The following is a 56,590-nucleotide window of genomic DNA, read 5'->3' on the forward strand; positions in this document are numbered from 1 at the left end:
AAACGCTGCCTCAAGCGCTACATCGCCCGCGAGCTCTACCGACGCCTCGAATCACCACCGCTCGCGGCTTGACCCGTCATAGGAGCGTCCTGATCATCCGGGGGTCAGGGCAGGATGCGGGGATGGACCTGGCGGAGGTGGCCGACGAGCTGTACGCCGTTCCGCCCGAGGAGTTCATCGCGCTGCGCAAGGAGCGCCAGGACGCCGCCCGGGCCGACGGCGACAAGGCGCTGGCCAAGCAGATCGGAGCGCTGCCCAAGCCCTCCACCCCGGCGTGGGTGTGCAACCTGCTGGTGCGCGCGCACCGCGCCGAGATCGAGGGCCTGGTCGAGCTGGGCGACCTGCTGCGCGAGGCGCAGGACAATCTGGCCGGGGACGAGCTCAAGGCGCTCGACGTGCAGCGGCGCCAGCTGCTGACCGCGCTCACCCGGCGGGCGCGGGCGGTGGCGTACGACGCCGGTCACCCGGTCAGCACCGCGGTCGCCACCCAGGTGGAGGAGACGCTGCGGGCGGCGATGTCCGACCCGGAGGCGGGGGAGGCGCTGCTGTCGGGACGGCTGACCGCGCCGATGTCCTACAGCGGCATGGGGGAGCTGACCGGTCGCCCGAAGCTCCGCCTCGTCCCGCCGCCCCAGCCGGCCGCCGAGCCGCAGCGGGCGCCCGCCCGGCGCACCGCACCGAAGGGACCCGAGGCGGAGCCCGCGGCCGAGCGCCGGCGGCGTGAGCAGGAGGAGCGGCAGCGCGCGGCCGAGGAGAAGCGGCAGCGGGAGCTGGCGGAGGCGCAGGCGGCCGCGGAGGAGGCGTCCGCCGCCGCGGACGAGGCGGAGAGCGTGCTGGCGGAGCACCAGCGGCAGGTGGCGGAGCTCGCCGGGCGGCGCGCGGAGCTGGCGGCACGGGTGGAGGAGCTGGCCGACCAGCTGGCCGACGCCGAGCGCGCGGCCGCCGACGCCGCCTCCGCGCTGAAGCGGGAGGAGCGCCGGCGGGCCGCGGCCGAACGCGATGCCACGGACGCCGCCGAGGCCCGCGACCGCGCCCTCTCCCGCGTGGAGCACCTCGCGGGAACGGGCGGGAGCTGACCCGCGGCGGTCAGCCCATCGTCTTCTGGCCGTCCAGGGACTCGCGCAGGATGTCGGCGTGCCCGGCGTGCTGCGCCGTCTCGGCCACGATGTGCAGGAACACCCGCCGGGCCGAGCGGACCGCGCCCGGCGGGAACCACGGCGCCTCCGGCAGCGGGTGGGCCAGGTCGAGGTCGGGCAGCGTGCGCACCAGGTCGTCGGTCCGCCGCGCCACCTCCTCGTAGCGGGCCAGGATGCCGGCGAGGGTCTCGTCGGGGCCCATGCGGAACTCCTCGCCCCAGGCCTCGACCTGGGCCGCGTCGTCGGCCGCCGTCATGGCCGACGTGCCCTCCAGGATGAAGTCCCCCCACGACTCCTCGGTGCCGGACACGTGCTTGACCAGCCCGCCGAGGGTCAGCTCGCTGGCGGTCGGCCGCTGCCGCGCCTGGTCGTCGGTGAGGCCCTGCACGGCGAACCGGAGGAAGTGCCGGTGGGTCGCGAGCGTCTCCAGCAGGTCGGCGCGCTCGCCGGTCAGGGTGGGCTGGTCGGGGAGGGTGCTCTGGCCGGTCACGGTGGATCCCTTCGTCAGGTGGTCGGTCAGGAACGACGCTAGGAGCCATTGGTGCCAGCGTCTGTCACCGATGCGGAAGACTCTTGACCCGTGGCCGACACCGGGAACCGCACGCTGCGCCTGCTCTCGCTCCTGCAGGCCCGCAGGCAGTGGCTGGGCGGTGAGCTCGCCGACCGCCTGGGCGTCTCGCTGCGGACGCTGCGCCGCGACGTGGGGCGGCTGCGCGAGCTGGGCTACCCGGTGGAGGCCCAGCCCGGCGTCGACGGCGGCTACCGGCTGGCACCCGGCGCCGCGCTGCCCCCGCTGGTCCTCGACGACGACGAGGCGGTGGCCCTGACCGTCGGTTTGCAGGCGGCCGCGCAGACGGCGGTGACCGGGATGGCCGAGGCGTCGGTGCGCGCGCTGACCAAGGTCGTCCAGGTGCTGCCGCCCCGGCTGCGTCACCGGGCCGACGCCCTGCGCGCCGTCACCGACTCCGCGGCCTGGACCGCCCCGGGCGGCACGGTCGACCCCGGGGACCTCACGGTGGTCGCGCAGGCCTGCCGGGACACCGAGCGGCTGGTGTTCTCCTACACGGCGGCCGACGGCACCGGCACCGACCGGTTCGTCGAACCGCACCGGCTCGTCGCGCTCGGGCGGCGCTGGTACCTCGTCGCCCACGACCTCGACCGGGGCGAGTGGCGGACCTTCCGGCTCGACCGGCTGACCGGGCCGCGCGCCACCGGCGCCCGCTTCGCCCCGCGCGCGCTGCCGGCCGAGGACGCCGCCGCCTTCGTGCGCGCCGCGCTCGGCGTCCGGGGGACGCAGGCCGCGGTGGAGGTCCTGGTCCACGCGCCGGCCGAGGAGGTGCGGCGGCGGATCGGCCGGTGGTCGTCGGTGGAGCCGGTCGACGACCGGCGCTGCCGGGTGCGCATGGAGTCCGACGACCTCGCCTGGCCGGCCTTCGCGCTCGGCGTCGCCGGCGCGGAGTGCACCGTCGTCTCCCCGCCGGAGCTGCGCGACCTGCTGGGGGAGTGGGCGCAGCGGTTCGGCCGGGCCGCCACCGGCTGAGCTCCGCCGTCCGCGGCGGCGACCGACCTCACGCGCAGGAGGGGCCGGCCGGGCGATCGGGTCCACCGGTGGGGTCTCCTCGGCCACCGGCGGCCGGTCGGCGTCCACCGTGCGCCCGAACTCCTGGGCCGCCCACACCGATCCGTCCGGCGCGCAGAACACCCCGACGCCCAGCCGGTCCCACCCCGGGTTCAGCACGTTCGCCCGGTGGCCGTCCGACCGCATCCAGCCCACGTGGGCGACGCCTGCCGGCACCGGCCCCGAGGCGGTGAAGATGTTCTCGCCCAGCCCCCGGAAGCCCGACAGCGCCTCCCGGGAGAGCACCTCCCGCACGTCCTGGTGCTCCAGCACCCCGCGCTCGGCCATGGCCGCGCTCCAGTCGCGGGCGACCCCGGCCAGCTCCTCGTTCCAGGCGACCGGCTCCAGGTCCCGGGCCCGGCGCTCGTCGTTGACCCGGTCGAAGATCTCCCGGGCGATCCGCTCCTCCGGGGCCGCGGCGTCGCCGGCCGCCGGCGGGGACTGGGGAGCCGGCGCGGTCCCCGATGCCGACGAGGGCGACGCGACGACGCAGCCGCTCGTCGAGAGGACGGCGGCGACCAGCGCCCCGAGCAGCGGAGCGGTGCGGCGGGCCATGCCGCTGCGGTACCCGCTCCGGGCCGGCGGACCCCTGTACCGGACTGCACGGTGGGGGCGGCGGACCTAGCGTGTCGCCATGGCCGCCCCCTCACGCGTCGCGATCGTCACCGGGTCGGAGTCGGGGATCGGCCGGGCCACCGCCGTCGCCCTGGCCGAGCAGGGCTGCGACGTCGGGATCACGTGGCACCGCGAGGAGCGCGCGGGGCAGGAGACCGCCGAGCAGGTGCGCGCGCTGGGCCGGCGGGCGGAGGTGCGGCACCTGGACCTCACCCGGCTGCCCGCGGCCGCTGACGTCGTCGACGAGCTGGCCGACGCCCTGGGCGGGGTGGACGTCCTGGTCAACGACGCCGGGACCGGGCACATGACGCCGCTGCTGGAACTGGACCTCGCCACCTGGCGCGAGGTGCTGGCGACCGACCTCGACGGTGCCTTCCTCTGCCTGCAGCGCGCGGCCCGGCGGATGGTCGCCGCCGGGAACGGCGGCCGGATCGTGAACATCACCAGCGTCCACGAGCACCAGCCGCGCGTCGGCGCGGCGGCCTACTGCGCGGCGAAGGGGGGCCTGGGGCTGCTGACCCGGGTCGCCGCGCTCGAGCTGGCCGAGCACGGGATCACCGTCAACGCGGTGGCGCCGGGGGAGATCGCCACCCCGATGACCGGACAGGAGGACGAGGACCCGGACGCCCCGGGGCACGAGCGGCCGGGCGTCCCGCTGCGCCGGCCGGGGGACGCCCGGGAGGTCGCCGCCGTCGTCGCCTTCCTCGCCTCGCCGGCGGCCGGCTACGTCACCGGGGCGTCCTGGGCCGTGGACGGCGGAATGCTGCAGATGGGGCCGATGGCCGGCTCGCACCTGGAGCGCGACGACTGGCGCCGCGGCTGAGTTCAGGCCCTGCGGCGGTCGGCCTTGTTCCGGTAGAGCTGCGCGTCCGCGCGCGCCAGGAGCGAGGTCACGGTGTCCCCGGGACGGGCGCCGGCCACCCCGGTCGTCCAGCGGAACGGATGGGTGGACTCCAGCGCGGCCATCAGCTCGGCCGCGGCCGCCTCGGACGTGTCCGGGAGGCAGAGGACGAACTCGTCGCCGCCGTACCGCCCCAGCAGGTCCCCCCGGCGCAACCGCCCGGTCCAGCCGGCCGCGAGGTCGCGCAGCAGCGCATCGCCCGCGACGTGGCCGTCGCGGTCGTTGACCTCCTTGAAGTCGTCGAGGTCGAGGATCGCCACGGCCATCGGCGTACCGGTGCGCGCGGCCTGCGCCAGCTGCCGGGAGGTGTGCTCCTCCCAGGCCCGCCGGTTCGCCACCCCGGTCAGCGGATCGGTACCGGCGGCGGTCCGCAGCCGCCGGGCCAGCCGCCCCTGCACCTCGGTCAGCACCGCCACCGCCGCCACGACCGGCAGCCAGGCCGGGAGGAATCCGCCGGGGGCGGCGGCCCACGCGCCCGCGCTGGCGGCCACGATCAGCAGCGCCGCGTGCGCCCGGGCGGCGGGCAACGACAGGAAGTGCGCCGCGTACATCCCGGCGGCGAGCTGGGCCGGGCCGAGCCCGACGATCCCCACGGCGGTGGCCGACCGCCAGGCCAGCAGGCCGATGAGCACGGCGAACGCGGCCACCCCGGCGTGCAGCGCCCACGGCGGCACCCGCCCGGCCGCCCACGCGAGGGCCGCACCGGTGACCAGGCCGACCGCGCCCAGCACCCACAGCAGACCGACCGGGGTCCCCGGGGCCATCGGCACCGCCGCGCCTCCCCAGCACAGCGCCCCGGCGACGAGGTACAGCAGTGCCAGGAGCGCGGCGGGGGTCCGTCCTCCGCCGTGCACCGCGCCACCTCCCCGTTCTCCGCATCCTGCCGCCGTCCCATCGGCACCTCCCGGGTGGGCCACGGCAGCGAACCCCCGCAGGTCACCCGCACGGGTGAGGGGAGCCGTCCCGGGGCACAGGGGCCTGCGTGGATGATCTCGCCCCCGGCCCCCCGGTTCCCGCGGGCAGCACCCTGGGCGTCGAGGAGGAGTTCCACCTCGTCGACCCGGAGACCTTCCGGCTGGCGCCCAGCCCCGGGCTGGCCGCCGCCGCGCTGGCGGGGGAGTTCGGTGCGCGGGTGCACCCGGAGATCACCACGACGCAGCTGGAGACGGCCACCGGCGTCTGCCGGACCCTGACCGAGGTGCGCGACGAGCTCGCGGCCACCCGGGCGGAGGCGCGGGCGGCCGCGGCGGGCGCCGGGGTGGTGCTGCTCCCGGCCTCCACGCACCCCTTCGCGGGCTGGCGCGAGCAGGTCATCACCCCGGGCCCCCGCTACGAGGCCATGGTCGAGCGCTGGGCGGGGCTGGCGCAGCGGCAGGACATCTGCGGCTGCCACGTGCACGTGGGCGTGCCCGACCTGGACACGGCGGTGGCCGTGCTGGACCGGGTGCGGCCCTACCTCCCGGTGCTGCTGGCGATGACCGGCAGCTCGCCGTTCCACGACGGCGCCGACACCGGCTACGAGAGCTACCGGACCCTGCAGTGGGGCCGCTGGCCGCACACCGGGATCCCGGAGCTCCAGGGCTCCGCGGACCGCTTCCGGGCGGTGGTGACCGGGCTGGTCGCGGCCGGTGTCATCGGCGACGCCTCCCACCTGTACTGGGACGTCCGGCCGTCGTCGCACCTGCCGACCCTGGAGTTCCGGCTGGCCGACGTCTGCACCGATGTGGACGACGTCGTGCTGCACGCCGCGCTGGTCCGCTCACTGGTGCGGGTGCTGGCCGCGCGGGCGGAGCGGGACGAGCCGGTGCCCGAGGTGCGCACGGAGCTGCTGCGGGCCGCCCGCTGGCGGGCCGCTCGCGACGGGCTCGGCGGGCAGCTGTTCGACCCGGTCACGGGCGCGCTGGTCGACGGCCGCACCGCCGTGGCGGGGCTGCTGGCCGAGCTCGCCGACGACCTGGCCGACGCCGGCGAGGAGGACGACGTCCGCGCGCTGGTGCGGCAGCTGCTCGGCCGGGGTACCTCCGCGACGCGCCAGCGCGCGACGTTCCGGCGCACCGGCGACCTGCGGGAGGTGGCCGCGACGATCGTCCGGGAGGGGAGCGCGCATGGCTGATCGGGAGCTGCGGCAGATCCGGGAGCTCGCGCGGCCGCTGCGGGGGCCGGCCGACCTCGACCCGCTGCTCGACCGGGTCGGCGACGCCCGCGTGGTGGCGATCGGGGAGGCCAGCCACGGCACGCACGAGTACTACGCCTGGCGCGCGGCGCTCACCCGGCGGCTGATCGAGGAGCACGGCTTCGGCCTCGTGGCCGTGGAGGGTGAGTGGCCCGACTGCTACCGGGTCAACCGCAGCGTGCGGCTGCGTGCGGACGCCGACGAGGACCCGCGCAACGCGCTCGACGCCTTCTCCCGGTGGCCCACCTGGATGTGGGCCAACGACGACGTCGCCGACTTCTGCCGCTGGCTGCGGCAGCACAACGCCGGGCTGCCGGAGGACCGGAGGGTCGGCTTCTACGGCCTCGACGTCTACAGCCTCTGGGACTCCATGCACGCGCTGGTCGACTGGCTGGCCGAGCACGAGCCCGGCCACGTCGACCAGGCGAAGGCGGCGCTGGCCTGCTTCGAGCCGTTCGGCGAGGACGGCGCCGAGTACGCCTTCGCCAGCCGCTTCGCGCCCACCTCCTGCGAGCAGGCAGCCGTGGAGCTGCTGCGCTCGCTGTGCGCCGAGCGCGGCCGGGCGGAGGCGGCGATCGACGCCGAGGCCCGTTTCTCGGCCGAGCAGAACGCGGCGGTGGTGGTCGACGCCGAGCGCTACTACCGCGCCATGGTCCGCGGCTCCGCGGAGTCCTGGAACGTCCGCGACGTGCACATGGTGGACACCCTGGACCGGCTGCTCGAGCACACCGGCCGCCGGGCCGTGGTCTGGGAGCACAACACGCACATCGGCGATGCGCGGGCCACCGACATGGCCGACGCCGGGATGACCAACGTCGGGCAGCTGCTGCGCGAGCGGCACGGCACGGATGACGTCGTCCTGGTGGGGTTCGGCGGGTACCGCGGCGGGGTGGTCGCGGGCCGGGAGTGGGGCGCGCAGATGGAGCGGATGCCGGTGCCCCCGGCCCGGGCCGGGAGCCTGGAGGACCGGATCCACGACGCAGTCGGCGAGGACGCGCTGTTCCTCTTCCCGCGGGACGGCAGGCCGGAGTGGCTCGACCGGCGGCTGGACCACCGGGCGATCGGCGTCGTCTACCGGCCGGAGCGGGAGCGGTGGGGGAACTACGTGCCCACGGTGCTGGGCGAGCGGTACGACGCCTTCCTCTACCTGGACGACACCACGCCGCTGCGGCCGCTGCACCTCGAACACGCCGACGAGCACGTGCCCGCCGCGGCGTTCGGGGCCTGACCGTGCCCGCTTCCGCCGCGTCCGGCCGCCTCGACAGCCGTCCGCCGGCCGCGCCGCCGGTCGATCCCTGGCCGGCCGGCGTCCACGCGCTGGAGCTCGGCGGGGGAGCGGAGGTGCTCCTCGCCGTTCCCCCGGGGGAGCCGGCGCCCCGCCCGCTGCTGGTCTTCTTCCACGGCGCGGGCGGGGAGCCGGCGCAGAGCCTCGCGGCGGTCGGCCCCATGGCCGCCGAACGCGGTGTGCTGGTGCTCGCCCCGCGTTCGGGCGCGGCGACCTGGGACCTGATCTCCGGCCGGCTCGGCCGGGACGTCGCGGTCCTCGACGCCGCGCTCGCGCAGCTCGGCGCGCACGTGGCCGTCTCGCGGTCGGCGGTCGGCGGCTTCTCCGACGGCGCCTCCTACGCGTTGTCGCTCGGGCCGGCCAACGGCGATCTCTTCGACGCCGTGCTGGCCTTCTCCCCGGGGTTCGCCGGTCCGCCGGTGCAGGTCGGCACACCACGCATCTGGATCACCCACGGCACCGGCGACCGGGTGCTGCCGGTCGACCGCTGCGGCCGCCGGCTGGCGGCGGCGTTCGACGCGTCGGCCTACGCGGTCACCTACGACGAGTTCGACGGCGGGCACGTGGTCCGCCCTGAGGGCGTGGCCACGGCGCTGGGCTGGTGGCTGGGTACCTCGTGAGCCGGGCTCACACACACCGGCGGGACGGTCGACGTCCGTCCCGCCGGTGCGCGAACTCAGGCGGACTCGCGCTGGGTGATGTCCTCGTCGCCCGGATCGGTGTTCTTCGGACCGCCGGTCTTGGACACCTCCCAGTTGGGCCCGAGCTGCTCGAGGGCCAGCCGGCCGTAGACCTGCTGCTGGGTGGCCACCCGCTCGGACCGGCCGCGGCCGAGGAAGCTCACCATCCAGTGCAGCACCGTGGTGACGCGGCTCTTGAAGCCGACGATGTACATCAGGTGCACGACCAGCCACAGCACCCAGGCGATGAACCCGCTGAACTTGAACGGCCCGATGTCGGCGACCGCGGAGAACCGCGAGATGGTCGCCATCGACCCCTTGTCGGAGTAGTGGAACGGGTCCTGCGGCTTCTTGCCGGTGACCCGGCGCTGGATCGCCTCGGCGGCGTAGCGGCCGCCCTGGATCGCGACCTGCGCGACCCCGGGGAGCTTGCTCAGGGCCATCATGTCGCCGACCACGTGGATCTCCGGGTGCTCCGGGAGCGTGAGGTCGGGCTCGACCGAGATGCGCCCGGCGCGGTCGACCTCGGCTCCGGTCTGCTCGCCGAGCATCCGGCCGAGCTCGCTGGCCTGCACGCCGGCCGCCCAGATCTTGGTCGCCGCCTGGATCCGCCGGACCGTGCCGTCGGTGTCCTTGACCTCGAGCCCGTCGGCGTCGACGCCGGTGACCATCGCGCCGAGCTGGACGTCGACCCCGATCTCGTTGAGCTGCCGCCGGGCACGGTCGCCGAGCTTCTTGCCGAAGGAGGGCAGGACCGCCGGTGCGGCGTCGAGGAGGATGACCCGCGCGCCGGTCGGGTTGATGTTGCGGAAGTCCCGCCGCAGGGTGCGCCGGGCCAGCTCGGCGATCTGGCCGGCCATCTCCACGCCGGTGGGCCCCGCCCCGACGACCACGAAGGTCAGCAGCCGGTCGATCTCCGCCTGGTCGTGCGCGATCTCGGCCAGCTCGAAGGCGCCGAAGATCCGCCCGCGCAGCTCGAGGGCGTCGTCGATGCTCTTCATGCCCGGCGCGAACTCGGCGAACTGGTCGTTGCCGAAGTAGGACTGACCGGCGCCCGCGGCGACGATCAGCTCGTCGTAGGGGTGCACCGTCTTGCGGCCGAGGATCTCGGAGCTGACGGTGCGGGCGGCGACGTCGATCTCGGTGACCTCGCCGAGGATGACGCGGGCGTTCTTCTGCCCCCGCAGGATCTCCCGGGTGGCGGGGGCGATCTCGCCCTCGGAGAGGATGCCGGTGGCCACCTGGTAGAGCAGCGGCTGGAACAGGTGCTGGGCGGTCTTGCCGATCAGCGTGACGTCGACCGGGGCCTTCCGGAGCGCCCGCGCGGCGAACAGGCCGCCGAAGCCGGAGCCGATGATGACGACGCGCGGCCGCCCGCCGGGGAAGTCGTTCGGGGCGGGGACCTGCGCTGGTGATGTCGTCATGATGATTCATCCTTCCACTCCGGGCGGGATCGCTCTCGAACGGCCCCTGTGAGATGCGGGACACACGCCGGTGTCCTGTATTCGCGGAGCCGGCCGCGGGCGGGTAGACCCGTGGGGATGCCGCCCTCGGTCTCCGTTGTTCTCGTGCCCGGTCTCGGGCTGGATGAACGTTCCTCGGGCAGGTTGCGGAAAGAAGTTGGGGCGACGGTGGTGGTGCTGCCCGGCATGGGGCTGGCCGAGCGGGTCCCGCCGGTGGACGAGCTCGCCGCCCGGCTCCGCGCCGCGCTGCCGGACGGTCCGGTCGTGCTGGTCGGGCACTCGCAGAGCTGCCAGGTGGCCGCGGCGGCCGCCCGCGACCCCCGGGTGGTGGGGGTGGTGCTCTGCGGCCCGACGACCGATCCGCGGATGCGCCCGTTCCGCGTGCTGTCCTGGCGCTGGCTGCGCACCGCGTTCACCGAGCCCTGGTGGCAGGTGCCGCTGGTGCTCCGGCAGTGGCTGCACACCGGGCCGCGGGCGATGACCGCGTTGTGGCGCACGGCGTCGCCGGACCCGATCGACGCCCGGCTGGCGGGGCTTCCCGTGCCGGTGGTCGTCGTCCGGGGCACGCGCGACGCCCTCTGCCCGGGCGACTGGGCGGCCCGGGTGGCCGCGGCGGCCCCGCGCGGCCGGCTGGTGGAGCTGCCGGGCGCGGTGCACATGACGGTGCAGACCCATCCCCGCGAGGTCGCCGCCGCCGTCCGGTCGCTCCTGCCCACCTGACCGGAGGCGGGGCGCCGGACCGGTCCTCCTACTGGCCGTCGGTCCGGCCGCGCACGTCCGCGTAGCGCTCCCGCACGGCGGTGGCGGGGGCGGCGTCGAACTCGGCGAGGCCGGGCTGGGGCCACTCGGGCGGGGTGTCGGCGCCGGAGAGCACCCAGGCCGCCTGGCGGGCGGCGCCGTCGGCCACGTACTCGCCGGGCGGCGGGACGAGGACCGGCCGGCCGAGGATGCCCGGCGCCAGCTGCTGGACGGCGGGCGAGCGGGCGGCGCCGCCGACCAGCAGCACCCGCTCCACCTGGACGCCCTGGGCGACGACGGCCTCGATGCCGTCGGCCAGGCCGCACAGGAGCCCCTCGACCGCGGCCCGCGCCCAGTGCGCCGGCGTGGAGGTGCGCAGGGTGAGCCCGTGCACCGAGCCGGTGGCGTGGGGCAGGTTGGGCGTCCGCTCGCCCTCGAGGTAGGGGACGAGCACCAGGCCGTCGGCTCCCGAGGGGGCCGACAGCGCGAGGTCGGAGAGGGTGGCGTGGTCGACGCCGAGCAGCGCCGCCGCGGCGTCGAGCACCCGGGCGGCGTTCAGCGTGGCGACCAGCGGCAGGTGGTTGCCGGTGGCGTCGGCGAAGCCGGCGACGGTGCCGGTCACGTCGGCGACCGCCGTCGGGGTCACCGCCGAGACGACCCCGGACGTGCCGATCGAGACCACCACGTCACCGGGGCGGGCGGAGAGACCGAGCGCGGCCGCCGCGTTGTCCCCGGTGCCCGGGCCGAGGACCGCTCGCGTGCCGGCGAGGGTGCCCACGGCCTCGGCCGGGCCGGCCACGCGGGGGACGGCGGGGCGGCGCCCGCGCATCGCCAGCTCCAGCAGGTCCAGCCGGTACTCGCCGGTGCGGGCCGACCAGTAGGCGGTGCCGCTGGCGTCGCCGCGGTCGGTGGCCAGCGTCCCGAGCTCGCGGTCGGCCGACATGCGCCAGGTCAGCCAGTCGTGCGGCAGGCACACGGCGGCGGTGCGGTCGGCGTTGGCCGGTTCGGCGTCGGCCAGCCAGCGCAGCTTCGTGGCGGTGAAGGAGGCGACCGGCACCAGCCCGACGGCGTCGGCCCACGCCCGGCGGCCGGCCGCGTCGTCGCCGTCGCCGAGTTCGCGGATGAGCTCGGCGGCCGCCGGAGCCGACCGCACGTCGTTCCACAGCAGGGCGTCGCGCACGACCTCGCCGCGCTCGTCCAGGCAGACCATCCCGTGCTGCTGCCCCCCGACCGCGACGGCGGCGACGTCGGCGAGGCCGCCCGCGGCCTCGGCCGCGGCCCGGAACGCCTCCTCCCAGGCCCGCGGGTCGACCTCGGTGCCCTCCGGGTGCGGCGCGCGGCCCGACCGCACGAGCTGCCCGGTGCCGGCGTCCCGGACGACGACCTTGCACGCCTGCGTCGAGGTGTCGACGCCCGCCACGAGGGTCATCGGAGCGCTCCGGCTGCCGTGGCGGTCGGGACGCGGACGGGGCGGGCCGCGGGCGGGCGCGGCAGCGACACGGGGGTCATGGGACTGGGACCTTAGGCGGCCTCGGCCGGCCGTGCCGGGTCGAGGTAGCCGGATCGGGGGAGCGCTCGTCTTGACCGCCGGCACCGGCGCCCCTAATTTGTTGACTCAACCGACGAATCCACGTCGACGGAGCCGAGGAGGTGGCGGTGGGTACCGTACCGACGCTGTACGACGGCTCCTCCGAGCGGCGTGCGCCGGCCGACCAGGCCACCGTGCGGCGCACCAACCTCGGTCTGGTGCTGCGGCACCTGCGCGACTCCGGCCCCCGGTCCCGCGCCCGCATCGCCCAGGAGACCGGCCTGAACAAGGCGACGGTGTCCAGCCTGGTCGCCGAGCTCGCCGAGCGGCGCCTGGTCAGCACCGGCGACGTCGACCGGGCCGGCTCGGTCGGCCGGCCGGGGCTCACCGTGCACCTGGACGGCGCCTGCGTCTGCGGCATCGGCGTCGAGCTCAACGTCGACTACGCCGCCGTCCTCGTCCTGGACCTGCGCGGCGCGGTCCTCCACGAGCAGCGGCGGGCGCTCGACATCCCGGCCCTGGGCGCCGAGCGCACGCTCGATGCGGTCGCCGCGCTGGTGACCGACGCGGTGGCCGTCGCCGCCGCGGCGGGTGCCCGCCCGGCCGGGCTGACCGTCGCGGTCGCCGGGCTCGTCCGCAGCGTCGACGGGGTCGTCACGCTCGCCCCCAACATCGGCTGGCGCGACGTGGCCGTCCTGGACGGACTGCGCGCCCGGCTCGGCGTCGACTTCCCGATCCGCGTCGAGAACGACGCGAACCTCTCGGCCATCGCCGAGTGGGCCATGGGCTCGGAGGCGGGCACGCCCGACCTGGTCTACCTCACCGGTGAGGTGGGCGTCGGCGGTGGCGTCGTCGTCGCCGGCCGGCTGCTGCGCGGCGCCGGCGGACTCTCCGGCGAGGTCGGCCACACGTCCCTGGGCGACCCGGACCGGGTCTGCGGCTGCGGGCGGCGCGGCTGCTGGGAGACGGTGGTCGGGCTGGCCGCCCTCCTGCGCGGCGCCGCCGATCCCGGCGACCCGGTGCACGACCCGGGCCGGGACCTGGAGACCCGGCTGGCCGAGGTGGCCCGCCGCGCGGAGGACGGCGACGCCCGCACGCTGGCGGCCCTGGAGCAGGTGGGCACGTCGCTGGGCACCGGCGCCGCCGTGCTCATCAACGTGTTCAACCCGCGCGTGGTGCTCCTGGGCGGCTACTTCGCCGTCCTCGGCCGGTTCCTCATGGCGCCGCTCCTGGCGGAGCTGGAGACCCGCGTCCTCGCCCCGGGCATGGCCGGCGCCCGCGTCGTCCTCTCCACCCTGGGCTTCACCGCCGCCGTCCGGGGTGGCGCGCACGTGGCCCTGGAGTCGGTCCTGGACGACCCCACGCTGGTCCCCGTGGCCGCGCTCGCTCCCGCCGGCGCCCCCTGAGCACCCGCCGGGGTTCCCCCGGCGGCTCCCCGTACTTCCCGATGCAGTGTCCGATATCGATTTCTCTGGACGGAGATCCCCGCATGACCGACCGATTCACCCCGACCAAGGACGACAAGTTCAGCTTCGGCCTCTGGACCGTGGGCTGGCAGGGCGTCGATGTCTTCGGCGGTGCCGTCCGCCCGGTGCTGGACCCCGTCGAGGCGGTGCACCGCCTCGCCGAACTCGGCGCGGCCGCCGTCACCTTCCACGACGACGACCTGGTGCCCGACGACGCCACCCGCGACGCGACCCTGGAGCGGTTCAAGAAGGCGCTCGACGAGACCGGCATGGGCGTCGAGATGGCGACCACCAACCTCTTCGGCGCCCCGGTCTTCAAGGACGGCGGCTTCACCGCCAACGACCGCGCCGTCCGCCGGTACGCGATCGCCAAGGTGCTGCGCAACATCGACCTCGCCGCCGAGCTGGGCGCGAAGACCTACGTGCTGTGGGGCGGCCGCGAGGGCTCGGAGTCCGGTGGCACCAAGGACGTCGCCGCCGCGCTCGACCGGTACAAGGAGGGGCTGGACCTCCTCTGCGCGTACGTGCGCGACAAGGGCTACGACATGCGCTTCGCGCTGGAGCCCAAGCCCAACGAGCCGCGCGGCGACATCCTGCTGCCGAGCATCGGGCACGCCATCGCCTTCATCAACGAGCTGGAGGAGCCCGACCGGGTCGGCCTCAACCCCGAGGTCGGGCACGAGGAGATGGCCGGGCTGAACTTCGCCCAGGGCATCGCCCAGGCGCTGTGGCACGACAAGCTCTTCCACATCGACCTCAACGGCCAGCACGGCCCGCGCTTCGACCAGGACCTGCGCTTCGGTGCCGGCAACCTGCGCGGCGCCTTCTGGACCGTGGACACGATGCTCGGCTCGGGCACGGGCAAGGCCTACGACGGCTACGTGCACTTCGACTACAAGCCGCCGCGCACCGAGGACATGGACGGCGTCTGGGAGACCGCCCGTGCCTGCATGCGCAACTACCTGATCCTCAAGGAGAAGGCGCAGGCGTTCCGGGCCGACCCCGAGGTCGCCGAGGCGCTGGAGGCGGCGAAGGTCGGCGAGCTCGCCGTCCCGACTCTGGGCGACGGCGAGAGCCTCGACGCGCTGCGCAACGAGGCCCACGACCCGGTCGCCCTCGGTGAGCGCGGGCTGCAGTTCGAGCGGCTGGACCAGCTGGCGATGGAGCACCTGCTCGGCGTCCGCTGAGCCCTGCCGGGGCGGGCGGCCGGGGTTCCGGCCCGCCCGCTCCGGTCAGGCGGGCCGTCGTCGAGCGACGACGGTCAGGGCCAGGAGTACGACGAGGGCGGCGGTCTCGACCCAGAACGTCTCCCACCACAGGGGAGCTGCGGTCGACTCCACGAAGCCGAACAGCCCGACGGTGGTGGAGACCACCAGGGCCGCGAGCGTCCCGGCGGCGACGAGCGCACCCAGGACGGCGGCCCGGGCGAGGAGCCGGCGCGGCACCGCCAGCAGCAGGACCGCGAGGGCGAAGCCGGCGACGGCGTTCAGCAGGAAGGCCGGGCCGATCACGTCGATGGTCCGGTAGCCGTCGGACCACAGGTCCAGGTGCAGCCACGCCATCGCGGCCAGCAGCACCGCTCCCGCGATCCGCAGCGCCCAGGTGAGCGCCGTCGCCGGCCGGGCAGGAGCCGGTGCGGTGGTCATCAGGTCACCTCGATGGTGATCTCCATGCCCATGGAGCGGTGGGCGCCCACGCTGCAGTAGAAGACGTACGTCCCGGGCTCGAGGTCGACCGTCAGCGTCTCCGACCCGCCGGGGCTGAGGATCTCCGTGGCCGCGACGTCCTCGCCGTCGCGCTCGACGACCAGGTCGTGGCTGGCGCCGCCGGCGTTGACGACCTCGATCTCGTAGCTGCCGGCGGAGAGCTGGTCCTCGTCCACGGAGATGCTGAAGTCCTCCTCCGTGGCGGTGATCGTCTGCACGGCGCTCTCCGAGCCCGAGGGCGCGGCCGGCTCCGGCGCGGTGGACGACGACGGGCTGGACGACGGGCTCTCCACGGGCGCCGGAGCGGCGGCCCCGTCGTCGGAACCCATGCCGCAGGCGGCGGTGAGGGAGAGGGTGCCGGCGAGGAGGAGCGCCGAGGCAGCCGGGCGCATCCTCCCGGAGGTGCGAGAACGGGAGCTGCGGGAACGGGACATGGGCCCTCCTCGGATCGACGGGGCCGTCCGCTCGGCTGCACACGGCGCCCGCTGTCCCAGGCACGGTGCTGCCGCCGGGACATCAGGTGTTCGTGCGCCGCGGCTGCTCCGGATGGGTTCCGACCGGCCCGGTGGTCCGGCACCAGTCGACGACCGTGCCGAGCACCTCGTCGTCCACCGGCGAGCGCAGCTCCTTCTTGTAGGCGCCGAGCGACGCGGGTCCCGGCTGGCGGCGCAGCGTGTGCGTGAGGTCGGGCACCAGATGGGTCTCCACCGGCCCGGCGGCCGTGCCGGCCACCACGGCGAGGTCCTCCGGCGGGACCTGGAGGTCCTTGGCGCCGGTGATCGCCAGCACCGGGGCGGAGATCCGGCGCAGGTCCTCCCGGGGGTCGTGCGCCAGGAACTCCCGGTGCCACCGCGCGTTGATCCGCGCGCTCCCGATCCGGGCGACGTCGGTGGTGGTGCGCTTGATCCGCTCGTGGTTCGCGGCCACCTTCCGCTCCAGGTCGACCCGGAGCAGCCGCAGCAGCAGCCGGACCGGCCGGGGCAGGGTCGGCCCGATCTGCCGGGCCTGCCAGCGCAGCAGCTCCTCGCCCGGGGTGGCGCTCATCGCGAGGAGTACCAGCCCGGCCACCGGGACGCCTCGCGCGGCGAGCGCGGCGGCGAGGATCGCGCCCTCGCTGTGCCCGGCGAGCACGATCCGCGCCGGGTCCACCTCGGCCCGGTCGCGCAGGCGGTCGAGGGCGGCGGCGAGGTCGTCGGCGTTGTCGTGCAGCCCGGCCGCCCGCCAGTCGCCGGGGCTCTCACCCACCCCGCGCTTGTCGTAGCGCAGCGAGGCGATCCCGGCTCCGGCCAGGGCGGCGGCCAGCTGCCGGGTGACGTCGAACCGGGCGCGGCGGTGGTTGGAGTCCCGGTCGAGCGGACCGGAGCCCGGGGCCAGGAGCACCGCCGGTACGGGCAGGGGCCGGTCGGGCAGCGTCAGCGTGCCGGCCAGGGGTGCCGCGGGCCCGGGGACCTGCAGCGGGACGTCGCGCACGTCAGCGCCCCGAGAGAAGGGAGGCGGCCACGGCTGCGGCGTCGTCGGCGCCGACCAGCAGGGTGTCGTAGCGCTGCCCCTCCAGGCGGACCCGCACCGCCGGCTGCCCGCGACGCACGCACACCAGCGTGCGCTCGCCCGGACGGCGCCAGGTGCCGATCTTGCGCAGGCCGGGCAGACCCAGCCCCGGTGCGCGCAGGCCGCGGGGGGCGCCCGGGCCGTCGCGAACGACGTCCACCTCGCGGATCGAGGACCGGGGCACCGAGACGTCGTGCAGGAGCCCGGCGATCTTCTCCCCGCGGGTCAGGCGGACGGTGAGCGTGGTGGGGGTCGCTTGCAGCGTGGCCATGCCGCCACGATTCTCACCTTCGAGAACGTTATCAAGATTGAGAATGGTGAGTCGTGAAATCGGTCGACCTCCTGCCGCACCCGGTGCGGCTGCGTGTGGTGCAGGCGTTCCTGGGCGATCGCGAGCTCACCACCGGCGACCTGCGCGCCGAGCTGCCCGACGTCCCGCCGGCCACGCTGTACCGGCATGTCGGGGTGCTCGCCGACGCGGGCGTGCTGGAGGTCGTGGGCGAGCGGAAGGTGCGCGGCGCCGCCGAGCGCAGCTACCGGCTGCCCGGAGCGGCGGCGAGCGTCGCCGATGACGACCTGGCGGGCATGACCGCTGACGACCACCGGCGGGCGTTCACCACGTTCGTCGCCGCGTTGCTCGGCGACTTCGACCGCTACCTCGACCGCGGGGATCCCGACCTGGTGCGCGATGGCGTGGCTTACCGCCAGGTGGGCCTGTGGCTGGACGAGGCGGAGTTCGCCGAGCTCGCCACCGAGCTGCGCGGGGCGCTGCAGGCCCGGCTGGCCAACCGGCCCGGCGACGGGCGCCGGCGCCGGCTGGTCGGCCTGGTCCACGTGCCGGGGGGCGCCGCCCCCGGCGAGGTCGGTCGCTGAGCCCCCGGCGAGGTCAGTCGCCGAGCCGCTTGCGGGCCTTCGCCGCCCGCTTGTTCGCCTTGTCCAGGGTCTTCGCCGCCTTGCGGACCCGCCGGGGCTCCCGGTCGATCGTCCCGCGCACCAGCAGGCCGATGCCGATGCCGAGCAGCCAGCTGTCCTTCGCGATGGCCAGCCCCTGTTCGGTGGGGGCGAGGCTGCCCTCCTTCCGCATGCCCGGGGTCTTGAGGTAGAGCCCCAGCAGCCCGCCGGAGAAGGCGGTGAGCGCGGCGCCGGCCACGGCGGTCGGGACGAACGGGGTGAGCAGCGCGGCGCCCACGGCGATCTCGGCGGTGGACAGCGCCTTCGCGAACTGCTGCGGTGGCACCGAGGCCAGGAACGGGTAGGTGCCGCTGGCGAAGCCGTGCATGCCGGCGGCCGCCTCCTCGTCGGCCCCGCGCTTGCCGAGGCCGCTGTTGAGGATGAACGCGCCGGCGGAGATGCGCGGGGCGATCTCGGACAGGGTGATGGGCAGACCCATGGGACACCTCTCTGGTCGGGAGCTGGTGGAGTGCTCAACCAGCCTGCCCGGCCCCTGTGCCCGCCGCCGCGGCGGCCCAACCCCGGCGGGTGGTTCCGCCGTCCCGGCAGCCTTCCGTGCCTGGCCGGGCGCGCCCGGCGTGCCACTATGGCGGCGTGGCGACCACCTCTGCCTCGGCCGGCGTGCTGCTGCGGCACGTGCGGACCGGTCGCGCGCGGAGCCGGGCCGACCTCGTCGCGCTGACCGGCGCCTCCCGGAACACGGTGAGCGCGCGGGTCGACCAGCTGATCGCGGCCAACCTCCTGGAGGAGGGCGGCCGGGGCTGGAGCACCGGCGGGCGCCCGCCCACCCTGCTGCGGTTCAACAGCCGGGCCGGGTGCGTGCTCGCGGTCGACCTCGGGGTGACCAGCGTCGACGTCGCCGTCACCGACCTCTCGGCGCAGATCCTCGGCACCGTCGGCCACCCGATCGACATCGCCGACGGCCCGGGCCCGGTGCTGGCCGAGGTGGACCGGCTGGCGCAGCAGGTGCTGGCCGAGGTCGGGCTCACCCCCGGCGACGTCTGCGCCATCGGCATCGGGGTGCCCGGGCCGGTGGAGTTCTCGACCGGCCGGCCGTCGCACCCGCCGATCATGCCCGGCTGGCACGACTACCCGGTGCCCAGCGCGTTCGGGCGCTACGAGTGCCCGGTCTACGTCGACAACGACGTGAACGTCATGGCGCTGGGGGAGATGGGCGTCGCCGGATCGGTGCAGGACGTGCTGGTCGTCAAGGTGGGCACCGGCATCGGCTGCGGGGTGATCGTCGACGGGCGGGTCTACCGCGGTGCCCAGGGCAGCGCCGGGGACATCGGGCACATCCACGTCGCCCAGCCCGACGGCCGCACCGTGCTGTGTCGGTGCGGGCAGGAGAACTGCCTGGAGGCCATCGCCGGCGGCGGCGCCCTCCTGCGCGACGCCGTCGCGGCGGGGCTCCCGGTCACCACCGTCCGCGAGGTGGTGCGCCTGGCCGCCCAGGGCGACGGCGTCGCCCTGGAGCTGGTGCGGGACGCCGGTCGGACGATCGGCACCGTGCTGGCCGCGCTGGTGAACTTCTTCAACCCGCACCGGATCGTGATGACCGGCGGCGTGGCCCAGGCCGGCGTCCCGCTGCTGGCCGGCATCCGCGAGGCCGTCTACCGGCGGTCGATGCCGCTGGCCGCCCGGGCGCTGGAGGTCACGGTCAGCGAGGCGCCGGACCTCTCGGGCCGGGTGGGCGCCTCGCTCATGGCCATCGAGGAGTTCCTCGACGAGGACTCCGTCCAGGCTCTCGCGCGCTGACCCCGGCCGGGGCTGCCCGGTGCGCCGATGAGTTCGCCGCGTCTCGGTGGTCTCCCTGTCATCGACCCGACAGGAGGACCGCCATGACCCAGCTGCTCCGAGTGCAGAACTTCGGTGTCTCGAGCGACGGCTTCGGCGCCGGTGAGCACCAGAGCCTGGAACGACCGTTCGGGCACGCCGATCCGATGGCCCTGCTCGGCTGGGCGGTCGCCACGGCGAGCTGGCCCAACCGCACGAAGCCCGGCGGCAGCCGCGGGATCGACGACCTCTTCACGCGCGACTACGCGCGCAACATCGGCGCCGAGATCATGGGCCGCAACAAGTTCGGTCACCAGCGCGAACCGTGGCCGGACCACGAGTGGCAGGGCTGGTGGGGTGCCGAGCCGCCGTTCCACACCCCGGTGTTCGTCATGACCCACCACCCGCGGCCGTCGTTCAGCCTCTCCGACACCACGTTCCACTTCGTCCAGGGCGAGCCGGCCGCGGTCCTCGAGCAGGCGCGGGAGGCGGCCGGCGGGAAGGACGTGCGGCTGGGTGGCGGGGTCGCCGTCGTCCGGCAGTTCCTCGAGGCCGACCTCGTCGACGTCCTGCACGTGTCGGTCGCGCCGGTGGCCCTCGGCGCGGGGGAGCGCCTCTGGGAGTCGCCCGACGACCTGCTCGACCGGTTCTCCCACGAGGAGGTGCCCAGCCCCAGCGGCGTCGTGCACCACCTGTTCTGGCGACGCTGACCGCCTGCGCCGGCTCGGCCCGTTCGGTTGCGGTTCGGTAACCCCGCCGCAGCCGCTTGACCCTCGTGTGACGCCGCCCATATGTTGTCGCCTCAGCGGACTAATGGTCAGTGGTGAGCAAAAGTCTCGGGGTGGGCGTCATGACCGGTGCAGCCGGTACGGGAGGGAACTCCAGCAGCGGGGCGCCGCTGCTGGAGATGCGCGGCATCGTGAAGACCTTCCCCGGCGTGCGGGCGCTGGACGGCGTCGACCTCGACGTGCGCGCCGGTGAGGTGCACTGCCTGCTCGGCCAGAACGGGGCCGGCAAGTCGACGCTGATCAAGGTGCTCGCCGGGGCCCACCAGCCCGACGGCGGCCGGATCGAGTGGCGGGGCGAGCCCGTCTCGCTGAGCAACCCGCAGGCGGCGATGAAGCACGGGATCGCCACGATCTACCAGGAGCTCGACCTGGTCTCGGGCCTCACGGTGGCCGACAACATCTTCCTCGGGCGCGAGCGCTCGCGCTTCGGCCTGGCCCGGCCGGCGCCGGCGAACGACGCCGCCGGCAAGCTGCTCGCCCGCCTCGGCCACCCCGAGATCCGGCCCACCGCGGAGGCGGGGTCGCTGCCCGCGGCCGCCCAGCAGATGGTCAGCATCGCCCGGGCGCTGTCCCAGGACGCGAAGCTGATCGTCATGGACGAGCCCTCGGCGGTGCTCGACAACGAGGAGGTCCAGCACCTGTTCGAGGTCATCCGCGACATCACCCGCGACGGTGTCGCGGTCGTCTACATCTCCCACCGGCTGGAGGAGATCCGCGAGGTCGGGGACCGGATCACCGTGCTCAAGGACGGGCGCACCGTGGCCACCGGGCTGCCGGTGCGGGACACCACGACCCGCCAGGTCATCGAGCTGATGACCGGCCGCGACATCGAGTTCGTCTTCCCCGACCGCCGGCCGGTCGCCGACGCCGAGCCGCTGCTGTCGGTCCGCGACCTCGGGCTGCGCGGCACGTTCCGGGACGTCTCGTTCGACGTGCGGCCGGGTGAGGTGGTCGGGCTCGCCGGGCTCGTCGGGTCGGGGCGCTCGGAGATCCTGGAGACCGTCTACGGCGCCCGCCGGGCCACCAGCGGCACGGTCACCGTGGCCGGCCGGCGGCTGCGGCACGGCAGCGTCGCGGCCGCGGTGTCGGCGGGGGTGGGGCTCGCGCCCGAGGAGCGCAAGAGCCAGGCGCTGCTGCTCGGCGACGCCGTCTACCGGAACATCAGCATCGCCAGTCTCGCCCGCTTCGTCCGGGGCGGGTTCCTCTCCGGGGGCCCGGAGAAGGAGGCGGCTCGCGAGCAGGTGCAGGCCCTCGACGTCCGGCCCGCCGACGTGACCCGGGAGGTGCGGACGCTGTCGGGCGGCAACCAGCAGAAGGTCGTGCTCGCTCGCTGGCTGCTCCGCGACTGCCGGGTGCTGCTCCTGGACGAGCCGACCCGCGGGGTCGACGTCGGCGCGCGGTCGGAGATCTACGCCCTGGTCCGCGAGCTGGCCGACCGCGGGGTCGCCGTCGTCGTCGTGTCCAGCGAGATCCCGGAAGTCCTGGGCCTCGCCGACCGGGTGCTGGTGATCTCCGACGGCTCCGTCGTCGCCCAGGAGCCGGCCGACGCGCTCGACGAGCACGCCGTGCTCGACCTCGTCATGGAAGGAACGGTCGACCCGCACCGGCGGGCCGACCGGAAGCACGCCACCGCACAGCAGCACGAAGGGGACGTGGCATGACCGGCAGCACCGTGACGACCGGGGGAGCGGGCGCACCCGCGCCGGCGAAGGACCGCTCACCCGACGGGAACGGCAAGGGTCCGGGCTTCATGGCCGGCCCGGCCGGGCGCCTGCTCGGCCTCGTCGTGGCCTTCGCGCTGCTCTGCGTCGTCGGCGCCGTCACCGCGCCGGACCGCTTCGTCGACATCGACAACGTCCTCACCATCCTGCGGCTGGCTGCCGTCGTCGGCGTGGTCAGCATCGGCATGACGTTCGTGATCATCGGTGGCGGCATCGACCTGTCGGTCGGCGCGCTGGTCGCGCTGTCCTCGGTGTGGGCGACCACCCTGGCGACCCAGCAGATGGCCGAGGACTTCCACTGGATCGTCATGGTGTTCACCGCGATCGCGGTGGGCGCCGGGGCGGGCCTGGTCAACGGCATCGTGATCGCGTACGGCCGGCTGGTGGCCTTCATCGCCACCCTCGCCATGCTCGTCTCCGCCCGCGGCCTGGCCGAGATCATCGCCAACCGCCGGACCCAGATCGTGCAGGATCAGGGATTCCTGGACTTCTTCGGTGGCGACGTGCTCGGCGTGCCCTCCCTCGTGGTCATCTGGGCGCTGGTGTCGGTCGCCGGCTGGGTGCTGCTCAACCGCACCACGTTCGGTCGGCACACCTTCGCCGTCGGTGGCAACGCCGAGGCCGCGCGGCTGGCCGGCATCCGGGTGCAGTGGCACACCCTCAAGCTGTACGTCCTCTCCGGCGTGACCTGCGGAATCGCCGCGGTGATGCTCATGGCGCGGACGACGACCGGGGTCTCGACCCACGGCACGCTGATGGAGCTCCAGGCGATCGCCGCCGTCGTCATCGGCGGCACCCTGCTCGTGGGTGGCCGCGGCACGATCGTCGGCACCGTCCTGGGCGTGCTGATCCTCATCACGCTGGGCAACGTCTTCGTGCTCAACAACCTGTCCAGTTCGGCGCAGGCCGTCGTCCAGGGCCTGATCATCGTGCTCGCCGTCCTGCTGCAGACGCGGCTGGCCGAGGGCCGCGGCGGGTTCGGCTGGCTGACCGGTTCGCGATCCGGCCGCGGCGAGTCGTCGTCGGGCGGACCGGTCGCCGGGGGCACCCCGGCCGGGGCGGTGTCCGGCGGTACGAGCACGCCCGGCGCGCCGGGCGGCGACCGGCCCGGAACCGGCTCCACCCCCTGATCCGCACTCGCTGACCACCCACCCATCCACCCAGAGCTGCCGGCGTCCCGCCGGGAAGTGGCACACCGAGGAGAGATACATGTCTGCAACGAGGCAGCGCCCCTACCGCCGCCTGATGTCCACCGCGGTCGCCGTGGCCGGCGCCGGCGTGCTCGTCGCCGGCTGCACGAGCAACGAGCCGGAGAGTTCCGGCTCGGACGGTGGCGGGAACGCCGTCGCCAGCTCGAACGACGAGACCGGCGACACGGTCCGCATCGGCTTCTCGGCCCCCGCCGCCGACCACGGCTGGATGGCGGGCATCACCGAGGCCGCCCGGGCCGAGGCCGAGAACTACGAGGACGTCGAGCTGACCGTCGCCGAGGGCACCAACGACGTCAGCACGCAGATCAGCCAGGTCGAGACGTTCATCAACGAGGGGGTCGACGCCATCGTGCTGCTGCCCTTCGACGGCGCTGCGATGACGCCGGTGGCGCTGCAGGCGATGGAGGCCGGCATCCCGGTCATCAACGTCGACCGGGAGTTCAACAGCCCGTTCGCCGCCCGCGCCACCATCCTGGGCGACAACTACGGCATGGGCGTGTCCGCCGGCACGTACGTCTGCGAGCAGGTGGGCGACAACCCCGACGCCGTCGTCGCCGAGATCGCCGGCATCGACTCGCTGCCGCTGACCCAGGACCGCAGCCAGGGCTTCGCCGATGCGCTGGCCGACTGCGGGCTCGACGTCGACAACCGGGTCGCCGCCGACTTCACCGTCCAGGGCGGCGAGGAGGCCGCGGCCAACCTGCTCCAGGCCGCCCCGCAGATCGACGCGCTGTGGAACCACGACGACGACCAGGGCGTCGGCGTCCTGGCGGCGATCGAGAACGCCGGTCGCGACGAGTTCGTCATGGTCGGCGGAGCCGGCTCGGCGAACGCGATGCGGACCATCCAGGAGGGCGACTCCGTGCTGCAGGCGACCGTCATCTACCCGCACACCCAGGCGGCGGACGGCATCGCCCTGGCCCGGCTCATCGCCCAGGGCAAGTCGCTGTCGGACCTGGTCTCGCGGGAGGTGCCGCGGGAGATCGTGCTCAACGCTCCCGTGGTGACCGCGGAGAACGTCGACGACTACATCGGCAACGCGTTCGAGTCCTGATCCGTCTGACCCGGGGTCGCCGGGCGGCACTCCCGCCGCCCGGCGACCCCCGGCATCCCCGAGGAGCTCCCGCATGACTTCCCCCGGCCGCCCGACCCTGGGCGTGGGCCTCATCGGCTACGCGTTCATGGGCGCGGCGCACTCCCACGCGTGGCGCACCGCGCCGCGCTTCTTCGACCTCGCCCTCGAGCCCCGGCTGGCCGTCCTCGCCGGGCGCAACCCCGCGGCCGTCACCGAGGCCGCGGGCCGGCTCGGCTGGGCCGGGACCGAGACCGACTGGCGGCGGGTCATCGAGCGCGACGACGTCGACCTGGTCGACGTCTGCACGCCGGGCGACACGCACGCCGAGATCGCCATCGCGGCGCTGGAGGCCGGCAAGCACGTCCTGTGCGAGAAGCCGCTGGCCAACTCCGTGGCGGAGGCCGAGGCGATGGCCGACGCCGCCGCGAAGGCCGCCGCCCGCGGGGTCCGGTCGATGGTCGGCTTCACCTACCGGCGGGTGCCGGCCATCGGGCTGGCCCGGCAGCTGGTCGCCGAGGGGCGGCTGGGGCAGATCCGGCACGTCCGCGCCCAGTACCTGCAGGACTGGATCGCCGACCCGGCCGCGCCGATGTCGTGGCGGCTGGAGAAGGACAAGGCCGGCTCCGGCGCGCTCGGGGACATCGGCGCGCACATCGTCGACCTGACGCAGTACATCACCGGGCAGGCGCTGCGCGGCGTGAGCGCGATGCTCGAGACGTTCGTCGAGGAGCGGCCGCTGCCGGCGTCCACCGGGAAGCTCGGCGGGGTCGGCGGAGCGGAGACCGGCCGGGTGACGGTCGACGACGCCGCGGTGTTCCTCGGCCGGTTCTCCGGCGGGGCGCTGGGCACCTTCGAGGCGACCCGCTTCGCGCTGGGCCGCAAGAACGCCATCCGGATCGAGGTCAACGGCTCGGCCGGCAGCCTGGCGTTCGACTTCGAGGACATGAACGTCCTGCACTTCTTCGACGGGTCGGACCCGGCCGAGACCGCCGGCTTCCGCCGGATCGTGGTGACCGAGCCCGGGCACCCCTACGTGGGCGCCTGGTGGCCGGCCGGCCACGGGCTCGGGTACGAGCACGGCTTCACCCACCAGGTCGTCGACCTGGTCACCGCGATCGCGAAGGACGAGGACCCGGCCCCGTCGTTCGCCGACGGCCTGCAGATCCAGCGGGTGCTCGACGCGGTCGAGCGGAGCGCCGCGGCCAACTCCGCCTTCACCGAGATCCAGGAGTCCTGATGCCCCGTCCGATCACGCTGTTCACCGGCCAGTGGGCCGACCTGCCGTTCGAGGAGATGTGCCGGCTGGCCTCCGGCTGGGGCTACGACGGCCTGGAGATCGCCTGCTGGGGCGACCACCTCGACGTCGAGCGGGCCGCGAACGACGACTCCTACGTCCAGGAGAAGCTCGACCTGCTCAAGCGGCACAACCTGCAGGTGTTCGCCATCTCCAACCACCTCAACGGCCAGGCCGTCTGCGACGACCCGATCGACGAGCGGCACCGCGGCATGGTGCACCCGCGGGTGTGGGGCGACGGCGACCCCGAGGGCGTCCGGCAGCGGGCCGCCGAGGAGATGAAGCTGACCGCCCGGGCGGCGGCGAAGCTCGGGGTGAAGACCGTCGTCGGGTTCACCGGGTCGAAGATCTGGAAGACCGTGGCGATGTTCCCGCCGGTGCCCGAGTCGATGATCGACGACGGCTACCGCGACTTCGCCGACCGGTGGAACCCGATCCTGGACGTGTTCGACGAGGTCGGGGTGCGGTTCGCGCACGAGGTGCACCCGTCGGAGATCGCCTACGACTACTGGACGACGGTGCGCACCATGGAGGCGATCGGGCACCGCGAGGCGTTCGGGCTGAACTGGGACCCGTCGCACTTCGTCTGGCAGGACCTCGACCCGGTGTCCTTCATCTGGGACTTCAAGGACCGGATCTACCACGTCGACTGCAAGGACGCGAAGAAGCAGGTCGGCAACGGCCGCAACGGCCGGATGGGCTCGCACCTGCCCTGGGCCGACCCCCGGCGCGGCTGGGACTTCGTCTCCACCGGGCACGGCGACGTCCCGTGGGAGGCCTGCTTCCGGATGCTCAACACCATCGGCTACGACGGGCCGATCTCGGTGGAGTGGGAGGACGCCGGCATGGACCGCCTGGTCGGTGCTCCCGAGGCGCTGGAGTTCGTGCGCCGGCTGGCGTTCGACCCGCCGGCGGCCGCGTTCGACGCCGCCTTCGCCAGCGGCAACTGAACCGCAGGATGATCAGGTGACCTGATCACGAAGGGTCCTGGCTCACCGTCGACGGTGAGCCAGGACCCTTCGTGCTGAGCCAGGTGCGCCGGTCAGCGACCGCCGCGCCGCGAGCGGGAGCTGAACGAGGCGGCCGACGAGGTGCCGGCGCGGGCGGCCAGCTCGGCGCGGGTGCGCGCCGGGCCGCTGGCGCGACCCGAGCCTGCTGCGCCGCTCCGGCCGGAGGACGCCGCGGGCTTCGCCGAGCCGGAGCCGGAGCCGGAGCCCGATCCGCCCCGACGGCGCCGCCCGCCGCCCTGACCCTGCGGCTGCGGCTCCGGCGCGGGAGCCGGCTCCACGTAGGGCGCCGCCGGGCCGGCGAGCTCGGCGATCTGCTCGGCGCCGGGGCGGACCTGGCTGACGATCGGGGAGATCCCGGCCTGGCGGGTCAGGGTGCGCACCTCGCCGACCATGTCGGGGGTGGTGATGGTGACGACCGTGCCGCCGGCACCGGCCCGGGCGGTGCGGCCCGACCGGTGCAGGTAGGCCTTGTGCTCGGTCGGCGGGTCGACGTGCACGACCAGCGCCACGTCGTCCACGTGGATGCCGCGGGCGGCGATGTCGGTCGCGCACATCACCCGGCTGGTGCCGTTGCTGAACGCCTCGAGGTTGCGCTCGCGGGCGTTCTGGCTGAGGTTGCCGTGCAGGTCGACGGCCGGGATGCCCGCCGCGGTGAGCTGCTTGGCCAGCTTCTTGGCCTGGTGCTTGGTGCGGGTGAACAGCACGCTGCGGCCCAGGCCCGCGGCCAGCTCGCGCACGACCTCGGACTTGTCGGCGGCCTGCACGTGGAAGACGTGGTGGGTCATCGTGCTGACCGGGGCGACGGCCGGGTCGACCGAGTGCGTGGTCGGGTTGGTCAGGTAGCGCTTGACCAGGACGTCGACGCCGTTGTCGAGGGTCGCGGAGAACAGCATCCGCTGCCCGACCTTCGGCGTCCGGTCCATGATCCGCTTGACGCCGGGCAGGAAGCCCAGGTCGGCCATGTGGTCGGCCTCGTCGAGGATCGTCACCTCGATGGCGCCGAGGTCGCAGTGGCCCTGACCGATCAGGTCCTCGAGCCGGCCGGGGCAGGCGATGACGATGTCGATGCCCTTGGCCAGCGCCTGCACCTGCGGGTTCTGGCCGACGCCGCCGAAGATCGTGGTGGCGTTCATGCCCAGCGCCCGGGCCAGCGGGTCGACGACGGCGAAGACCTGGTTGGCCAGCTCGCGGGTCGGGACGAGCACCAGCGCGCGGGGCCGCTTGGCCTGCCGGCGGGTGCCGGAGGCGGCCAGCCGGGCCACCAGCGGGATGGAGAAGGCCAGGGTCTTGCCCGAGCCGGTGCGGCCACGGCCGAGCACGTCGCGGCCGGCGAGGCTGTCGGGCAGCGTCGCGACCTGGATCGGGAACGGCGCGGTGATGCCGCTGGTCTCGAGCACCTCGACCATGGGCGCGGGAACGCCCAGGGCGGCGAAGGTGGTGTCGGTGGGGAGCACGGTCGCGTCGGCACCGACGGGGACGACGACGGGCGCGGGCACCGACGGCGCCGCGGGGGTGTTCTGGTTCTGCTGCTCGCCGGCCGGGCGGGTGCCGCGGCCGCGGCCGCCACGTCGGCGACGGGCGCCGCTCTCGGAGGGGGCGGGCGTGTTGTGCATGGAGGTCAATGGAGTCCTTCGACGCTCGAGTGGCTGCGCGACACCGCGGGCGAGCGAGCGCCGGCGCGACTGCACGGGGGCAGGGCGGGCTCGCATCGTCGGCGAGACGTCGGTCAGCCGGGCGCACCAAGGTGGCGCAGCCTCAGCCCGACGTCGATTCCTGCCGCTCCGGATGAGCGAGGGCGGCGCCGGTACGTAGTACTCAACCAGACCCGGTGCCGGTCTGGTCCGACATCGGGGGAGTGACAGGTCACATCGGGTGAGTCGTCGCCGTCGCCCGGTGGATGGCGGGATCGTTGCCGGGAGTGGCGGTCCGGGAGCTGGGAGCCGCCCGCGCGGTGCGTCATGCTCTGCGCCGTGACCGTGCTCGACCCGCCCTCCCGCACCGCGCCGGCGCACCGCATCCACCCCGCGTGGTGGGTGGCAGCCGTGACGTTCCTGGCGCTGGTGGGGGCCGCGGCCTTCCGGGCGGTGCCCGGGGTGCTCATCGATCCGCTGCGCGCGGAGTTCGGCTGGTCGGTGTCGACCATCTCGGCGGCGGTGGCGGTCAACATGGCGCTCTACGGGCTGACCGCCCCGTTCGCCGCGGCCCTGATGGAGAAGTTCGGCATCCGCCGGGTCGTGATGTGCGCGCTGCTGGTTGTCGCGCTGGGCAGCGGGCTCACCGTGTTCATGACGGCCAGCTGGCAGCTGGTGCTGCTGTGGGGCGTGCTGGTCGGGCTCGGCACGGGGTCGATGGCGCTGTCGCTGGTGGCCACCGTGACCGGGCGCTGGTTCGTGGCCCGGCGCGGCCTGGTGTCGGGCGTGCTGACCGCCGGCGGCGCCGCCGGTCAGCTGGTGTTCCTCCCGCTGGTCGCCTGGATCGACTCGGCGGCGGGCTGGCGGGCGGCGTCGCTCGGGACGACGGCGGCGGCGCTGGCCGTGCTGCCCCTGGTGGCCTGGCTGCTCCGCGACCGGCCCCGGGACCTCGGCGTGACCCCGTACGGCGGCACCGCGGCCGACGACGCCGAGCCGGTGCGGGCCGGGGCCGCGCGCGCGGCGATGCGCGGGCTCGCCGAGGCGGCGCGCAGCCGCCCGTTCTGGCTGCTGGCCGTCGGGTTCTTCATCTGCGGGATGTCGACCAACGGGCTGGTGCAGCCGCACTTCATACCCGCCGCGCACGACCACGGCATGCCGGTGACCACCGTGGCCGGGCTGCTGGCCGTCGTCGGCATCTTCGACATCGCCGGCACCGTGTTCTCCGGCTGGCTCACCGACCGGGTGGACCCGCGGGTGCTGCTGCTGGCCTACTACGGGCTGCGGGGCTTCTCGCTGTTCCTGCTGCCGCCGCTGTTCGGGCCGGAGCTGCACGTCAGCATGGTCGCGTTCATCGTCTTCTACGGCCTGGACTGGGTGGCCACCGTGCCGCCGACGCTCGCGCTGTGCCGGGAGCACTTCGGCGCCCGCGCGCCGGTGGTCTTCGGCTGGGTCTTCGGCGCCCACCAGATCGGCGCGGCGGTGGCGGCGTTCGGTGGCGGGGTCATCCGCGACGCCACCGGCTCCTACGACCTCGCGTGGTTCCTGGCCGGCGGGCTGTGCGTCGTCGCCGCGGCGGCGTCGATGGCGATCCGCCGGAACCTCCCGCCGAGCGCGGAGAGCGCCCGGGCAGCCGCCCCGGAGGAGGCAGCGGCCGACTCCGCCCACGGCTGACGCCGGCACCGGTCACGGCCGGCGCCGGCGTCCCTAGGCTGGGGCCGTGTCGACCAGCTACCTCGCGCACCCCGGCCGGGTCACCCGCCTGCGGGACGGCGTGGTCGAGGTGCATCCGGAGTCCGCGACCGCTGCGCAGACGGTGTGGGTGGCGGTCTACCCCGGCGGGGAGGACGAGGTGGCCTGGGAGGGCCTGCGGGCGCACCCGTCGGGGGAGGGGCGGGCCGTCGTCGCCGCGGTCCCGGTGTTCGCCTACGACCTGCACCTCGGGGACGAGGTGGAGGTGGTCGCGACCGCTGAGGGGCCGCTGGTCGCGGTGCGCCCGCTGCTGGACGCCGGCCGGCACACCTACCGGGTGTGGTTCCCCGACTGGCCCGACCTCGAGCGGGACGAGCGCGGTCGGGAGCTGCAGGTCGAGCTGGCGCGGTTCGGCTGCTGGTTCGACGTCTACTCGCCCCACCTGGTCGCGATCTCGGCCGAGCCGGACGTCGCAGCGGCCGTCGCCGACCACCTCGACGAGGCCGAGCGCGCCGGTCGGTTCATCTACGAGGTCGGCCGCACCCCCTGAGCGTCAGCGGGCGGCGGGAAGCTGCCCGGCGGGGGCGCGGCCCAGGATCAGGTCCGCCGCCCGCTCGGCGATCATGATCGTCGGCGCGTTCGCTCTCCCGCGGACCGCGCTGTCGATCTCGTCGGGGCCCGGCGGCCGCCGACCAGGCGCGGGGTGAGCCGGGGCCGGCCTAGTGGCGGTACCCGGGATCGGCCCGGTGTCCAGCGATCCGCTTCGCCATGTAGAAGACCCTCTTCAGCACCATCAGCAGGGTCAGGACGAGGTGGAGCCCCAGGGCTGCCACGATCGCCGTGAGCCATGGCGGGAGGGCGTCGGTTCGCAGCAGCACAGTGGTGAAGAGCACGACCAGCAGGGTCAGCGAGACGAGGATCGCCCAGCTGATGTTGACCAGCAGTTGCCACGCGTCCACGACGGGGTCGTTGCCGACGGCGGGTGGCTGCTGGGCGCGCACCTGGATGAGCCGATCGAAGACGAGCACGATCAGGGCGAAGAGCAGACCGGTCAGGATCGAGATCGAGGCCAGCAACGGGTCGACGTCCGGGGCGCTGACGCCCGTGCCCCATACCGCGGCACCGACCGCCAGGGGCAGCAGGAAGAAGAGGGCGAGGTCGGCGACGCTCCGGCGATCGTCCCGCTGGCCCCGTTCGTGGCGCTCGACGGAGAGCGTGTCGAGGTGCGCCCGGGCCAGCTCGGTGAGCCGGATCTTCGCGGTCCAGCCCCACGGCCTAGAAGAGCGCACCGTCCTCCGTCCGCACGTCTGCCGGGTTCCAGTCACCGCTCGCCCAGTCGGCGGGCAGCGGGACGTCGTCTCGTTCGGCCAGATCCATCGCCCACTGGCGAGCCGTGCCGAAGAACTCGTCGTCGGGCGGCGGGCCCGACCCCCGGTCATCTAGAACCATCCGCATGCCGGGGAGCCGCGCTCGGCTGACGGTGACCTGTCGCCGGCGACCGGCCACCCGCACCACGGCCGTCACCTCGGTCACGTCGTCCTGGGCCGGGACCAGGCGGCCGTCGTCGGCCCGGCCGAGGATCCGCTCCCTCAACTGGGTCAGGACCGAGGGACCGCTGGGCTCCTTGCTGTCCCCCCACATCTCCACGTAGGGACCCTTCACGCCGCCGAGGCCGACCTCCTCGGAGCGGTCGTTGGCCGCACGTGCGTGGACGATCCGCACCTGCTCCACGCGGGCTGCGGGGTCGTTCTCGATCTGCTCCCAGGCCTCCGCGGTCATGACGCGTTCGAAGACCACCCGCAGGCTCTGCGCCGAGCTGCGGTGCTCGAACCACCGTTCGAAGTGCCGACGGTAAGGCCGGGCCACGGTGTGGTGCCCGGCCAGTTCGAAGAACCAGTAGCCCGTGAGGCTGTCACGGGGCAGGACGACCAGTTGCCTGACCGCGACCTCCTCGATGTGGTCCTGGGTCCGTGAGAAACTCTCCGCCTCGTCGTCCCGGCCGGGAAGTCTGATCTGCGAGCGGACGCCGCCCCGTCCGGCGACCATCTGGGTCTCGATCGTCCGTCCGCGGCCGGCCAGTCGGGTCACCCCGCCGTAGTAGCGGTCCTCCTCGCCCCGGTGCAGCGTGCCGCGCAGCGACTCGATGAACGTGGCGGCGAGGTGGAGCAGGTCCTGACCGTCGGGCATCGGGGCGAGCACCTGGCGCCGTCCGGCGTGCCGGCCGAATCGCTTTTCCAGGTGGATCGAGTAGGCGGTGACCGTGTGGATGCTCACGGCACGACCTCCGCTCGACCAGCGCCCCGACCGCGCGTGAACTCGGCCAAGCATCGCAGCGCACCGGCCCGCGCGCCGCTCAGGCGGCTCCCGTGATCACGGCGAGCGGCCGATCGCTTCGCGGCGAGCAAGCCGACGACGCCTCAGGGTGCGGCGGTGAGCTGCTCTGCGGGAAGCCGCTCGGCGGGGGCGCGGCCCAGGATCAGGTCCGCCGCCCGCTCGGCGATCATGATCGTCGGCGCGTTGGTGTTGCCGCGCACCAGCGTCGGCATGACCGAGGCGTCGGCGACGCGCAGCCCCTCGATGCCGTGCACCCGCAGCCGGGAGTCCACGACCGCCTGGGCGTCGGTGCCCATCCGGCACGAGGACACCGGGTGGTACAGGGACTCCAGGGTGTCCTTCACCTTCTGCCGGAGGGCCTCGCGCCCGTGCACGGTGCCGCCGGGCGACCACTCCTCGCCCAGCACGTCGGCCAGCGGCGCGGCACCGGCGATCTCCCGGGCCTTCTCCACGCCGGTGACCAGCGCCTCGAGGTCGCGGTCGTCGGTGAGGTAGCCGGCGTCGATCGCCGGCGCCCACGTCGGGTCGGCCGACCGCAGCCGCACCGAACCCCGGGACTGCACGTCCACGAGGACGACCGCGGCGGTGAAGGCGTCGACGTCGGGGTCGACCTCGGCCTGCCGCCAGAACTTGACCGGGAGGAAGTGCATCTGCAGGTCGGGCTCGGCGAGCTCCGGGGCCGACCGGGTGAACAGCCCCGCCTCGGCGAGGTTGGAGCTGAGCGGCCCGCGGCGGGCGCCGAACCACCGGGCGTAGCCCGACGGCGAGTCGCCGTGCGTCAGCGACCTCCCCGACCGGACGTGCCAGATGACCGGGACGAGCGGGTGGTCCTGCAGGCCGCCGCCCACCCCGGGCAGGTCGTGGACGACGTCGACGCCGACCTCCCGCAGGTGGTCGGCCGGGCCGATGCCCGAGAGCTGGAGCAACTGCGGGGTGTTGACGGCGCCGCCGGAGAGCACCACCTCGCGCTCGGCCCGCACGGTGTGCAGCCGGCCGCCGCGGCGGAACTCCACGCCGGTGGCCCGGCCGCCCTCGACGAGCACCCGCGTGGTCAGCGCGCCGGTCAGCACGGTGAGGTTCGGCCGGTCGGCAGCCGGGTGCAGGTAGGCGTCGGCCGAGGACCAGCGCCGGCCGCGCTTCTGGGTGACCTGGTACTGGCCGACCCCCTCCTGGGCGGGGCCGTTGAAGTCGTCGTTGCGGGGGTGGCCGGTGGCCACCGCCGACTCCACGACCGCCGTCGTCCAGGGGTGCGGGGAGCGCAGGTCCTCGACGCGGAGGGGGCCGCCGACCCCGTGGTAGCCGTCGGCGCCGCGGGCGTTGTCCTCCATGCGGCGGAACAGCGGCAGCACCTGCTCGTAGGACCACGACGGGTCGCCGGTGAGCCGGGCCCACTCGTCGTAGTCCGCACGTGCGCCGCGGATGTAGATCATCGCGTTGATCGACGACGAGCCGCCCAGCAGCTTGCCGCGCGGCCAGAACAGCCTCCGGCCGTCGAGGCCGGGCTGCTCCTCGGTGGTGTAGTTCCAGTCGCGGCGGGTGCGCCAGACCTTGTACATCCCGGCCGGCACCTGCACCTCGAGCAGCTTGTCCGAGCCGCCGGCCTCCAGCAGGAGGACCCGGACGGAGGGGTCCTCGGTCAGCCGGCCGGCCAGCGCGCAGCCGGCCGAGCCCGCTCCGACGACGACGACGTCGTAGCTCCCGCGCAGCTCCTCCGGAGCCGTCCGGCGACTCACCGGTGCCGCCCGTGGACCATGCCCATGACCCGGGCGAGCGCGTCCGCGGCGCCGGCCGGGCGGCCGAAGCTCATCAGGTTCACCGGCAGCGGGAGCCGCTGGCGGGTGATGGCCTTGGCGCGGGTGAACTCCTTGAGCCCGTCCTCGCCGTGGATGCGGCCGAAGCCGGACTCGCCGACCCCGCCGAAGGGCAGCGCGGGCACCGAGGCGAAGGTGAGCACCGAGTTGATCGACGTCATGCCGCTGCGCATCCGGCGGGCGAGGTCCATCGCCCTGTCCTTGGACGCGGAGAACACCGAGCCGGCCAGCCCGTAGCTGGTGGCGTTGGCGCGCTGCAGCGCCTCCTCGGCGTCGGCCACCCGCGTGATGGTGAGCGTCGGGCCGAAGGTCTCCTCGCGCACCGCCGCGGAGGTCTCGGGGACGTCGAGCAGCACGGTGGGGGCGACGTAGCCCTCGCCGGCGTCGTCCGTGCCGCCGGTGACCACCCGGGCGCCGGCCGCGGTCGCGTCGGCGACGTGCCGGCGGACGACGTCGATCTGCGACGGCATGGTCATGGGGCCGTAGGTGGCCTCCTCGTCGGAGCCGGGGCGCAGCTTCTGCACCTGGGCGCTGACCTCGGCGACGAACCGGTCGTAGACGGCCGAGGTGGCGTAGACCCGCTCGATGCCGATGCAGGTCTGCCCGCCGTTGCTCATCGCGCCCCAGACCGCGGCGTCGGCGGCGGCGACCACGTCGGCGTCGTCGTCGACGATCATCGCGTCCTTGCCGCCGAGCTCCATGAGCACCGGGGTGAGGGTCTCGGCGCAGGTGGCCATGACCTTCCGGCCGGTCGCCGCGGACCCGGTGAAGGCGAGCTTGTCCACCGGGACCCGGCACAGCGCGGCGCCGGTGGCACCGAAGCCGGTGACCACCTGGAAGGCGTCGGCGACATCGGGGACGGCGGCCCGCCACGCGGCGGCCAGCCAGGCGCCGATGGCCGGCGTGAACTCCGAGGGCTTGAACACCACGGCGTTCCCGGCGGCCAGGGCGTAGGCGATCGAGCCCATCGGCGTGAACACCGGGTAGTTCCACGGCCCGATGACGCCGACGACGCCCAGCGGCTGGTACTCGAGGTAGGAGGCGTGGTTGGCCGCGAGCATCCCCGAGGCGACCCGGCGGGGGCCCAGCGCCTTGCGGGCGTGCCCGGCGGCCCAGGCCAGGTGGTCGACGGCCAGGGAGATCTCGAGGATCGCGTCGGCGTGCGGCTTGCCGTTCTCCCGGTGGACCAGGTCGGCCAGCTCGTGCATGCGCCGGGCGAGGTACCCGCGGTAGGCCGTCAGCCGCTGCTTGCGGCCGTCGAAGCCGAGGGCGGCCCACTGCCCGGCGGCGGCGCGGGCCCGCGCGACGGTCGCGCCGACGGCGGCGTCGCCGTGCACCGGGAAGACGCCGACGACCGCGCCGGTGGCCGGCGCCGTCGACTCGAAGGTCTCGGTGGTGGCGTGCCGGTCGACCGTGCCGGCGGCGGCGTCGGTGACCGTGTCCATCTGCTCCGCGAGCGACATGTGACGCACGTTACCCGCGGGTCACAGGAACCGGCCCGGTGGTTCGCCAGGTCGGAGGCGAGAACTGGGACACCGGGGTTCCGTGCATGGCACGCTGCCGAGGTGATGCGGAGGGCGGCGTGCGTGCTGGTCGGGGCCGTGCTGCTCACCGGCTGCGCGCGGACCCTCGAGGAGCAGGCGCACGACCTCTTGCAGCGCCGCGTCGAGTCGGTGCACGAGCACTACCTCGATGCCCGGGCGCGCGACCCGCTGTCCACCGGCGCTGCGGCGTTGGAGTCGCTCGACCCCTACGGGGACGCGCTGGCGTCGTCGGCGGACGGGAACGGGATCCGGCTCCTCGACGACGTCGGCGCCTCGGTCTCGGAGACCGAGGGCTGGAAGCCCACCACGACCACCGCGTCGCTGGGCACGTGCGTGGAGGTGCTGATCACCGCCGGCGAGGGCGGCGACGACCGCGGGACCGTGCGCACCGAGGCGGTCGAGTGCCCCGCCGGCACCGACGTGGTCGGCGACGACAACCACCCGGTGAGCGCTCTGACCACCGACCTCGACGGGTTCTCCGCCGACGTCCCGGAGCCGCCGTACGACCCGCCCGTGTGCATCTCCGGTGAGCTCTGCACGGAGGGCGGGGGCTGAGCCGTCGGCTCAGGCGCCGTCCACCACGGCCCAGGCCGTCTTGGCGCCCGGCTCGGTGAACCAGCCGTGCGCCGCCGACAGGTCGGCGACGAGGTAGAGGCCGAAGCCACCCAGGCCGGGGTCCCGGCCCCGGGCGGGCGTGGGCGGGACCTCGGCCTTGGCATCCCGGACGGCGATCAGCCACTGCCCGCCGGCGCGCCCGAGGACGGCCGCCACCGGGGCGCCGCCGTGACGCAGCGCGTTCGAGGTGAGCTCGTCGGCGATCAGCACCAGCCGCTCCGACCAGTGGTCGCGCTCGGGCTCGGCGACGGTGCGGCTGCCGGTCGTGGAGCTGCGCAGCCGGGCGCGCAGCCCGGCCAGCTCGGCCAGCGACCGGAGTTCCTGGCACCAGACCTCGGCGAACCCGTGCGGCGGGCGCGCGGACTGCCAGAGCGCCACCCCTACCGCCTTCCCTCGCGGGCCGGCCGGCCCCGCCCGTCCGTTCCCGGCGGCACCCTGCCCGTTCCGCCGCGGCTCGAACCCTCGGCTCACCCGGAAGGAGGGACCGGCCGCCGGGCCCTCCGGACGCCGCCGGAACCCGCGTGCCCCGACCACGCCGCGGACCTGCTGGCCCGGGGACGCGGTCGGGGACCGACGGCGCTGCGTCAGTGCCAGCGCGGGGCGGCTCTCGCCGCCGGTGCGTGGCCGTGCGGGGACGGCCGGCCGCCGGAGCTCGCGCCGCCGCGCCCCGAGGGCGTGGCGGCCGTCGAGGTCCAGCAGCGGTACAGCGACCCCCACTGGGCGGCGGTCAGCGCGGCCGGCCGGGTGGCCGGCGCCAGCTGTTCCTGGCGGAGCCAGCGGATGCCGGCGGTGCCCGGCAGGAGGGCCCGCAGGACCGGGCCGAGCGGGGCCGTGGGGCGGGCCAGGACGGCGGTGGCCAGCCGGTCGAAGGCGGGCGCCTCCGCGTCGGGCAGCGCACCGCGGGCCTCGGCGGCGGGGGAGGGGAGGAGAGGGCGTGACACGGGTGCCTCCACGGGAGGTCGGCACGGGGCCCGCCGGGCGTGCGAGGGCGCACGGGACCCGGACGGGCAGGAGAGGAGGAGCGCCGGGAGGCGCGGGCGACGGGCGGCGGCGCGATGCCGGGCCCGCGGCGGATCAGCGCGGAAGGGGGCGGGGGCTCAGCAGGAGCGCAGCCGCAGGGACGTCCACATGCCGGGGACGGTAGGGACGCCGGCCGGCGGCGTCCACCGGATTACCGACCGCTGCTCTCGGTGCCGGGCGCGGCGGCGCCGGCCTTCCCGGCCTGCCGCACCTTGGCGGCCTCCCAGCGCGCGCGGTCGCGGGCGCGGGCATCGGCGCCGCGGTCCCACTTCTCCTTGCGTCGCCGGGCGCGGGCCTCCTCCCGCTCCTCGTACGTCTCGTGCGTGTCCCAGTCCCGTGCGGCGACGGCCACGGCCACCAGGGTGCCGGCCGCGGCGGCGACGGCGGTGGCGGCGATCGCGTCCAGCACGACGAAGGCGCCCACCGCGACGAGCACGCCCACGACGACCCCGACGACGAACAGCGGGGACGGTCGGCGGGACGGTCGGCGCGGCTCGGTCACCCGCCCAGTATCCGTCGCGGTGCGCCGGCGATCGAGGGAGCCTGGTCACACGGTCGCGCCCGGGTCCGCGACGCGCCGCGGACCCCGCCCGGAACCCGGAACGGCCCCTTGCGCGGCAACCCCGCGGTGCCTACGGTCATGGGGCGGTTCAACCACAAGCCGTGATGCCAGTGCCGGTCGTCGTGTCGTTCGCGTCCCGCAGGCTCACTGGTCCGGAGCACGCCCCGAGAGGCCACCCGTGACCGCTTCCTCGATCGACCGCCACACCGTTTCCGCCCTGATCTCCCTCGAGGTGTCCGGGCCCGCCGCCCTGCCGCGCGTGACCGTCACCGGCGAGGTCGACTGCACCTCCGCCCCCGAGCTGCGCACGCTGCTGGACCAGCTGATCGCCGCCGCCCCCGCCGAGATCGTCGTCGACCTCACCGGCGTGACGTTCCTGGACTCCGCCGGGCTGTGCGTGCTGGCCGCCACCCACCGCCAGGCGGTGGCCGGCGGCGGCCGGCTGCGCGTGCTCGCCGCGAACCGGGCCGTGGTCCGGCCGCTGCAGATCACCGGGCTGTGGCAGCTCCTGCGCGGCGAGCAGGTCGGCGCCGTCGCCTCCTGACCCGCCGGTCGGGGGAGCGTCGCCCGCTGCGGCGGGGGCCCTGCGCGCGGTGGCCGCGGTCGCCGGGCAGACTCGGGGCGGAGCGTCCGGTTCCCGCCGGGCGCCGGTTCCCGACGAACGAGGAGGACCCCGTGCGCGATGCGGTCATCTGCGAGCCCCTGCGGACGCCGGTCGGCGGTTTCGGGGGGTCGCTGCGCGACGTCCCCGTCCAGGAGCTCGCGGCCACGGTGATCCGGGCCCTCCTCGAGCGGACCGGGCTACCCCCCGAGTCGGTGGACGACGTGCTGCTCGGCCACTGCTACCCGACGATGGACGCCCCGGCCCTCGGCCGGGTGGCCGCCCTGGACGCCGGCCTGCCGGTGACGGCCTCGGGCCTGCAGGTCGACCGGCGCTGCGGCTCGGGTCTCCAGGCGGTCGTCTACGCGGCCATGCAGGTGCAGTCGGGGACCTCCGACGTCGTGCTGGCCGGCGGCGCGGAGTCGATGAGCAACGCGCCCTTCTACTCGACCGCCATGCGCTGGGGCGTCAAGTCCGGCCCCGGCCTCCTGCTGGAGGACGGGCTGGCCCGCGGACGGGTCACCGCCGGCGGCCAGAACCACCCGGTGCCCGGCGGCATGCTGGAGACCGCCGAGAACCTGCGGCGCGACTACGGCATCGGCCGCGCGGAGCAGGACGAGTACGCCGTCCGCAGCCACCAGCGGGCCGCCGCCGCCACCGCCGAGGGCCGGTTCGCCGACGAGATCGTGCCGGTGACGGTGAAGAGCCGGAAGAGCGAGACCGTCGTCGACCGCGACGAGCACATCCGGCCGGACTCCTCGGTGGAGACGCTGGCCAAGCTGCGCCCGATCCTCGGGAAGAACGACCCCGACGCGACGGTCACGGCCGGCAACGCCTCGGGCCAGAACGACGGCGCCGCGATCGCGATCGTCACCCACCCGGAGAAGGCCGCCGAGCTCGGGCTGCGCCCGCTGGCCCGGCTGGTCTCCTGGGGCGTGGGCGGCGTGCCGCCGAAGACCATGGGCATCGGCCCGGTCCCGGCGACGGCCAAGGCGCTGGCGCTGGCCGACGTGAAGCTCTCCGACGTCGACCTGATCGAGCTCAACGAGGCGTTCGCCAGCCAGGTGCTCGCCGTCGCCAAGGAGTGGGGCTTCACCGACTCCGACTGGGAGCGCACCAACGTCAACGGCTCGGGCATCTCCCTCGGCCACCCGGTCGGCGCGACCGGCGGGCGCATCCTCGCCACGCTGCTGCGCGAGATGGACCGCCGGGAGGCCCGCTACGGCCTGGAGACCATGTGCATCGGCGGCGGGCAGGGCCTGGCCGCGCTGTTCGAGCGGGTCTGAAAGAGGACCCCTGCCCCCGCCGGCTCGCGGCGGGAGCAGGGGGCCGGTCCTTCCCTTCATCCAGAGGAGTGCTGCATGTCCCAGCCCACTGCCCGCGTCGCGATCGTCACCGGGGCCGCGCGCGGCATCGGCGCCGCCACCGCCCAGCGGCTGGCCGGCGACGGTTTCGCCGTCGCCGTGATCGACCTGAAGGAGGACGACGCCCGCGCCACGGTCGAGGCGATCGAGGCGGCCGGTGGCCGCGCGCTCGCCGTCGGCGCCGACGTCGGTGACGCCGACCAGGTGCAGGCGGCCGTCGACCGGATCGCCGCCGAGCTCGGCCCGCCGGTGGTGCTGGTCAACAACGCCGGCGTCACCCGGGACAACATGCTGTTCAAGATCAGCGACGCCGACTGGGACGTGGTCATGCACGTGCACCTGCGCGGCTCGTTCCTCATGTCCCGCGCCGCGCAGAAGCACATGATCGACGCCAAGTGGGGCCGGATCGTCAACCTGTCCAGCACCTCGGCGCTGGGCAACCGCGGGCAGGCCAACTACGCCACCGCCAAGGCCGGTCTGCAGGGCTTCACCAAGACCCTCGCCATCGAGCTCGGCAAGTTCGGCGTCACCGCCAACTGCATCGCACCCGGATTCATCGCCACCGACATGACGAAGGCGACCGCCGAGCGGATCGGCGAGGAGTGGGAGCCCTACGTGGCCAAGCGCGCGGCGGCGATCCCGGTCGCCCGCGCCGGTCAGCCGGAGGACATCGCGCACACCGTGTCGTTCTTCTGCAGCGAGGGCGCGGGCTTCGTCTCCGGCCAGGTCATCTACGTGGCCGGCGGCCCGAAGGCCTAGCTGGACTCATTGGCCTAGCTGGACTGATCGGCCTAGCTGGACGGATCGCGGTCGGGGTAGCGCGCCCGCGCCAGGGCGTATCCGCCGAACGCGGCGAACCCCGCCGCGATCCCGCCCAGCAGCCAGGGCCCGGCGCCGACGCCGGCGATCGCCGTCATCGCGCCGTCGAGCCCGGTCGCGGTGGAGACGTCGGCGGAGGTGGCGGCCCGCCACAGCAGCACCCCGACCAGCGCGAACGCGATGCCCTTCGCCAGGTACCCGATCCGCCCGGCCACCTCGATCACCGGCTCCCACCGGTCCGGGGCCGCGGGCAGGTCGATGTCGCGCATGAAGCCGCCGGTGCAACCACGCACGAAGGTGTAGAGGCCGACGGCGACCACCCCGGCCGCGGCGGTGCCGACGAGCAGCGCCCCGCCGGGGATCAGCAGGGTGTCCTCGGTGAGGTCGCGCAGCCGCTCGTCGGCCTCGTACTCCAGGCCGAGGGCGAACAGCAGCGCGGTGAGCCCCAGGAAGCCGTAGACCGCGCCCTTGGCCAGGCACTTGGCGCAGACCACCGCGGTGCGCACCCGGTGCGCCGGGTCGAGCAGGCCGTGCCACCACAGCAGCACCTCGGCCGCCTGCCAGAGCGCCAGCGACAGCATGCCGAGCCCGATCGCGATCAGCAGCAGCCGGCCACCGGGTCCGGCGGCGACGGTGAGCAGCGCGCCGGTCTGGTCGGCGTCGGCCCCGCGCAGGCCGAGTGCCATGCGCAACGCGAGGAACGCGATGAGCAGGTGCATGACCCCGTAGGCGAGCAGGCCGGCGCGGGCGAGGTGGACGAGGACGGGGGAGTCGGTGACCCGGCGGATGCGGACGACGACGTCGTGCAGACGGTGGCCCAGCGCCCGCAGCGACGGCGCCGGAGGGCTCACGTGCGCTCGGGGTACCGGGCGCGGACGAAGCAGTAGGCACCGAAGGCGGCGATGCCGAGGGCTACCAGCGTGAGCAGCACCTGCCCGGCGGGTGCGGAGAGCACCAGGTTGAGGGCGCCGTCGAGGCCGTCGGCCTTGGAGGCGTCGAAGGTGATCGCGGACCAGATCAGCAGCCCCCCCACGACGCCGAGGGCGACCCCCTTGCCGGGGAAGCCTGCCTGGCCGAGCCGGGTGACCAGCTTCCGGGCCGAGGAGGAGCAGCCGGCGAGGTCGATCTCCTTGAGGAAACGCTTCGAGATCCCCTTGTAGACGTGGTAGACGCCGACGCCGACGACGACCAGGCCGATCGCGCCGACCAGCCACCGCCCACCGGGCCAGCCGAAGACGCCGGCCGCGGTCTGCTGCGGGGTGCTGGAGCTGCTGCTCTGCCCGGTGCCGGTCGCGTAGCGGAAGGCCGTCACCGCGAGCACGAGGTAGATGACGGTCTTGGCGGCCGCCTTGCCCGTCCGCTCCGCTGCCTGCTTGCGGCGGTCCCCGGACGCCGACAGCCCGTGCCACCAGCGCAGGATCTCGGCGGCCTGCCAGAGGGCGAGCGCGACGAGGCCGACGGTCAGCACCCACAGCAGCGGCTTGCCCAGCGGCTGCTGGGCGAGGGTGGCCAGCGCCCCCGACTGGTCGGCCTCCTGCCCGGCGCGTCCCCACGCCAGCTGGAGCGCCAGCCAGGCGATGAGCAGGTGCACCAACCCGTAGGCGATCAGCCCGACGCGGGCCAGGTTCTCGAGCGTGTCGCTGTTCCCCGCCCGTCCGGCCTTGCCGGCGGCCGACCGGGCGTTCCCCTGCACGCTCATCACGGGATCTCCTGTCTTCAGGGCGCACCGCGTCGTGCGCGGAGATGATCAGCGTGGCACGACGCACGTCCCGGTGCCTCTCCGCCGGGCGTCCGGCGTGAGGGACACTGGCTCCGTGGCGAACGGAACCGGAATCCTCTCGGCCGGCACGGTGGGCATGGCGACCCCGGAGGTCGCGCGGCGCACCTGGCCCCGGTGGCTGGCCCTCGGAGCCGCGATGGTCGCCGTCGCGGTGATCGCCGTCGCCTGGGACGCCGCCGGCGCCCGGCTGCTGCTCGGTGCGGTCGGTGCCGGCCTGGTGCTCCGCGGCGCGGCCCTCCTCCGCAGCGGTAGCTCGGTGGCCGGTGAGCCCGCGGTCGACCCGCGTCCGCTCGGGGTCGCCGCCGTCGCGCTCGGCGCGGGCGCGCTGGTCGTCGCGGTCGTCTCGGCGGCGCTGTCGGCGTCGGTGCTCCTGGTCGGGGTGCCGGTGCTGCTGCTGGCCACCTCCGTCGGCCTGCTGGCCCGCGGCGGCACGGCCCGGCGCGGCGGGCAGGCGCTGCTGGTGTGGTCGGTCCTGGTCACCGCGCTGCTGGTGGTCACCGGCCTGGCGCAGGACTGGGACCGCGCCGCCGACGTCGCGACGGTGGTGGCCGCGCTGGCCGTCGCCGTCCTCGGCATCCCGCTGCTCGTCGGCGCGGTGAACCTGCGCACGGTCGCCAACACCCCGCCCGCCCCGGCGCGCGCCGGCTGCGGCGGCTGCGCCTGCGGCGCCGGGGGCTGCGGCAGCTGACGTCACGTCCCCGGGGCTCCCGGCGGGCATACCCGCGGCGCCCTGGGTAAGGGCGGTCCGTGGGGGGACACGTCTTCGTCGTCGGCGCGGATCTGACCCGGCTGTCCTGCGACGACGTGCTGGTGCCGACCGACCGGTCGCTCCGCGTCGCCCGCAGCTGGCGGGCCCTCCTGCCCGACGAGCTGGTCACCGACTCGCGGCCCGACGGCGACTGCGTGGGCATGTCGTGGAACGGTGCGGAGCGGGTGCTCGAGGTGCCCGGTGGCGGCGCCCGGCGGACCTGGCTGGTCGACACCGTCGACGACGGTGGCCGGGGGCTGCCCTGGCTGCTGGAGGGTGCCCGCGAGGCGCTGGCCGCCGTCGCCCGGCGGGAGGTGCCCGAGCCGGTGCACGGCCGGGCCCGGCGGCTGGTCGGGCTGCCGGCGCTGGGCACCGGCTGGGGCGGCGCGGCCGGCCAGCGGGGAGCGCTCCTCCAGCAGCTGCTGCCGGTGCTCCGGGGCGCCGCCGAGGAGCACGGCTTCGACGTCGCCCTGGTGCTGCGGGGTCCCAGCGACCTCGCCGCCGCCCAGCGGGTGCGGCGGGGGGAGGACGGCGGCTGGGAGCTCCCCGAGCACCTCCGCGAGCTGGCGCGGCAGCTGGGCGAGCGCGCCCGTCGCGGTCAGCTGGCGCTGTTCGTCGGGGCGGGGGTGAGCGCGGCGGCCGGGTTGCCCACCTGGGAGGAGCTGGTCGACGAGCTGGCCGCCCGCTCCGGGCTGGACGACGCGCTGCGGGAGGGGCTGTCCCGGCTGCCGCCGCAGGATTCCGCCGCGCTGCTGGCGCGGGAGCTCGGGGCCGACCGGATGGAGGAGTTCGTCGCCGAGCGGTTCGGGCCGGGGTGCTACTCGCTGGCGCACGCGCTGGTCGCCGACCTGCCGGTGCAGGAGTTCGTCACCACCAACTACGACCCGCTGGTCGAGCTCGCCGCCACCGACATCGGCCGGGACGTCACGGTGCTGCCCTACGAGGAGGCCCAGCCGGGTCAGCCGTGGCTGCTCAAGCTGCACGGGGACGCCGCCCATCCCGAGAGCGTCGTCCTGACCCGCGAGGAGTACCTGCAGTTCGGCAGCACCGGAGCCGCGCTGGCCGGCGTGCTGCACTCGCTGCTGCTCACCCGGCACGTGCTGTTCGTCGGTACCTCGATGCTCGACGACGACCTGATCCGGATCGCCCACCAGGTGCGCACCGCGCTGCAGACGCAGGGCCCGGGCACCGCCCGCCGCACCGGTACGGTCCTGGCCCTACGGGAGGACGTGGCGCGGGCCCGGCTCTGGGAGCGGGACGTCGAGACGGTCGCCATGGCCCGCGCCGACGGGTCACCGGCCGAGGCGGCCCGCCGCCTGGAGGTGCTGCTGGACCTCATCGGCTGCCTGTCCACCCCGCCCACCGGGTACCTGCTCGACCCCGCCTACCGGGGGCTGCTCAACGACGAGGAGCGGGCACTGGCCGGGTCCCTGCACGCCGTCGCCGAGGCGCTGCCCGAGGACGCGTCGTCCACCGCCGCGCTCGAGGTGGCCGGCCTGCTGCGCCGGCTGGGGCACGGCAGCTCGGCCGCGGACGGCGACGGCGCGCCCCCGGACGTCGCCACCCGGGGCCGCGACGACCGGACGCAGGAGCAGCGCCCGGGCTGAGCGTGGTTGCCCGTCGCGGCCGCTGGGCAGGCAGCTGTGCATGCCACGTCTGGAGAACGGCCTGAAGTTGCTCGCGAAGGGCTACGCCTGGCTGCCCGACGAGCGCCGGCGCAGCGGCGCCCGCACGGTGGCGACCCGGCTGGGCGGGATGCCGGCGTACGGCATCCAGGGGCCCGACGCCGCCCGGTTCCTCTACGACGAGGACCACGTCCGGCGGTCGCACGCGATCCCCGAGCCGGTCCAGGGCACGCTGTTCGGCAAGGGCGCGGTGCACACCCTCGACGGGGAGATGCACCACGTGCGCAAGGCGATGTTCGTGGCGCTGCTCATGCGGGAGGACGGCATCGCCTCCCTGGTGCGCGAGGCGACGGACGCCTGGGACGCCGCGGTGCCGGACTGGACCCGCCGGTCGCCGGTCGTCCTGTTCGACGAGTCGAGCCGGGTCATCGCCGGCTCGGTCGCCCGCTGGGCCGGGATTCCGGTGCGCGACGACGAGGTCTCCGCGCTGGCCCGCGACCTGATCGCCATGGTCGACGGCTTCGCCACCGCCGGGCCGCGCCACGTCCGGGCCCGCCGGGCCCGCGGCCGCCGCGAGACGTGGCTGGCCCAGCTGGTGCGGGACGTGCGCAGCGGGGTGGCGACGGTGCCCGAGGGCTCGGCGGTGGACGTGGTGGCCCGGCACCGGGACGCCGACGGCCAGCAGCTGGACTCCCACGTCGCGGCGGTGGAGCTGCTCAACATCATCCGGCCGACGACGGCGGTCGCCTGGTTCCTGGCCTTCTCCGGGCACGCGCTGATCCGCTGGCCGCAGCACCGGGACCGGCTGGCCGGCGGCGACCCGGCGTTCGCGGAGGCGTGGGCGCACGAGGTGCGGCGGTTCTACCCCTTCGCCCCGTTCATCGGCGGGCGCGCGCCGAAGCAGGTCGAGTTCGACGGCCAGACGATCCCGGAGAACGCGATGGTGCTGCTGGACCTCTACGGGCAGAACCACGACCCCGAGCTGTGGGGCGATCCGTACGCCTTCCGCCCGGAGCGGTTCCTGGACCGGAAGATCGGCGAGTTCGAGCTGGTCCCGCAGGGCGGTGGTGACCCGCGCACCAACCACCGCTGCCCGGGGGAGCAGATCACCATCGCGCTGCTGGGGGCCCTCGCGGTCCGGCTGGCCCGGTTGGGCTACGAGGTCCCCGAGCAGGACCTCACCATCGCCCTGCACCGCATCCCGGCGCGGCCGGCGAGCGGCGTCGTCCTGGACGTGACCGGCTCGGCCTGACCCGGACCACCCCTGCCACGGGTCAGCGCGGGTCGAGCCCCTTGAGCTCGGGCGGCAGCCCGCCGGGGTGCACGACGCCGAGCCGCTGGGTGGCGCGGGTGAGCGCGACGTAGAGGTCGTTGTGCCCGCGCACGCCCTCGGTGAGGATGCCGACCGGGTCGGCGACCAGCACCGAGTCGAACTCCAGGCCCTTGCTCGCCTCGGGGGTGAGCACGACCGGGCCCGCGGTGAGGTCGCCGTCGGCGGTGGCCGACGGCACCCGGGCGCGCACCGCCTCGGTGACGGCGGTCAGCCGGCTGCGCGGCACGATCACCGCCAGCGTCCCCTCGGCGGCGTCGAGGCCCGCTGCGTCGGCCGCGACGGCGTCGGCGACCTGCTCCTCGGCCACCTGCCGCGCCCAGGGCCGCTCGCCGGTGGACCGGACCGACTCCGCTGCCGACGCGTCCGCCCCGCCGGCCGCCAGCACCTCGGCGGCGACCTCCATGATCTCCGCCGGCGTCCGGTAGTTGACCGTCAGCTCCACCAGGCGCCAGCCCTGCCGGTCGCGCGGACCCAGCGCCGGCTCCAAGACCTCCGCCCAGCTGGACGCGCCGGCCGCCGACCCGGTCTGGGCGACGTCGCCGACCAGGGTCATCGACCGGGTGGGGCAGCGGCGCAGCAGCACCCGCCAGGCCATCGCGGAGAGCTCCTGGGCCTCGTCGACGATCACGTGGCCGTAGGTCCAGGTGCGGTCGGCGGCGGCGCGCTGGGCCGTCGACCGGGTGTCCCGCTCCTCCTGCCGGTCGGCCAGGCCCTCGGCGTCCAGCAGGTCGCCGGCGGAGAGCTCCTCGGACTCGTCCTCGGTCTCCCAGTCCGTGGAGCGGGAGCCGTGCAGCAGGTCCAGCGTCTCCTGGGCGTCCCGCAGCCGGCGGTCCCGCTCCCGGCGGGCGGCGGACCGCTGCGCGCTGTCGTCGACCCCGAGCAGCTCGTCGGCCTCCTCGAGCAGCGGGATGTCCGCCGGCGTCCACGGCGCCGCGGTCGGGCGGGCGAGCAGGGCCCGGTCGGCATCGCTCCAGCCGCGGGTCGCCGCGGCCAGGCGCTGGGGGGAGGCGAACAGGTCGCGCAGCAGCCGCTCGGCGGTGAGCCGCGGCCAGAGCCGGTCGACCAGCGCGTGCACGGCGGGCTCGGCGGCGACCTCCTGGCGCAGCGCGGCGCGGTCGCCGGAGCCGAGCAGGTTGGCGCCGCCGAGCACGTTCTGGCCGAGGACGTCGGTGTACTTCTGCGCGACCAGGTCGACCACTGCGCGGGCGAACGCCGGACGCGCCTCGTTGTGCAGCCGGGAGACGGTGCGGGCGCGGCTGCGGGCGCGGGCGGCGTCGGCCTTGGTGAACCGCACGGGGGTGCCGTCGATGGTCAGCGTGGCCGGCTGGTCGAGGACGGCCTGGCGGCCGCGCACGGCGGCGGCGACGACGGCGACCATCGTCGCCCGCCCCTTGACCTCGGCCACCTCGGGGCGCTCCGGGGCGTGCGCGGTCAGGCCCGGCCGGAGGCTGCCGAGGTCGGCCAGCACCACGCCGGTCTCGCCCAGGGAGGGCAGCACGTCGGCGATGTAGGTGAGGAAGGTCGGGGACGGGCCGACGATGAGCAGCCCGCTGCGGGCCAGCCGCTCGCGGTGGGTGTAGAGCAGGTAGGCGGCGCGGTGCAGGGCGACCGCGGTCTTGCCGGTGCCCGGCCCGCCCTGGACGACGAGGACGCCGCGGTGGTCGGCGCGGATGATGCGGTCCTGCTCGGCCTGGATGGTGCGCACGATGTCGCTCATCCGGCCGGTGCGGGTCGCGTTCAGGGCGGCCAGCAGCACCGACTCACCGGCCAGGCCGGAGCGCTGGGCGAGGTCGGGATCGTCCAGGTCGAGGGTCTCGTCGGTGACGCTCACGACCGTGCGGCCGCGGGTGCGGATGTGCCGCCGGCGGCGGACGCCCTGGTCGTGCAGCGGGGTGGCCGTGTAGAACGGCTGGGCCGCGGGCGCGCGCCAGTCGACCAGCAGCGGCTCCTCCCGGCCGTCCTCGGCACCCAGCCCGATGCGCCCCACGTAGCGCGGCCGGTCGCCGTCGTGCCGGTCCAGCCGGCCGAAGCACAGGCCGCTCTCGGCGGCGTCGAGAGCGACGATGCGCTGGGCGTGCAGCTCGACGGCCGCCTCTCGCTCGCCGATCGCCTGGGGGTTGTGCGGCACGGTGGCCAGCGCCTCCGCCAGGCGGGTCACGGTGCGCGCCCGCACCTCGTCGAGCCGCTGGTGCAGGCCGGTGACGTAGATCTGCTCCGCCGCGATCCCGTCGTCGTGGGGCTCCGCCGGCCGGACTGTCGACAACCTCGCACCGCTCTCTCCTCGCACGGGGGGCGCGACCTGCCTCCCGCTGCCGTTCCCGGCAACTCCCCATGTGATCACAGCGTTCCCGCCCGGCCGCGGACACCCGTCACAGCCACGGCGGCCGGCGGAATTAGTTTGCTCCCAAGCGCAACTCTGCGGACACCTTCCCGACACACCGGCTCCCTACCGTCGGCAGGGTCACCGGAGAAGGGGGTCGAGGGCCATGAGCACGACGACGGAGGAGCGGACCACCTGGGTCTGCGACAACTGCCACGCGCACGAGCCGGCCGCGCGCAAGCGCTGCCGCGACTGCGGCACGTCCCGCTACTGAACCGGGGCGCGCCGCCCGATCCCACCGGCCGGGGGCGGCCCGGTCGCCCGGTGCCTCACCGGGCCGGTGGTGCCCCGCGCAGGCGGACCACCGCGGCCCGGTAGCGCCCGCCGCCGCGGAGGCGCCACGCCAGGCGGGTGCCGCGGGGGAGCCCGTGCAGCACGCGGGTGCGCTCGCCGGCGCAGCAGTCCTCGAGCGCGAGGCCGAGCACGAGCAGCCGCTGGCGGGCGCTGAGCCCGCAGCGGGCGGTGCGGACGACGGCCGCCCAGTCCGCGTCGGGGAGGTGGGCGTCGAGGAGCGGGAGCAGGGTGCGCTCCTCCTCGGCGGTCTGCGCGTCGACGGCGTCGGCGACCCGGCGGCACGCGAGGGCGAAGGCGGACCGGGCCCGTCCGCTGCCGGCCACCGTCCACTGCCGTGCGGTGGTGTCGAGGTCCCGGAGGGCGGCGTCGATACCGGCGCAGGCGTCGGTCCACGCGGCGACGGCCGCCTCGGCGGCGGGCCGTTCCGCGGCCGGCACGCGGCGCAGCAGCGCCGGCCACAGGGCGTCGCGCTCCACCGCGTGGTGGTGCAGGAGCACCCGCGTGACCAGGCCCGCGTGGCAGGTCAGCAGCCCGGTGCGCGCGCACTCGCCGTCGGGGGCCCACGTGGCGACGTCGGCCAGGGTGCGCAGCTCGCGGCGCACCAGCTGGTGCAGCACCTGCTGGTAGGCGGCCGGGCGGCCCGGCGACGGGGGAGCCGGGGCCGGCGCGGGCGGGGCGAGCCGGTCGGCAGGGAGCCGGGGCGTCGGGACGGCGGGGGAACGGACCGCGACAGCGGTCATGGCGCGCACCTCGATCGGCGGTTCGGACCGGTGCTCCGGGACGTCCCGGGAGCCGGATGCCGGGCAGGGTAGGGCCGGCCGGTCGCGGGCCGACAGCGCTTTTCCGGTCCCCGGCGGGCGGTCGCGGCGCCGCCCCGGCGGCGCGCGCCGCTGGGTGCGGCGGGCCTCACCGAGGGTCACCCTCGGGTTCGGAGTTCCGCAGCGGTTCGGTTCCGTCCGCGGGCCCGGAGCGGCGACACGGGACGCGCGGTCCACTACGGTCGGCTGGGTGGGCAGCGTCGTCGCGCGCAATCGGGTGAGCGTCAGCGGCGTCCCTGGGGGACGGCCGCTGGTCTTCTCGCACGGCTTCGGCTGCGACCAGACGCTGTGGCGGCTGGTGGCCCCGTGCTTCGCCGACGACCACCGGGTCGTGCTGTTCGACCACGTCGGGTCCGGGCAGTCGGACCTGTCGGCCTACGACCCGGACAAGTACGGCTCCCTCGCCGGTTACGCGAACGACGTGGTCGAGATCTGCCAGGAGCTCGGGCTGTCCGACGTCGTGTTCGTCGGGCACTCGGTGAGCGCGATGATCGGCGTGCTGGCCTACCACCGCGCCCCGGAGCTCTTCGGCGCCCTGGTCATGGTCGGCCCCAGCCCGCGGTACGTCGACGACGTCGGCTACGTCGGCGGCTTCAGCCGCGCCGACATCGCCGACCTGCTCGACGCCCTCGACAGCAACCACCTCGGGTGGTCGGCCCAGATGGCGCCGGTGATCATGGGCAACCCCGACCGGCCCGAGCTGGCCGCGGAGCTGACCAACAGCTTCTGCCGCACCGCCCCGGACATCGCGCGCCAGTTCGCCCGGGTCACCTTCCTCTCCGACAACCGCGCCGACCTGCAGGGCATCGAGGTGCCCACGCTGGTGCTGCAGTGCAGCGAGGACCCCATCGCGCCGAGCCCGGTGGGGGAGTACGTGCACCGGCAGATCCCCGGCAGCGAGCTGGTGCGGCTGCGGGCGACCGGGCACGTGCCCCAGCTGTCCGCGCCGGAGGAGACCACCGCCGCCATCCGAGCGTTCCTGACGCCGTGACCGGCCGCAGCGATGCCCCGCCGCCCGGTCCGGACGACGGCTCCGACGCTCCGCGCAGCGACCCCGAGGCCTCGTCGCGGCTGGCGCGGCTGCTCGAGGGCGACCCGGCCGACCTCTACGAGAACGCCCCGATGGGCTACCTGTCCACGCTGCCCGACGGGCGCATCGTGAAGGTGAACCGGACCTTCTGCGCCTGGACCGGGCGGGCGCCGGGCGACCTGCTCGGCACCCGGCTGCAGGAGCTGCTGACCGTGGGCGGCCGGGTCTTCCACGAGACGCACATCGTGCCGCTGCTGCGGATGCAGGGGGCGGTGCGCGAGATCGCCATCGACATCACCCGGATCGACGGGTCGTTGCTGGCCTGCCTGCTCAACGCCGTCGAGCTCCGGGACGACGACGGCACGCCCCTGCTGATCCGCGCGACGCTGTTCGAGGCCACCGCGCGGCGGCGCTACGAGCGCGAGCTCCTGGCCGCGCAGCGGCTGGCGGAGGAGTCCGAGGCGCGGTCGCGGGTGGTGCAGAAGGTGGTCTTCGACCTGGCCGCCGCGACGACGCCCGAGGACGTCGCCACGGTCATCGTGCAGCGCGGGCGGGCGGCGATGAAGGCGCGTGGGGCCGCGCTGGTCCTCGTCGAGGGGGAGGCCGACGACCCCCGGGGGGTGCCGCAGCTGCGCCCGGTGCGCTCTGACGGGCTGTCGGCCGGGCTGCTGCGGCGACTGCGGGAGGCCGCCGGCAGCCGGCTGGCGCTGGAGCTCGTGCAGGGACTGCGGTCGATCGTGCTCGACGCCCGGCTCCGGGCGGACCAGCCCGACCTCGCGGCGGCGATGGTGGCGGACGGGGTGACCGACCTGGTCGTCGTGCCGGTGTCGGCCGACTCCAAGCGGCTCGGGGTGCTCGTGCTCGCGCGCGGCGCACCCGGCCGGGGGGACCTGATCAGCCTCGACGAGCCGGGCAGCTCCCGGCCGCCCAGCCCGGCCGAGGTCGACCTGCTCTGGACGCTGGGCCGCCAGGCCGGGCAGGCGCTGGAGCGGGTCCGGCTGCACGAGCAGACCCGGCTGCAGGGCGAGCGGGCCGCGTTCCTGCTGGAGGCGGCCCGGCTGATGGCCGACGCCGACGACGTCTCGGAGACCGTGCAGCGGCTGGCCGGGCTGGTGGCCTCGCGGCTGGCCACGGTCTGCGCCATCGAGCTGGTCACCGAGCAGGGGCTGACGCGGGCGGTGGCCCGGCACCGCGACGGGGCACGGCAGCCGCTCCTGGACCGGCTGCGCGCGAAGGACGCGTTGCTGCGCTCGCCGCTGCACCCGGCGGTGCGGGCGCTGCGCGAGGGCCGCACCCAGTGGATGCGCGACCGGGAGGAGGTCCGCGCGGTGGTCGACGCGGTCGCCGTGGACGACGAGTTCCGCGACCTGGCGGAGCAGCTGGAGCTGACCGCGACGGTCAGCGTCCCGATGGTCGTCGACGGTCGCCGGCTGGGCGTGATGACGTTCGCCGGTGACCGGCAGCGGCCGCTCACCGCCGCGGACGTGGAGGTGGCCGAGCAGCTGGCCCTCCAGCTGTCGCAGGTGCTGGACAAGGCGCAGCGGTTCGAGCTGGAGGAGCGGACGTCGCACACGCTGCAGGCGAGCCTGCTGCCGCCGTCCCCGCCCGACGTGCCGGGGCTCGACACGGCGGTGCGGTACGTGGCTGCGACCCACGGGGTGGACGTGGGCGGGGACTTCTACGACCTCGTCCGGCTCCCCGGGGAGCAGGTGTCGCTGGTCGTCGGCGACGTCGTCGGGCACGACATCACGGCCGCGGCCACGATGGGCCAGCTGCGCACCGTCATCCGCGCCATGTCCGCGGACGGTCCGCCCCCGGCCGTGCTGGTCGACCGCCTGCAGCGGAGCTGGGGCCTCTACGAGCTGCAGCGCATGGCCACGGCCCTGTTCGCGACCCTGGACCCGGCCACCGGAGGGCTGCGGATCGCCTCCGCCGGCCACCTGCCGCCGGTGCTCTGCGGGAGCGGCCGGGCGGAGTACCTGCCGGTGCGGCCGACCCGCATGCTGGGTGCGCCCCCCGTGCCGGCCGAGGAGTGGGCCGGCGAGCTGCCGGTGGGCGCGACGTTGCTGCTGTTCACCGACGGGCTCGTGGAGAGCACCGGCGCCGACATCGACACCGGCCTGGACCGGCTGCTCGAGGTGGCGGCGAAGGCCTGCGCGGGCGATCCCGGCGAGCTGTGCGACCGGCTGCTCGAGGAGCTGACGGGCGACCACCGGGCCGACGACATCGCGTTGCTGGCGCTGACCCGGCGGTGACCGCAGCGCCGTCCGGCTTCCGGCGGGGCCGGTTTCGCGCGACCATGGGGTCGACGCCGGGAGGAGGCGGTCATGGACCGGTCCGCGCGCGGGAACGCGGTCACCGAGGCGATCGACGGGGCCACCGGTGACTGGTCGCTGTCCGGTGACGCGATGCGCTGGTCACCGGACCTCCTCGGCCGGGCGCCGGGCGAGGTGGGCCCGCCCGCCGCGGGGCCGGACCTGCCGGGCGTGCGACGGCTGGTGACCGGGGCGCTGAGCTCCCTGGGAGCGGTCGCCACCGACGTCGTCGGGGAGCTGCGCCAGCTCACCCGGGGGTCGGCGCACGAGACCCCGGCCGAGCGGACCCGGGACGGCTGACCGACCGGACGCCGGCCGCGGGCGGCGACCCGGCGGGCGGGCGTGCGGCGCTGCCCTGTACAACCGGGGGGAGCAGCACCATCCCTAGGGAGTCGCATGAGCACCTCGTTGACACTGGCGCCCGCACCGCGGTCCGAGGCCGCGGAGCGGGTACGGGCGGAGGTGCGGGAGTTCCTCGCCGCCGAACTCGCCGCCGGCACGTTCACCACGCACGTCGACACCTGGCTGGGCGGTGTCGACCCGGCGTTCTCGAAGAAGCTGGGCGAGCGCGGCTGGCTGGGGATGACCTGGCCGAAGAAGTACGGCGGGCACGAGCGCTCGGCGATGGAGCGCTACGCCGTCACCGAGGAGCTGCTGGCCGCGGGCGCACCGGTGGCCGCGCACTGGATCGCCGACCGGCAGTCCGGGCCGAACCTGCTCACCTACGGCACCGAGAAGCAGCGCGAGGAGATCCTGCCGCGCATCGTCGCGGGGGAGTGCTACTTCGTCATCGGGATGAGCGAGCCGGACTCCGGCTCCGACCTCGCCTCGATCCGCACGAAGGCCACCCGCACCGCCGACGGCGACTGGCTGGTCAACGGCGCGAAGGTCTGGACGTCGAACGCGCACCACTCCCACTACGGGATCGTGCTCGTGCGCACCTCTCCGGCGGACTCCGCGAACCGGCACGCCGGCATGTCCCAGCTGCTCGTCGACCTGTCGCTGCCGGGCATCACGATCAACCCCATCCGCATCCTGGACGGCGGCCACCACTTCAACGAGGTGGTCTTCGAGGACGTCGTCGTCCCCGGGGACATGCTGCTCGGCGAGGAGGGCAACGGCTGGCACCAGGTGACCGCGGAGCTGGCGTTCGAGCGGTCGGGCCCGGAGCGGTTCCTGTCGACGTACCCGCTGGTCGCCGAGTTCGGCCGCCGGGTCGCCCAGACCGGTGACCCCGCGCAGCTCGCCGTCCTCGGGCGGCTGTCGGCGCGGGTGCTGGCGCTGCGCCAGATGTCGCTGCGCATCGCGGCCGCGCTGGACCGGGGCGAGCTGCCGAACATCCCGGCGGCGCTGGTCAAGGACGTCGGGACGACGTTCGAGGCCGATGTGATCGAGGAGATCCGGAAGGTGGTCGACGTGACGCCGTCGCTCGACTCGGCCGACCCGCTGGCCCGGGCACTGGCCGAGGCCCAGCTGCACCAGCCGGGCTTCACGCTGCGCGGCGGTACCAACGAGATCCTGCGCGGGATCGTGGCACGAGGGCTGGGGCTGCGATGACGACCGCGAGGGAGCGTCGCAGCGAGGAACGAGCGAGGAGCGGATCGAGCGCGGAGTCGAGCGAGGGGCAGAGCTGATGGCATCCGACCAGGACCTGGTGATCGAGACCGTCCGGGACATCCTCGGCTCGCACGAGCCGTTCGTGCTCACCGCCGAGCGGCGCTGGGACGAGCCGCTCTGGACGGCGCTGGCCGAGGCCGGGCTGACCGGTGTCGGGCTGCCGGAGGAGGCCGGGGGCTCCGGCGGAGAGCTGGCCGACGCGGTGGCGATCGTGCGCACCCTGGCGGCGGGCGCCGCGGCGGTGCCGGTGGCCGAGCAGCTGCTGGTCGCCGGGCCGGCGCTCCTGGCCGCCGGCCTCGACCTGCCGGCGCCCGAGCAGCCGACGACGTTCGCGATCGGCGACGCGGTCACGGTCCACCCGGTCGACAACGGCGACGGCCCGGGCCGGTTCACGCTCTCCGGCACGGTCACCGACGTCCCGTGGGCGGGGGCGGCGTCGTCCGTCGCCGTCCTGGTGCCCGCGCCCGCCGGGATGGAGGGGTCGCTGCTGGCGCTGGTCGACGTCTCGTCGCTGCCGGCGACCGATGCCTTCAACCTGGCCGGGGAGCCGCGCGGGACGCTGGTGCTGGACCAGGCCGCCGCCGCCGGTGCGCTGCTGACCGTCGCGCAGGCGGACGCGGTCCGGGCCCGCTACGCGCTGGCACGGGCCGTCCAGCTCGCCGCGGCGCTCGAGCAGGTGCTCGCCTGGACCGTGCAGTACGCGGGGGAGCGGCACCAGTTCGGCCGGCCGCTGGGCAAGTTCCAGGCGATCCAGATGGAGCTGGCCGAGATGGCCGGCGAGGTGACCGCGGTGACGGCGCTGACCGACGCCGCGGTGCAGGCGCAGGACCGGGCCGAGAACGTCGTGCTCGCCGCGGCCGCGGCGAAGGTGCGCGCCGGCGCGGCCGTGGAGGTCGTCGCCCGGCTGGCGCACCAGGTGCACGGGGCCATCGGGTTCACCCAGGAGCACAAGCTGCACCACCTGACGCGGCGGCTGTGGTCGTGGCGGGACGAGGCCGGCAGCGAGCTGGTGTGGTCGCGGGTGCTGGCGTCGGGGCTGCTGGCCGACGGGCCCGAGGGGTTCTGGCCGGCGCTGACCCGGGTGGGCTGAGCGAGGTGGGCACGGCCCGGGGACCGCTGGCGGACCTCACCGTCGTCGAGCTGACGTCGACGTTCCTCGGGCCGTACTGCTCGCTGCTGCTCGCCCAGCTGGGGGCGCGGGTGGTGAAGGTGGAGCCGCCGGAGGGCGACATCGTCAGGTACGTCGCCGACGAGCGGCGGACCGGCATGGGCCCGGCGTTCCTGAACTTCAACCGGGGCAAGGAGTCCGTCGTCCTCGACGTCGGCGCGGTGGCGGGCCGGGAGGCGCTGGACCGGCTGATCGACGGCGCCGACGTCTTCCTGCACAACATGCGCCCGGCGGCGATGCGCCGGCTGCGGATCGACCCGGACACCGTCCTGGCCCGGAACCCGCGGGTCGTCTACTGCCACGCCGTCGGTTTCGGCTCGGCCGGCCCGTACCGGGACGAGCCGGCCTACGACGACGTGGTGCAGGGCGTCTCGGGGCTCGCGGCGGTGCAGGGCGGCCGGGGCGAGCCGGAGTACGTGCGGACCCAGGTGGTGGACAAGACGGTGGGCGTGATGGCCGTGGCGGCCGTCCTCGCCGCGCTGCACGAGCGGGACGTCTCCGGCGTGGGCCAGGCCGTCGAGGTCCCGATGTTCGAGTCGATGGCCGCCTTCCTCCTCATGGAGCAGCAGGGCGCCCGCGTGCACGCGGGGCGCACCGGCGGCACGGGGTACGCGCGCACCGCCTCGCCGTACCGCAAGCCGTACCGCACCGCCGACGACACGATCTCCGTGCTGCTCTACACCGACGCCCAGTGGGCCACCTTCTTCCGGCTGGTCGACCGGCCCGATCTCGCCGACGACCCCGCGCTGCGCGGCATCCGCGGCCGGACCGAGCGGATCGACGAGCTGTACGCCCTGGTGGAGACCGAG

Annotated in this window: 53 protein-coding genes and 1 pseudogene (1 of these 54 cut by a window edge); 32 read left to right on the top strand and 22 right to left on the bottom strand. The window is 75.2% G+C overall.

The window, feature by feature from the left end; translation table 11 throughout:
- The first annotated feature begins 122 nt into the window (after positions 1 to 122).
- Positions 123 to 1,076: a hypothetical protein gene (locus tag BD833_RS19725; RefSeq protein WP_166534872.1), complete on the top strand. Its 954-nt coding sequence runs from the start codon at positions 123 to 125 to the stop codon at positions 1,074 to 1,076.
- Positions 1,077 to 1,086: 10 nt separating this feature from the next.
- Here the strand turns inward: BD833_RS19725 and BD833_RS19730 are convergent, their stop codons facing one another.
- Entirely contained in the window at positions 1,087 to 1,626 is a 540-nt protein-coding gene (locus BD833_RS19730; protein ID WP_166534929.1) for a DinB family protein, read from the bottom strand.
- 90 nt (positions 1,627 to 1,716) lie between these two features.
- Between BD833_RS19730 and BD833_RS19735 the strand changes: the two genes are divergently transcribed.
- Positions 1,717 to 2,676, top strand: coding sequence for a helix-turn-helix transcriptional regulator (locus BD833_RS19735; protein WP_166534873.1), 960 nt, complete (start codon positions 1,717 to 1,719; stop codon positions 2,674 to 2,676).
- A gap of 192 nt (positions 2,677 to 2,868) precedes the next feature.
- Here BD833_RS19735 and BD833_RS19740 read toward each other — a convergent pair.
- Positions 2,869 to 3,309, bottom strand: a pseudogene (locus BD833_RS19740) (CAP domain-containing protein); the annotation flags it as partial.
- Positions 3,310 to 3,388: 79 nt separating this feature from the next.
- On the opposite strand from BD833_RS19740, the gene BD833_RS19745 reads away from it, so the two are divergent.
- Positions 3,389 to 4,192, top strand: coding sequence for an SDR family oxidoreductase (locus BD833_RS19745; RefSeq protein ID WP_166534874.1), 804 nt, complete (start codon positions 3,389 to 3,391; stop codon positions 4,190 to 4,192).
- A gap of 2 nt (positions 4,193 to 4,194) precedes the next feature.
- Here the strand turns inward: BD833_RS19745 and BD833_RS19750 are convergent, their stop codons facing one another.
- Positions 4,195 to 5,124 (bottom strand): GGDEF domain-containing protein, encoded by a 930-nt coding sequence (locus BD833_RS19750; protein WP_166534875.1) that lies wholly within the window; start codon positions 5,122 to 5,124, stop codon positions 4,195 to 4,197.
- A gap of 128 nt (positions 5,125 to 5,252) precedes the next feature.
- Between BD833_RS19750 and BD833_RS19755 the strand changes: the two genes are divergently transcribed.
- Genes BD833_RS19755 through BD833_RS19765 form a run of 3 tightly spaced genes read left to right on the top strand, consistent with a single transcriptional unit; the run spans position 5,253 to position 8,348 of the window.
- Complete coding sequence (locus BD833_RS19755) at positions 5,253 to 6,383, top strand: carboxylate-amine ligase (protein ID WP_166534876.1); 1,131 nt, start codon at positions 5,253 to 5,255, stop codon at positions 6,381 to 6,383.
- Positions 6,376 to 7,671: an erythromycin esterase family protein gene (locus BD833_RS19760; RefSeq protein WP_166534877.1), complete on the top strand. Its 1,296-nt coding sequence runs from the start codon at positions 6,376 to 6,378 to the stop codon at positions 7,669 to 7,671. Before BD833_RS19755 ends, BD833_RS19760 begins: the two co-directional genes overlap by 8 nt.
- Positions 7,672 to 7,673: 2 nt before the next feature.
- Complete coding sequence (locus BD833_RS19765; RefSeq protein ID WP_243737829.1) at positions 7,674 to 8,348, top strand: alpha/beta hydrolase; 675 nt, start codon at positions 7,674 to 7,676, stop codon at positions 8,346 to 8,348.
- Between the two features lie 56 nt (positions 8,349 to 8,404).
- On the opposite strand, the gene BD833_RS19770 is transcribed toward BD833_RS19765, so the two are convergent.
- Positions 8,405 to 9,832, bottom strand: a complete 1,428-nt coding sequence (locus BD833_RS19770) for an NAD(P)/FAD-dependent oxidoreductase (RefSeq protein WP_166534878.1) — start codon at positions 9,830 to 9,832, stop codon at positions 8,405 to 8,407.
- Positions 9,833 to 9,949: 117 nt separating this feature from the next.
- Between BD833_RS19770 and BD833_RS19775 the strand changes: the two genes are divergently transcribed.
- Positions 9,950 to 10,591: an alpha/beta fold hydrolase gene (locus BD833_RS19775; protein WP_243737830.1), complete on the top strand. Its 642-nt coding sequence runs from the start codon at positions 9,950 to 9,952 to the stop codon at positions 10,589 to 10,591.
- A 28-nt stretch (positions 10,592 to 10,619) separates the two neighbouring features.
- Here the strand turns inward: BD833_RS19775 and BD833_RS19780 are convergent, their stop codons facing one another.
- Positions 10,620 to 12,038: a xylulokinase gene (locus tag BD833_RS19780; RefSeq protein ID WP_166534880.1), complete on the bottom strand. Its 1,419-nt coding sequence runs from the start codon at positions 12,036 to 12,038 to the stop codon at positions 10,620 to 10,622.
- A 227-nt stretch (positions 12,039 to 12,265) separates the two neighbouring features.
- Between BD833_RS19780 and BD833_RS19785 the strand changes: the two genes are divergently transcribed.
- Both BD833_RS19785 and xylA read left to right on the top strand, forming a co-directional pair.
- Complete coding sequence (locus BD833_RS19785; protein ID WP_166534881.1) at positions 12,266 to 13,543, top strand: ROK family transcriptional regulator; 1,278 nt, start codon at positions 12,266 to 12,268, stop codon at positions 13,541 to 13,543.
- 83 nt (positions 13,544 to 13,626) lie between these two features.
- The gene (xylA, locus tag BD833_RS19790) at positions 13,627 to 14,790 is read left to right on the top strand and encodes a xylose isomerase (RefSeq protein ID WP_166534882.1); all 1,164 of its coding nucleotides are present in this window, start codon (positions 13,627 to 13,629) and stop codon (positions 14,788 to 14,790) included.
- A 45-nt stretch (positions 14,791 to 14,835) separates the two neighbouring features.
- Here xylA and BD833_RS19795 read toward each other — a convergent pair whose 3' ends face one another.
- From BD833_RS19795 to BD833_RS19810, 4 genes are all read right to left on the bottom strand, one after another.
- Positions 14,836 to 15,249 (bottom strand): hypothetical protein, encoded by a 414-nt coding sequence (locus BD833_RS19795; RefSeq protein WP_166534883.1) that lies wholly within the window; start codon positions 15,247 to 15,249, stop codon positions 14,836 to 14,838.
- Complete coding sequence (locus BD833_RS19800) at positions 15,249 to 15,743, bottom strand: cupredoxin domain-containing protein (protein WP_166534884.1); 495 nt, start codon at positions 15,741 to 15,743, stop codon at positions 15,249 to 15,251. Before BD833_RS19800 ends, BD833_RS19795 begins: the two co-directional genes overlap by 1 nt.
- 82 nt (positions 15,744 to 15,825) lie before the next feature.
- Positions 15,826 to 16,779: an alpha/beta hydrolase family protein gene (locus BD833_RS19805; protein WP_166534885.1), complete on the bottom strand. Its 954-nt coding sequence runs from the start codon at positions 16,777 to 16,779 to the stop codon at positions 15,826 to 15,828.
- 1 nt (position 16,780) lies between these two features.
- Complete coding sequence (locus BD833_RS19810) at positions 16,781 to 17,128, bottom strand: hypothetical protein (RefSeq protein WP_166534886.1); 348 nt, start codon at positions 17,126 to 17,128, stop codon at positions 16,781 to 16,783.
- Positions 17,129 to 17,181: 53 nt separating this feature from the next.
- On the opposite strand from BD833_RS19810, the gene BD833_RS19815 reads away from it, so the two are divergent.
- Complete coding sequence (locus BD833_RS19815; protein ID WP_166534887.1) at positions 17,182 to 17,730, top strand: helix-turn-helix domain-containing protein; 549 nt, start codon at positions 17,182 to 17,184, stop codon at positions 17,728 to 17,730.
- A 13-nt stretch (positions 17,731 to 17,743) separates the two neighbouring features.
- Here BD833_RS19815 and BD833_RS19820 read toward each other — a convergent pair whose 3' ends face one another.
- Entirely contained in the window at positions 17,744 to 18,247 is a 504-nt protein-coding gene (locus BD833_RS19820; protein ID WP_166534888.1) for a hypothetical protein, read from the bottom strand.
- A gap of 155 nt (positions 18,248 to 18,402) precedes the next feature.
- On the opposite strand from BD833_RS19820, the gene BD833_RS19825 reads away from it, so the two are divergent.
- The 7 genes from BD833_RS19825 (at position 18,403) to BD833_RS19855 (ending at position 26,623) form a co-directional block, all read left to right on the top strand.
- Positions 18,403 to 19,566: an ROK family protein gene (locus tag BD833_RS19825; protein ID WP_166534889.1), complete on the top strand. Its 1,164-nt coding sequence runs from the start codon at positions 18,403 to 18,405 to the stop codon at positions 19,564 to 19,566.
- 83 nt (positions 19,567 to 19,649) lie between these two features.
- Positions 19,650 to 20,294: a dihydrofolate reductase family protein gene (locus BD833_RS19830; protein WP_166534890.1), complete on the top strand. Its 645-nt coding sequence runs from the start codon at positions 19,650 to 19,652 to the stop codon at positions 20,292 to 20,294.
- Between the two features lie 140 nt (positions 20,295 to 20,434).
- Positions 20,435 to 22,033 carry a sugar ABC transporter ATP-binding protein gene (locus BD833_RS19835; RefSeq protein WP_243737831.1) on the top strand — a complete coding sequence of 533 codons (1,599 nt, stop codon included), beginning with the start codon at positions 20,435 to 20,437 and terminating at the stop codon, positions 22,031 to 22,033.
- Positions 22,030 to 23,223 (top strand): ABC transporter permease, encoded by a 1,194-nt coding sequence (locus tag BD833_RS19840; protein ID WP_166534891.1) that lies wholly within the window; start codon positions 22,030 to 22,032, stop codon positions 23,221 to 23,223. The genes BD833_RS19835 and BD833_RS19840 overlap by 4 nt, the downstream gene beginning before the upstream one ends.
- Positions 23,224 to 23,302: 79 nt before the next feature.
- The gene (locus BD833_RS19845; RefSeq protein WP_166534892.1) at positions 23,303 to 24,358 is read left to right on the top strand and encodes a substrate-binding domain-containing protein; all 1,056 of its coding nucleotides are present in this window, start codon (positions 23,303 to 23,305) and stop codon (positions 24,356 to 24,358) included.
- Between the two features lie 73 nt (positions 24,359 to 24,431).
- On the top strand, positions 24,432 to 25,616 hold the full coding sequence (locus tag BD833_RS19850) for a Gfo/Idh/MocA family protein (protein WP_166534893.1): 1,185 nt from the start codon (positions 24,432 to 24,434) through the stop codon (positions 25,614 to 25,616).
- Positions 25,616 to 26,623 (top strand): sugar phosphate isomerase/epimerase family protein, encoded by a 1,008-nt coding sequence (locus tag BD833_RS19855; RefSeq protein WP_166534894.1) that lies wholly within the window; start codon positions 25,616 to 25,618, stop codon positions 26,621 to 26,623. The genes BD833_RS19850 and BD833_RS19855 overlap by 1 nt, the downstream gene beginning before the upstream one ends.
- A gap of 92 nt (positions 26,624 to 26,715) precedes the next feature.
- On the opposite strand, the gene BD833_RS19860 is transcribed toward BD833_RS19855, so the two are convergent.
- Positions 26,716 to 28,296: a DEAD/DEAH box helicase gene (locus BD833_RS19860; RefSeq protein ID WP_166534895.1), complete on the bottom strand. Its 1,581-nt coding sequence runs from the start codon at positions 28,294 to 28,296 to the stop codon at positions 26,716 to 26,718.
- A 357-nt stretch (positions 28,297 to 28,653) separates the two neighbouring features.
- On the opposite strand from BD833_RS19860, the gene BD833_RS19865 reads away from it, so the two are divergent.
- Both BD833_RS19865 and BD833_RS19870 read left to right on the top strand, forming a co-directional pair.
- A complete protein-coding gene (locus tag BD833_RS19865; protein WP_243737832.1) occupies positions 28,654 to 29,985 on the top strand; it encodes an MFS transporter in 1,332 nt (443 codons plus the stop codon).
- A gap of 46 nt (positions 29,986 to 30,031) precedes the next feature.
- Positions 30,032 to 30,553 (top strand): DUF4265 domain-containing protein, encoded by a 522-nt coding sequence (locus BD833_RS19870; protein WP_166534897.1) that lies wholly within the window; start codon positions 30,032 to 30,034, stop codon positions 30,551 to 30,553.
- 169 nt (positions 30,554 to 30,722) lie between these two features.
- On the opposite strand, the gene BD833_RS19875 is transcribed toward BD833_RS19870, so the two are convergent.
- From BD833_RS19875 to BD833_RS19890, 4 genes are all read right to left on the bottom strand, one after another.
- Positions 30,723 to 31,292: a hypothetical protein gene (locus BD833_RS19875; RefSeq protein ID WP_166534898.1), complete on the bottom strand. Its 570-nt coding sequence runs from the start codon at positions 31,290 to 31,292 to the stop codon at positions 30,723 to 30,725.
- Positions 31,279 to 32,277, bottom strand: coding sequence for a hypothetical protein (locus tag BD833_RS19880; protein WP_166534899.1), 999 nt, complete (start codon positions 32,275 to 32,277; stop codon positions 31,279 to 31,281). The genes BD833_RS19875 and BD833_RS19880 overlap by 14 nt, the downstream gene beginning before the upstream one ends.
- Positions 32,278 to 32,420: 143 nt before the next feature.
- The gene (locus BD833_RS19885) at positions 32,421 to 34,070 is read right to left on the bottom strand and encodes a GMC family oxidoreductase (RefSeq protein WP_243737833.1); all 1,650 of its coding nucleotides are present in this window, start codon (positions 34,068 to 34,070) and stop codon (positions 32,421 to 32,423) included.
- A complete protein-coding gene (locus tag BD833_RS19890; RefSeq protein ID WP_243737834.1) occupies positions 34,067 to 35,611 on the bottom strand; it encodes an aldehyde dehydrogenase family protein in 1,545 nt (514 codons plus the stop codon). The genes BD833_RS19885 and BD833_RS19890 overlap by 4 nt, the downstream gene beginning before the upstream one ends.
- A gap of 102 nt (positions 35,612 to 35,713) precedes the next feature.
- On the opposite strand from BD833_RS19890, the gene BD833_RS19895 reads away from it, so the two are divergent.
- Positions 35,714 to 36,247, top strand: a complete 534-nt coding sequence (locus tag BD833_RS19895) for a hypothetical protein (RefSeq protein ID WP_166534900.1) — start codon at positions 35,714 to 35,716, stop codon at positions 36,245 to 36,247.
- A gap of 9 nt (positions 36,248 to 36,256) precedes the next feature.
- On the opposite strand, the gene BD833_RS19900 is transcribed toward BD833_RS19895, so the two are convergent.
- The 3 genes from BD833_RS19900 to BD833_RS19910 all read right to left on the bottom strand — a co-directional run bounded on the left by BD833_RS19900 (position 36,257) and on the right by BD833_RS19910 (position 37,829).
- Entirely contained in the window at positions 36,257 to 36,685 is a 429-nt protein-coding gene (locus BD833_RS19900; protein ID WP_166534901.1) for an ATP-binding protein, read from the bottom strand.
- A 206-nt stretch (positions 36,686 to 36,891) separates the two neighbouring features.
- The gene (locus tag BD833_RS19905) at positions 36,892 to 37,248 is read right to left on the bottom strand and encodes a hypothetical protein (protein ID WP_166534902.1); all 357 of its coding nucleotides are present in this window, start codon (positions 37,246 to 37,248) and stop codon (positions 36,892 to 36,894) included.
- A 230-nt stretch (positions 37,249 to 37,478) separates the two neighbouring features.
- On the bottom strand, positions 37,479 to 37,829 hold the full coding sequence (locus BD833_RS19910) for a hypothetical protein (protein WP_166534903.1): 351 nt from the start codon (positions 37,827 to 37,829) through the stop codon (positions 37,479 to 37,481).
- 238 nt (positions 37,830 to 38,067) lie between these two features.
- Here BD833_RS19910 and BD833_RS19915 point away from each other — a divergent pair, with 238 nt between their 5' ends.
- From BD833_RS19915 to fabG, 3 genes are all read left to right on the top strand, one after another.
- Positions 38,068 to 38,433 (top strand): STAS domain-containing protein, encoded by a 366-nt coding sequence (locus BD833_RS19915; RefSeq protein ID WP_166534904.1) that lies wholly within the window; start codon positions 38,068 to 38,070, stop codon positions 38,431 to 38,433.
- 131 nt (positions 38,434 to 38,564) lie between these two features.
- A complete protein-coding gene (locus tag BD833_RS19920) occupies positions 38,565 to 39,776 on the top strand; it encodes an acetyl-CoA C-acetyltransferase (protein WP_166534905.1) in 1,212 nt (403 codons plus the stop codon).
- Between the two features lie 75 nt (positions 39,777 to 39,851).
- Positions 39,852 to 40,613: a 3-oxoacyl-ACP reductase FabG gene (gene fabG, locus BD833_RS19925; RefSeq protein ID WP_166534906.1), complete on the top strand. Its 762-nt coding sequence runs from the start codon at positions 39,852 to 39,854 to the stop codon at positions 40,611 to 40,613.
- A gap of 32 nt (positions 40,614 to 40,645) precedes the next feature.
- Here the strand turns inward: fabG and BD833_RS19930 are convergent, their stop codons facing one another.
- On the bottom strand, positions 40,646 to 41,524 hold the full coding sequence (locus BD833_RS19930; protein ID WP_243737835.1) for a DUF1206 domain-containing protein: 879 nt from the start codon (positions 41,522 to 41,524) through the stop codon (positions 40,646 to 40,648).
- A complete protein-coding gene (locus tag BD833_RS19935; RefSeq protein ID WP_166534907.1) occupies positions 41,521 to 42,372 on the bottom strand; it encodes a DUF1206 domain-containing protein in 852 nt (283 codons plus the stop codon). Before BD833_RS19935 ends, BD833_RS19930 begins: the two co-directional genes overlap by 4 nt.
- Before the next feature lie 115 nt (positions 42,373 to 42,487).
- Here BD833_RS19935 and BD833_RS19940 point away from each other — a divergent pair, with 115 nt between their 5' ends.
- Genes BD833_RS19940 through BD833_RS19950 form a run of 3 tightly spaced genes read left to right on the top strand, consistent with a single transcriptional unit; the run spans position 42,488 to position 46,078 of the window.
- Entirely contained in the window at positions 42,488 to 43,141 is a 654-nt protein-coding gene (locus BD833_RS19940; RefSeq protein ID WP_166534908.1) for a hypothetical protein, read from the top strand.
- A gap of 59 nt (positions 43,142 to 43,200) precedes the next feature.
- Complete coding sequence (locus BD833_RS19945) at positions 43,201 to 44,808, top strand: SIR2 family NAD-dependent protein deacylase (RefSeq protein WP_166534909.1); 1,608 nt, start codon at positions 43,201 to 43,203, stop codon at positions 44,806 to 44,808.
- Positions 44,809 to 44,848: 40 nt separating this feature from the next.
- On the top strand, positions 44,849 to 46,078 hold the full coding sequence (locus tag BD833_RS19950; protein ID WP_166534910.1) for a cytochrome P450: 1,230 nt from the start codon (positions 44,849 to 44,851) through the stop codon (positions 46,076 to 46,078).
- Between the two features lie 22 nt (positions 46,079 to 46,100).
- On the opposite strand, the gene BD833_RS19955 is transcribed toward BD833_RS19950, so the two are convergent.
- Positions 46,101 to 48,422 carry an ATP-binding domain-containing protein gene (locus tag BD833_RS19955; RefSeq protein WP_243737836.1) on the bottom strand — a complete coding sequence of 774 codons (2,322 nt, stop codon included), beginning with the start codon at positions 48,420 to 48,422 and terminating at the stop codon, positions 46,101 to 46,103.
- A 386-nt stretch (positions 48,423 to 48,808) separates the two neighbouring features.
- Positions 48,809 to 49,573, bottom strand: coding sequence for a hemerythrin domain-containing protein (locus BD833_RS19960; RefSeq protein ID WP_166534911.1), 765 nt, complete (start codon positions 49,571 to 49,573; stop codon positions 48,809 to 48,811).
- A 268-nt stretch (positions 49,574 to 49,841) separates the two neighbouring features.
- On the opposite strand from BD833_RS19960, the gene BD833_RS19965 reads away from it, so the two are divergent.
- The 6 genes from BD833_RS19965 to BD833_RS19990 form a co-directional block, all read left to right on the top strand.
- The gene (locus BD833_RS19965) at positions 49,842 to 50,642 is read left to right on the top strand and encodes an alpha/beta fold hydrolase (protein WP_166534912.1); all 801 of its coding nucleotides are present in this window, start codon (positions 49,842 to 49,844) and stop codon (positions 50,640 to 50,642) included.
- On the top strand, positions 50,639 to 52,936 hold the full coding sequence (locus BD833_RS19970) for a SpoIIE family protein phosphatase (RefSeq protein ID WP_166534913.1): 2,298 nt from the start codon (positions 50,639 to 50,641) through the stop codon (positions 52,934 to 52,936). Before BD833_RS19965 ends, BD833_RS19970 begins: the two co-directional genes overlap by 4 nt.
- Positions 52,937 to 53,008: 72 nt before the next feature.
- Positions 53,009 to 53,296, top strand: a complete 288-nt coding sequence (locus BD833_RS19975) for a hypothetical protein (protein ID WP_166534914.1) — start codon at positions 53,009 to 53,011, stop codon at positions 53,294 to 53,296.
- 96 nt (positions 53,297 to 53,392) lie between these two features.
- The gene (locus tag BD833_RS19980; protein WP_166534915.1) at positions 53,393 to 54,553 is read left to right on the top strand and encodes an acyl-CoA dehydrogenase family protein; all 1,161 of its coding nucleotides are present in this window, start codon (positions 53,393 to 53,395) and stop codon (positions 54,551 to 54,553) included.
- A gap of 76 nt (positions 54,554 to 54,629) precedes the next feature.
- A complete protein-coding gene (locus tag BD833_RS19985; RefSeq protein WP_166534916.1) occupies positions 54,630 to 55,703 on the top strand; it encodes an acyl-CoA dehydrogenase family protein in 1,074 nt (357 codons plus the stop codon).
- Positions 55,704 to 55,708: 5 nt separating this feature from the next.
- A protein-coding gene (locus BD833_RS19990; RefSeq protein WP_166534917.1) for a CaiB/BaiF CoA transferase family protein crosses the window boundary here: on the top strand, positions 55,709 to 56,590 show its 5' portion. Its footprint extends 342 nt past the window's final position; only the first 882 of its 1,224 coding nucleotides appear in the window; the start codon lies at positions 55,709 to 55,711; the stop codon falls past the right edge of the window.

The sequence above is a fragment of the Blastococcus xanthinilyticus genome, from assembly GCF_008124835.1.
Taxonomy (GTDB): domain Bacteria; phylum Actinomycetota; class Actinomycetes; order Mycobacteriales; family Geodermatophilaceae; genus Blastococcus; species Blastococcus xanthinilyticus.

Bases quoted from the DNA above. Each gene is read 5' to 3' on its own strand.
- BD833_RS19985 (WP_166534916.1), top strand. From the start codon at position 54,630: ATGGCATCCGACCAGGACCTGGTGATCGAGACCGTCCGGGACATCCTC.
- BD833_RS19935 (WP_166534907.1), bottom strand. From the start codon at position 42,372: ATGAGCGTGCAGGGGAACGCCCGGTCGGCCGCCGGCAAGGCCGGACGG.
- BD833_RS19960 (WP_166534911.1), bottom strand. From the start codon at position 49,573: ATGACCGCTGTCGCGGTCCGTTCCCCCGCCGTCCCGACGCCCCGGCTC.
- BD833_RS19780 (WP_166534880.1), bottom strand. From the start codon at position 12,038: ATGACCCTCGTGGCGGGCGTCGACACCTCGACGCAGGCGTGCAAGGTC.
- BD833_RS19845 (WP_166534892.1), top strand. From the start codon at position 23,303: ATGTCTGCAACGAGGCAGCGCCCCTACCGCCGCCTGATGTCCACCGCG.
- BD833_RS19975 (WP_166534914.1), top strand. From the start codon at position 53,009: ATGGACCGGTCCGCGCGCGGGAACGCGGTCACCGAGGCGATCGACGGG.
- BD833_RS19760 (WP_166534877.1), top strand. From the start codon at position 6,376: ATGGCTGATCGGGAGCTGCGGCAGATCCGGGAGCTCGCGCGGCCGCTG.
- BD833_RS19980 (WP_166534915.1), top strand. From the start codon at position 53,393: ATGAGCACCTCGTTGACACTGGCGCCCGCACCGCGGTCCGAGGCCGCG.
- BD833_RS19820 (WP_166534888.1), bottom strand. From the start codon at position 18,247: ATGGGTCTGCCCATCACCCTGTCCGAGATCGCCCCGCGCATCTCCGCC.
- BD833_RS19795 (WP_166534883.1), bottom strand. From the start codon at position 15,249: ATGACCACCGCACCGGCTCCTGCCCGGCCGGCGACGGCGCTCACCTGG.
- BD833_RS19950 (WP_166534910.1), top strand. From the start codon at position 44,849: ATGCCACGTCTGGAGAACGGCCTGAAGTTGCTCGCGAAGGGCTACGCC.
- BD833_RS19810 (WP_166534886.1), bottom strand. From the start codon at position 17,128: ATGGCCACGCTGCAAGCGACCCCCACCACGCTCACCGTCCGCCTGACC.
- xylA (WP_166534882.1), top strand. From the start codon at position 13,627: ATGACCGACCGATTCACCCCGACCAAGGACGACAAGTTCAGCTTCGGC.
- BD833_RS19835 (WP_243737831.1), top strand. From the start codon at position 20,435: ATGACCGGTGCAGCCGGTACGGGAGGGAACTCCAGCAGCGGGGCGCCG.
- BD833_RS19890 (WP_243737834.1), bottom strand. From the start codon at position 35,611: ATGTCGCTCGCGGAGCAGATGGACACGGTCACCGACGCCGCCGCCGGC.
- BD833_RS19840 (WP_166534891.1), top strand. From the start codon at position 22,030: ATGACCGGCAGCACCGTGACGACCGGGGGAGCGGGCGCACCCGCGCCG.
- BD833_RS19855 (WP_166534894.1), top strand. From the start codon at position 25,616: ATGCCCCGTCCGATCACGCTGTTCACCGGCCAGTGGGCCGACCTGCCG.
- BD833_RS19830 (WP_166534890.1), top strand. From the start codon at position 19,650: ATGACCCAGCTGCTCCGAGTGCAGAACTTCGGTGTCTCGAGCGACGGC.
- BD833_RS19800 (WP_166534884.1), bottom strand. From the start codon at position 15,743: ATGTCCCGTTCCCGCAGCTCCCGTTCTCGCACCTCCGGGAGGATGCGC.
- BD833_RS19775 (WP_243737830.1), top strand. From the start codon at position 9,950: ATGCCGCCCTCGGTCTCCGTTGTTCTCGTGCCCGGTCTCGGGCTGGAT.
- BD833_RS19850 (WP_166534893.1), top strand. From the start codon at position 24,432: ATGACTTCCCCCGGCCGCCCGACCCTGGGCGTGGGCCTCATCGGCTAC.
- BD833_RS19860 (WP_166534895.1), bottom strand. From the start codon at position 28,296: ATGCACAACACGCCCGCCCCCTCCGAGAGCGGCGCCCGTCGCCGACGT.
- BD833_RS19770 (WP_166534878.1), bottom strand. From the start codon at position 9,832: ATGACGACATCACCAGCGCAGGTCCCCGCCCCGAACGACTTCCCCGGC.
- fabG (WP_166534906.1), top strand. From the start codon at position 39,852: ATGTCCCAGCCCACTGCCCGCGTCGCGATCGTCACCGGGGCCGCGCGC.
- BD833_RS19745 (WP_166534874.1), top strand. From the start codon at position 3,389: ATGGCCGCCCCCTCACGCGTCGCGATCGTCACCGGGTCGGAGTCGGGG.
- BD833_RS19725 (WP_166534872.1), top strand. From the start codon at position 123: ATGGACCTGGCGGAGGTGGCCGACGAGCTGTACGCCGTTCCGCCCGAG.